General features: G+C 49.2%; 48 protein-coding genes (1 of these 48 running past the window's edge). 3 read left to right on the forward strand and 45 right to left on the reverse strand.

What is annotated here, in order from left to right; translation table 11 throughout:
* Window positions 1-69: 69 nt before the first annotated feature.
* From HPY31_RS27320 to HPY31_RS27350, 7 genes are all read right to left on the reverse strand, one after another.
* Entirely contained in the window at window positions 70-522 is a 453-nt protein-coding gene (locus HPY31_RS27320) for a nucleoside deaminase (protein WP_172143162.1), read from the reverse strand.
* Between the two features lie 27 nt (window positions 523-549).
* Window positions 550-1,500: a carbamate kinase gene (gene arcC / locus HPY31_RS27325; protein WP_172143163.1), complete on the reverse strand. Its 951-nt coding sequence runs from the start codon at window positions 1,498-1,500 to the stop codon at window positions 550-552.
* A gap of 18 nt (window positions 1,501-1,518) precedes the next feature.
* Window positions 1,519-3,000: a cytosine permease gene (locus tag HPY31_RS27330; RefSeq protein WP_172143207.1), complete on the reverse strand. Its 1,482-nt coding sequence runs from the start codon at window positions 2,998-3,000 to the stop codon at window positions 1,519-1,521.
* Window positions 3,001-3,078: 78 nt separating this feature from the next.
* Entirely contained in the window at window positions 3,079-4,506 is a 1,428-nt protein-coding gene (locus tag HPY31_RS27335) for a YlbE family protein (protein WP_172143164.1), read from the reverse strand.
* Window positions 4,507-4,508: 2 nt separating this feature from the next.
* On the reverse strand, window positions 4,509-6,053 hold the full coding sequence (gene fdrA, locus HPY31_RS27340) for an acyl-CoA synthetase FdrA (RefSeq protein WP_172143165.1): 1,545 nt from the start codon (window positions 6,051-6,053) through the stop codon (window positions 4,509-4,511).
* Entirely contained in the window at window positions 6,035-6,946 is a 912-nt protein-coding gene (locus tag HPY31_RS27345) for an oxamate carbamoyltransferase subunit AllH family protein (protein ID WP_172143166.1), read from the reverse strand. The genes fdrA and HPY31_RS27345 overlap by 19 nt, the downstream gene beginning before the upstream one ends.
* A gap of 8 nt (window positions 6,947-6,954) precedes the next feature.
* Window positions 6,955-7,563: an ankyrin repeat domain-containing protein gene (locus HPY31_RS27350; protein ID WP_064202704.1), complete on the reverse strand. Its 609-nt coding sequence runs from the start codon at window positions 7,561-7,563 to the stop codon at window positions 6,955-6,957.
* A gap of 216 nt (window positions 7,564-7,779) precedes the next feature.
* On the opposite strand from HPY31_RS27350, the gene HPY31_RS27355 reads away from it, so the two are divergent.
* Entirely contained in the window at window positions 7,780-9,474 is a 1,695-nt protein-coding gene (locus HPY31_RS27355; protein WP_172143167.1) for a PucR family transcriptional regulator, read from the forward strand.
* A 244-nt stretch (window positions 9,475-9,718) separates the two neighbouring features.
* On the opposite strand, the gene HPY31_RS27360 is transcribed toward HPY31_RS27355, so the two are convergent.
* The 3 genes from HPY31_RS27360 to HPY31_RS27370 all read right to left on the reverse strand — a co-directional run bounded on the left by HPY31_RS27360 (window position 9,719) and on the right by HPY31_RS27370 (window position 11,360).
* Window positions 9,719-10,333, reverse strand: a complete 615-nt coding sequence (locus HPY31_RS27360; RefSeq protein ID WP_172143168.1) for a PH domain-containing protein — start codon at window positions 10,331-10,333, stop codon at window positions 9,719-9,721.
* A gap of 146 nt (window positions 10,334-10,479) precedes the next feature.
* The gene (locus HPY31_RS27365) at window positions 10,480-11,037 is read right to left on the reverse strand and encodes a nitroreductase family protein (protein WP_064202701.1); all 558 of its coding nucleotides are present in this window, start codon (window positions 11,035-11,037) and stop codon (window positions 10,480-10,482) included.
* Window positions 11,038-11,102: 65 nt separating this feature from the next.
* A complete protein-coding gene (locus tag HPY31_RS27370; RefSeq protein WP_253901972.1) occupies window positions 11,103-11,360 on the reverse strand; it encodes a hypothetical protein in 258 nt (85 codons plus the stop codon).
* 67 nt (window positions 11,361-11,427) lie between these two features.
* Between HPY31_RS27370 and HPY31_RS27375 the strand changes: the two genes are divergently transcribed.
* Complete coding sequence (locus HPY31_RS27375; RefSeq protein WP_172143169.1) at window positions 11,428-11,808, forward strand: RidA family protein; 381 nt, start codon at window positions 11,428-11,430, stop codon at window positions 11,806-11,808.
* A 60-nt stretch (window positions 11,809-11,868) separates the two neighbouring features.
* On the opposite strand, the gene HPY31_RS27380 is transcribed toward HPY31_RS27375, so the two are convergent.
* The 22 genes from HPY31_RS27380 to HPY31_RS27485 all read right to left on the reverse strand — a co-directional run bounded on the left by HPY31_RS27380 (window position 11,869) and on the right by HPY31_RS27485 (window position 38,749).
* A complete protein-coding gene (locus HPY31_RS27380) occupies window positions 11,869-14,394 on the reverse strand; it encodes an SEL1-like repeat protein (protein WP_172143170.1) in 2,526 nt (841 codons plus the stop codon).
* Between the two features lie 143 nt (window positions 14,395-14,537).
* On the reverse strand, window positions 14,538-15,275 hold the full coding sequence (locus HPY31_RS27385; RefSeq protein ID WP_172143209.1) for a PIG-L deacetylase family protein: 738 nt from the start codon (window positions 15,273-15,275) through the stop codon (window positions 14,538-14,540).
* 10 nt (window positions 15,276-15,285) lie between these two features.
* Window positions 15,286-16,302, reverse strand: coding sequence for an N-acetylglucosamine kinase (locus HPY31_RS27390; protein WP_172143171.1), 1,017 nt, complete (start codon window positions 16,300-16,302; stop codon window positions 15,286-15,288).
* Window positions 16,302-17,810 (reverse strand): argininosuccinate lyase, encoded by a 1,509-nt coding sequence (argH, locus tag HPY31_RS27395; RefSeq protein WP_172143172.1) that lies wholly within the window; start codon window positions 17,808-17,810, stop codon window positions 16,302-16,304. Before argH ends, HPY31_RS27390 begins: the two co-directional genes overlap by 1 nt.
* Before the next feature lie 110 nt (window positions 17,811-17,920).
* On the reverse strand, window positions 17,921-20,452 hold the full coding sequence (locus tag HPY31_RS27400; RefSeq protein ID WP_172143173.1) for an NEW3 domain-containing protein: 2,532 nt from the start codon (window positions 20,450-20,452) through the stop codon (window positions 17,921-17,923).
* Window positions 20,453-20,572: 120 nt separating this feature from the next.
* Window positions 20,573-23,092: a PIG-L family deacetylase gene (locus HPY31_RS27405; protein WP_216675844.1), complete on the reverse strand. Its 2,520-nt coding sequence runs from the start codon at window positions 23,090-23,092 to the stop codon at window positions 20,573-20,575.
* 53 nt (window positions 23,093-23,145) lie between these two features.
* The gene (locus tag HPY31_RS27410) at window positions 23,146-24,873 is read right to left on the reverse strand and encodes an ABC transporter permease (protein ID WP_172143175.1); all 1,728 of its coding nucleotides are present in this window, start codon (window positions 24,871-24,873) and stop codon (window positions 23,146-23,148) included.
* Between the two features lie 14 nt (window positions 24,874-24,887).
* Complete coding sequence (locus HPY31_RS27415; protein ID WP_172143176.1) at window positions 24,888-25,964, reverse strand: ABC transporter ATP-binding protein; 1,077 nt, start codon at window positions 25,962-25,964, stop codon at window positions 24,888-24,890.
* 123 nt (window positions 25,965-26,087) lie between these two features.
* Complete coding sequence (locus tag HPY31_RS27420; protein WP_172143177.1) at window positions 26,088-27,212, reverse strand: extracellular solute-binding protein; 1,125 nt, start codon at window positions 27,210-27,212, stop codon at window positions 26,088-26,090.
* A 24-nt stretch (window positions 27,213-27,236) separates the two neighbouring features.
* Window positions 27,237-28,415, reverse strand: coding sequence for an ROK family protein (locus tag HPY31_RS27425; RefSeq protein WP_172143178.1), 1,179 nt, complete (start codon window positions 28,413-28,415; stop codon window positions 27,237-27,239).
* A gap of 1,320 nt (window positions 28,416-29,735) precedes the next feature.
* A complete protein-coding gene (locus HPY31_RS27430; protein ID WP_172143179.1) occupies window positions 29,736-30,014 on the reverse strand; it encodes a hypothetical protein in 279 nt (92 codons plus the stop codon).
* A gap of 363 nt (window positions 30,015-30,377) precedes the next feature.
* Complete coding sequence (locus HPY31_RS27435; RefSeq protein WP_172143180.1) at window positions 30,378-30,587, reverse strand: hypothetical protein; 210 nt, start codon at window positions 30,585-30,587, stop codon at window positions 30,378-30,380.
* A 100-nt stretch (window positions 30,588-30,687) separates the two neighbouring features.
* Window positions 30,688-31,419: an IclR family transcriptional regulator gene (locus HPY31_RS27440; RefSeq protein ID WP_172143181.1), complete on the reverse strand. Its 732-nt coding sequence runs from the start codon at window positions 31,417-31,419 to the stop codon at window positions 30,688-30,690.
* Between the two features lie 27 nt (window positions 31,420-31,446).
* Entirely contained in the window at window positions 31,447-32,136 is a 690-nt protein-coding gene (locus HPY31_RS27445) for an amino acid ABC transporter permease (RefSeq protein WP_015892776.1), read from the reverse strand.
* A 64-nt stretch (window positions 32,137-32,200) separates the two neighbouring features.
* Complete coding sequence (locus tag HPY31_RS27450) at window positions 32,201-33,013, reverse strand: ABC transporter substrate-binding protein (protein WP_172143182.1); 813 nt, start codon at window positions 33,011-33,013, stop codon at window positions 32,201-32,203.
* A 218-nt stretch (window positions 33,014-33,231) separates the two neighbouring features.
* The gene (locus HPY31_RS27455) at window positions 33,232-33,954 is read right to left on the reverse strand and encodes an amino acid ABC transporter ATP-binding protein (protein ID WP_172143183.1); all 723 of its coding nucleotides are present in this window, start codon (window positions 33,952-33,954) and stop codon (window positions 33,232-33,234) included.
* Between the two features lie 433 nt (window positions 33,955-34,387).
* Entirely contained in the window at window positions 34,388-35,194 is an 807-nt protein-coding gene (locus HPY31_RS27460) for a metallophosphoesterase family protein (RefSeq protein WP_172143184.1), read from the reverse strand.
* Window positions 35,191-35,742 carry a riboflavin biosynthesis intermediates N-glycosidase gene (locus HPY31_RS27465; RefSeq protein WP_172143185.1) on the reverse strand — a complete coding sequence of 184 codons (552 nt, stop codon included), beginning with the start codon at window positions 35,740-35,742 and terminating at the stop codon, window positions 35,191-35,193. Before HPY31_RS27465 ends, HPY31_RS27460 begins: the two co-directional genes overlap by 4 nt.
* Window positions 35,743-35,763: 21 nt before the next feature.
* Window positions 35,764-36,507: a YwqG family protein gene (locus HPY31_RS27470; protein WP_172143186.1), complete on the reverse strand. Its 744-nt coding sequence runs from the start codon at window positions 36,505-36,507 to the stop codon at window positions 35,764-35,766.
* Window positions 36,508-36,593: 86 nt separating this feature from the next.
* The gene (locus HPY31_RS27475; RefSeq protein ID WP_253901973.1) at window positions 36,594-36,950 is read right to left on the reverse strand and encodes a DUF6463 family protein; all 357 of its coding nucleotides are present in this window, start codon (window positions 36,948-36,950) and stop codon (window positions 36,594-36,596) included.
* 61 nt (window positions 36,951-37,011) lie between these two features.
* Window positions 37,012-38,196, reverse strand: coding sequence for an ArsA family ATPase (locus HPY31_RS27480; RefSeq protein WP_172143187.1), 1,185 nt, complete (start codon window positions 38,194-38,196; stop codon window positions 37,012-37,014).
* A 76-nt stretch (window positions 38,197-38,272) separates the two neighbouring features.
* A complete protein-coding gene (locus HPY31_RS27485; RefSeq protein ID WP_172143188.1) occupies window positions 38,273-38,749 on the reverse strand; it encodes a MarR family winged helix-turn-helix transcriptional regulator in 477 nt (158 codons plus the stop codon).
* Window positions 38,750-38,894: 145 nt separating this feature from the next.
* On the opposite strand from HPY31_RS27485, the gene HPY31_RS27490 reads away from it, so the two are divergent.
* Window positions 38,895-39,083: an H-type small acid-soluble spore protein gene (locus HPY31_RS27490; RefSeq protein WP_016741380.1), complete on the forward strand. Its 189-nt coding sequence runs from the start codon at window positions 38,895-38,897 to the stop codon at window positions 39,081-39,083.
* Window positions 39,084-39,139: 56 nt separating this feature from the next.
* Here HPY31_RS27490 and HPY31_RS27495 read toward each other — a convergent pair whose 3' ends face one another.
* The 13 genes from HPY31_RS27495 to HPY31_RS27555 all read right to left on the reverse strand — a co-directional run.
* Window positions 39,140-41,323: a polysaccharide pyruvyl transferase family protein gene (locus HPY31_RS27495; RefSeq protein ID WP_172143189.1), complete on the reverse strand. Its 2,184-nt coding sequence runs from the start codon at window positions 41,321-41,323 to the stop codon at window positions 39,140-39,142.
* 4 nt (window positions 41,324-41,327) lie between these two features.
* Window positions 41,328-42,035 carry a glycosyltransferase family 2 protein gene (locus HPY31_RS27500; RefSeq protein ID WP_172143190.1) on the reverse strand — a complete coding sequence of 236 codons (708 nt, stop codon included), beginning with the start codon at window positions 42,033-42,035 and terminating at the stop codon, window positions 41,328-41,330.
* Window positions 42,036-42,065: 30 nt separating this feature from the next.
* A complete protein-coding gene (locus tag HPY31_RS27505) occupies window positions 42,066-43,559 on the reverse strand; it encodes a glycosyltransferase (protein ID WP_371811817.1) in 1,494 nt (497 codons plus the stop codon).
* Between the two features lie 29 nt (window positions 43,560-43,588).
* Entirely contained in the window at window positions 43,589-43,786 is a 198-nt protein-coding gene (locus tag HPY31_RS27510) for a hypothetical protein (protein ID WP_015892790.1), read from the reverse strand.
* Window positions 43,787-43,800: 14 nt separating this feature from the next.
* On the reverse strand, window positions 43,801-44,178 hold the full coding sequence (locus HPY31_RS27515) for a DUF2642 domain-containing protein (RefSeq protein WP_172143191.1): 378 nt from the start codon (window positions 44,176-44,178) through the stop codon (window positions 43,801-43,803).
* A 224-nt stretch (window positions 44,179-44,402) separates the two neighbouring features.
* Window positions 44,403-45,392: an aromatic acid exporter family protein gene (locus tag HPY31_RS27520; protein WP_172143212.1), complete on the reverse strand. Its 990-nt coding sequence runs from the start codon at window positions 45,390-45,392 to the stop codon at window positions 44,403-44,405.
* 141 nt (window positions 45,393-45,533) lie between these two features.
* Window positions 45,534-47,198 carry a YcdB/YcdC domain-containing protein gene (locus HPY31_RS27525; RefSeq protein WP_172143192.1) on the reverse strand — a complete coding sequence of 555 codons (1,665 nt, stop codon included), beginning with the start codon at window positions 47,196-47,198 and terminating at the stop codon, window positions 45,534-45,536.
* Window positions 47,199-47,319: 121 nt separating this feature from the next.
* A complete protein-coding gene (gene hemQ, locus HPY31_RS27530) occupies window positions 47,320-48,072 on the reverse strand; it encodes a hydrogen peroxide-dependent heme synthase (protein WP_016741387.1) in 753 nt (250 codons plus the stop codon).
* A gap of 120 nt (window positions 48,073-48,192) precedes the next feature.
* Complete coding sequence (nagB, locus tag HPY31_RS27535) at window positions 48,193-48,957, reverse strand: glucosamine-6-phosphate deaminase (RefSeq protein WP_172143193.1); 765 nt, start codon at window positions 48,955-48,957, stop codon at window positions 48,193-48,195.
* Between the two features lie 56 nt (window positions 48,958-49,013).
* The gene (locus tag HPY31_RS27540; RefSeq protein WP_172143194.1) at window positions 49,014-49,907 is read right to left on the reverse strand and encodes a MurR/RpiR family transcriptional regulator; all 894 of its coding nucleotides are present in this window, start codon (window positions 49,905-49,907) and stop codon (window positions 49,014-49,016) included.
* A 118-nt stretch (window positions 49,908-50,025) separates the two neighbouring features.
* Entirely contained in the window at window positions 50,026-56,595 is a 6,570-nt protein-coding gene (locus HPY31_RS27545) for a carboxypeptidase regulatory-like domain-containing protein (protein ID WP_371811818.1), read from the reverse strand.
* Window positions 56,596-56,741: 146 nt separating this feature from the next.
* Window positions 56,742-57,107: a YisL family protein gene (locus HPY31_RS27550; RefSeq protein WP_172143195.1), complete on the reverse strand. Its 366-nt coding sequence runs from the start codon at window positions 57,105-57,107 to the stop codon at window positions 56,742-56,744.
* Between the two features lie 152 nt (window positions 57,108-57,259).
* Window positions 57,260-57,671, reverse strand: the final stretch of a protein-coding gene (locus HPY31_RS27555; protein WP_172143196.1) for a proline racemase family protein. The gene runs 593 nt beyond the window's last position; only the last 412 of its 1,005 coding nucleotides appear in the window; the start codon falls outside the window, past its right edge — the gene reads right to left on this strand; the stop codon is at window positions 57,260-57,262.

The raw sequence follows: 57,671 nt of genomic DNA on the forward strand, positions 1-57,671 counted from the left end.
AGGGCCTTTATAAGGCCCTTTTTTCGTGCTCTGAACATCCGTGTTTCTTGTCTGCTATTCAGTTACCTACTACTCTTTGTTCAGCCTGTGATAGTGCGCAAACAACTGATCGCAGTCCTCACGCTTCTCCACCTTGATCATGTTCAAAGCACTCTGATCCTTACCGGAAAAATAGTCACGTAGATGCTTGTCCGAAAAACCGTGCTCATGCGCATCCTCCGCAGTGGAGCAGTAATGAACAACCTTGATCCCGGACCAAATGATGGCACCTACGCACATCGGGCAAGGCTCGCATGTCGCGTAAATTTCGCAGCCTGTCAGGTCCATCGTACCGAGCGTCTTGCATGCTTCACGAATGGCTACCATCTCGGCGTGCTGGGACGGGTCCATATCTGCCAACATGCGATTGCTGCATACGGCGATGATTTCGTCCCCTTTCACGACAGCCGCTCCAAAAGGTCCGCCGAGCTTGTTGTTCATGCCTTCCAGCGTTTTTTCCACTGCCAGCTTCATGTAATCCATAGACTTGCATCCTCCCTTAAGAGGCCTTTATTTTACGATGTGTGTCCCTGCTTTGTTCGTAATCGCATCCTTTAAGCTCTCCGGGTTCGTAATGATCACGCTTGACCCGTTTTTCTCCAAAAAGCTCAGGCTTGCCTCAATTTTTGGCAGCATGCTGCCTTTTGCGAAATGCTCTTCACGAACGTATTGCTTCGTTTCCTCTACCGTGATGCGTTCCAGCGCCTTTTGATTCGGCTTGCCGAAGTTAATGCATACCTGCGGAACCCCTGTCGTAATGATCAAGGTCTGTGCATCGATTTGTTCTGCCAGCAAGCTGGTGGCAAAATCTTTGTCGATGACAGCATCAATCCCATCGTACGTATTTTCGCCCGATTTCACAACCGGAATACCCCCGCCGCCAACAGCGACTACCACATATCCCGCTTCGATCAACGATCTGATTGCGTCTTTTTCCACGATGTCGATTGGCTTAGGGGATGGAACCACTCTTCTGTAGCCGCGACCGGAATCCTCGATAAATACCCAGTCCGGATGCTCTTTGCGCATCTCTTCCGCTTGCTCCAGCGTGAAGAAGGAGCCGACTGGCTTCGTTGGATTTTGGAAGTTCGGATCATCCTTGCTGACTTCTACCTGTGTGATGACGCTGGCAACCTTTTTGTTGATTCCTCTTTTGGCAAATTCGTTGGTGAGTGCCTGCTGGATTTGATAGCCGATTCCGCCCTGCGTATCCGCCACGCAATTGACCAGCGGGATCGTAGGCATCCCGGACACTTCATTGGCGATTTCGCATCGTTGCAAAGCAAATCCAACCTGCGGTCCGTTGCCGTGAGTCACGACAACGTTGTACCCTTCCTGCACCATATCTGCTATATTTACTGCGGTTTCACATACGGCTTCATATTGGTCTTGAATCGTGTTGCGACCATTATCCTTAACTAATGAGTTGCCGCCGATAGCAACAATAACGAGTTTTTCCACTGGGCACTTCTCCCTTTGTTAAGATGCTTTTGCAGCTGTTTCACTCTGCGTGATCGTACTGGGTTTGTTCCATTTATAGCACAGCGCATATAAGACGCCGGATATGATCGTCCCGCTAAGGAATGCTGACTTGCTGATGTTTGCCAATAGTGGCACATTTGGCAGGAAAGAGCCGGATAGCGTAATCAAGAAGCTGACGATCAATACGCCGCATGCCACCATATTAAAGCCGTTTTTGTATTCTCCGTTTTCACCCGGTTTTACGTAGATCGCAGATAAATCTAGCCTTCTTTTTCTTTCAATGAAGAAACTGACTAGCATGATCCCCGTAATTGGGCCGTACATGGAGCCGATAAAGCTATAGAACATATACAGCGCGGCCGTACCATTTACCAGCTTCCAAGGTAAAATGACAGTCCCCAATACAGCTGTCAAGATAGCTGCTGATTTCACTGTAAACATTTTCGGAAGAAGCGCTGTCATTTGCAGTCCAGATGGAAGCAAATTTCCAAACACAACATAGCTCGTCGAACCTATATTCAGTGCCAGCAACAAGATAATGACGGCAACAGGATTCCCAATTTGATCAATGGCAACGACGACATTAAAGTCTTTGATGCCAAACGCGATTTGTGTTCCAACCAACAATCCTACACACGTAATTCCAAACAAGATGTAGGATGCAATCATTCCAAGCGGCAGACCAATCATCGGAGCTTTCGGGTGTTTTGCCCTTTGCGTAAGGTCTGCGATATTGACAATCGGGCCACCCCAGTTCGATACCAATGCACTTACACATGCGATAAATACAAGCCAATTCTCCATCGGTTTGGCAGGAGCATAAGCAAAGATTGGACCAAATCCGCCAGCAACGCTGATCGCCCAAATCGCTGCACCTACGATGAAAATATAGATGATCGGTGAAGACCATTTACTAAACAGACTGAGAATTTTCATTCCACCTAAAAACAATCCAACTGTAATGATCCACAGGATCACAAAAGAAAGCATGGTCGGGAAATCTAATCCGAGAAAATCAAAGCCTGGAACCATATCCATGTAGCCAGGGAATATTTTTGCAAAAATGACATTAAAGGATTGTGCGCCAATAATTGTTTTTGTCCCAAAAAACACTACCCCAGCGATGAGCCCACGACATATAGCAGGGATGATCGAGCCTTTTACACCAAAGGAGCTGCGCAACAGCATCGAATAGCCAATCCCGTACTTTGTTCCTGCATAGCCATTCAACACATAGCCCGCCGAAACAATCAAGGCAGCAATCATGACTGCCCACAAGACTTGCGGAACGGATAATCCGAGGACAAAGAATCCGGCTACCGTCATGTACGACATGAGATTATGCACAGCGCCCATCCACACGGTTACGTAGTTAAAGGTGCCCCAATCTCGATTTTCGGAAGTCTTTGGCAAAATATCGTCCGCGTATCCATAGGACTTGAATTCTTCATATGATTCCTTTACGTTTGCCTGTCCCATGTTCATTCACCTTCCTCTTTCGACCCAGCTTTCGCAACCTTCTTTTGCTGCGAAAGCTGAATCACCTAGGATGAAAAGCTATTGGCTAATCGTTTCCGTCACTGCGAGCAATGCCTTTTCAAAAGCTTCCATTGGCGGATAGGTAATACCCGCACCGATCATGCCGATACCTGCGTCTTTATGCGCGATAGCGGTGTTGATAATCGGCAGGATGCCCGTTTGGATCACCTGACGAATATCGATGCCTGTTGCGACACCTTGGAAGTCTAAGAGTGGAATCGTTACGTTTGGATTTTCTGCTGTCGTGATTTCTTTCATCGTGGTGGAGAAGCCGATCGCTTCTTCAACCGTTCCGCCTACGAGTGCAACAATCGCTGGAGCTGCCGCCATCGCGAAGCCACCAATCCCGTATGTTTCGGTGATCGCACTGTCCCCGATATCCAAGCCGGAATCCTCTGGCTTGTAGCCTGCAAACATCGGACCGATTACCTTTTGAGCTGGCCCAGTAAACCAGGTGTTGCCAGCCATACCGCTTACACGGATACCGAACTCAACGCCATTACGCGCCATCGTGGTAACAATCGTGCTATTCTCGATGCCGTGCGCTGCGTCAAGTGCGCATTTGCACAGAGCCATCCATGTCGGGCCAGAGAAGTAATCGCTGCTTGCGACGAAGTCGAATACTTCGCGCTTCTGTTCTTTTGTGAAATCTGTCTCCAAAATGTACGGAGTCAGCGCTTGAATCAACAGGCTCGTACCTGCGTTGTTGCGGTTGTGGCATTCGTCACCCATGTGCAGCGCTTGCGCCAGCATGAGACGAAGATCGATTTCGCCAGCGATTTTCATTGCATCACGCAGCATTGGTCCCAATACATCGCGCATCCAGTTCAGGCGGGCGATAACAGTTTCATCGTTGGCACCCATGCGCAAAATTTTAGCCATTTGCTCACTCAGGTTGGTGTAAGCGACGTTGCCATACGTTTTGTTTTTGACTACATGCATGAACATCGAAGCGGATGTCACACCTGCCATGGAGCCTACGCAGTTGTGTTCGTGGCATGGAGAGAACGTAATTGCGCCAGAAGCAGCTACCTGTTCAGCTTCCTCGATGTCTTTTGCCAAGCCTTCGAATACGATTGCTCCGGTTACAGCACCTTTCATTGAGCCGCACATTTTGTCCCAAGTGATCGGCGGACCTGCGTGCAGAATCGTGGTTTTGGTCATGCCTGGTACCACATTGATCGCTTGGTCGAAGCCTACGAGCATCGGCTGGGAGTTGATGATACGTTCTACCGCCAGCTTGTTTGCCGCAGCGATTTTCTCAGCGACAGATGCGTTTTCCAGTCTGTCGAGAGCGTTGATCAGCTCAGGCTTTCCACCGCCTGGTGGCTTCCAATCCAGATGAGACGCATTCGCATTTTGCTTGATGATATCGTCTTTGAAAAACTCGATCCCTACGTTGATCGCATGAATTTTCCCGTTAAACAGCTCGTTGATTTTGCTCATGATTATTCCCCTTTCGCAACAAATTCTCTAGCCAGAAGACCTGCGTTCGTACTGCTGCTCGCAATCGTTACACCCGCATCCATGAGCTTCTTCACTTGCTCATCAAAGTTCGGTGTATCGAGGTCTGTACCCAGCACGTAGCCCAGGATTTCCAGGTGTCTGCCTTCCTTGGCAGCATTCGCTTTTGCTTCCAGGATCGCTGGCAGCATCACGCCGACAGGATCTTCGTGGGAACCGAAGCCCAAGATGAAGTCCATCAGAATGACGCCGACGGAAGGATCTTTTGCTTCTTCCAAAAATCTCGCGATGCGCGTGGAAGGATCGATCATTGGGTGCGGCTTGCCATTTGTAAAGTCGTCATCGCCCATGTCGAGGAAAGTGTGAGCCTTGCTCTCATGGATGTTTTTCAGCTTGTAGTCTGCTTTCTTTTGAATGTTGCTATATACGTCTTCATACTTGTCCATCGCGAGGTACATGGCTTCGTCGCACAGCGTACCGCCGCAGAACAGCCCGCGAACGTATTTTTGTTCCGGTGTCAGCTTTGCCCGCACTTCTTCAATCAGCGGCCAGTTGAGTGCTCGCTTGTTAAGCTCGTCCTCGTTGGCACCAGCGAGCACTACTGCTTTGATGGCTGCTTCCTTGCTCGTCTTGGCAAAATGTCCGCCTGCTTCCAGAACTGGCGTTTCTTCTCCACCAATGAAATACACAACGACAGGTTTTTTGCAGCTTTTCACTTGCGCCAACACTTTTTCCTGTACACTTGCTGCTGGTGGCTTGGAAATGAGTACGATGACCTTTGTCGCCTCATCCTCTTCCAGTGCTTTGATTCCATCGAGCATCATGATGCCGCCGACTTGCTCGGATAGGTCGCGACCGCCTGTACCGATCAGCTGCGTGATACCGCCGCCGAAGTCGTGAATACGCACGCTCACCTCTTGGCTGCCTGTACCAGACGCACCTACGATCCCGATGTTGCCTTTTCTCACCGCGTTTCCAAAGCACAGCGCCACATTGCCGATAATCGCAGTACCGCAGTCAGGCCCCATCATCAAGAGACCTTTTTCATGCGCGAATTGCTTGAGGGCGATTTCTTCCTCGATGCTCACGTTATCGCTGAACAGCATGACATGCAGATCGTTTTCCAATGCTTTTCTCGCTTCTCTCGCTGCGAATGCACCGTTTACCGAGATGACAGCCAGGTTTGCCTCTGGAATGCTGGCTGCCGCAGAATCAATCGTGGAGTATTTGATCTCTGTTGTCGATTTGCTGCCGCCTTTTTTCTTGAACAGCTCTTCGATGGCGATGAGAGCACTCTCGCACAGCTCGTCTGTCGCTGCCTTCACCACGATCATCAAGTCGCTCGTTTTTGCTGCTTCCAGCTCAGGTGTGAGCAAACCGACGTTTTTCAATACCTCTTTATTCATGTCGGTTCCCATCGCGATAACCGCTTGTTCGACACCTTCAATTTGATTCGCTTTTGTAGAGAGAGACATCAGGGATACCGAGTCAAAATACGTGCTTTGCTTGATTACGACTTTGGTAGACATACATTACCTCCAGCTTCTAGATTTCGTTCCAAACCACATAGGATGCCAAACAGGATATCCGTACCCGACGACGAGCCGATCCTGATGATTTTGTCTAAAGCAGGGACAAGCTCTTCCAAGGAGCCGGATATCATGCATGAAAGCAGGTCATTTAGCGACTCTCTTACTTGTCCATGTGCTGCTTTTTTCAGCGTGATCGCACTGATTTCGTTCGTTAATGCTTGGGACGAACGGACGATTTCATCGAAAAATGGGCATGACAAACAAGAGGAAATGTTTTGCATTTTGTATACACTGCACAATCCCACTAAAAAATCGTCACCCGATGGTGTTAACCCCGGCCCCAGTCCGATAAGACTTATCGCATGCTGAGTAGCTGACTCTATGCGTTTGTTCGCCAGATCGTCGGAAAGCATACCGGCACGCTGGATCAGCATACGGGACATCTCTTTCTCAAACGGACTGGCAGGTTGGGAGGACATCTTCATGCCCCCCGTCTTGCCGTATTCATCTACATAGTTTTTCGTGAACGCCACATTTCGGCGCAATACTTCTACGGCTTCTATGTCACAAGGATAGGAAGGAAGGACCCCTTCCCACTTTGCTGCTTGCTGAATCCATATTCGCAAATCCGCTCCGATAACGAGCGTGCCATCTTCCGTAATGACCGGAGTATTAACGGGCAGCCCCAGCTCTGAAAAGCCTTTTACATCAATGATGAGCGTGTTCGGTGCATTGTCTAGCTGATGGTTGCCAATGGTGTACAATTCCCCGTTTTCGCTGCATTTCAGATTGATCGTGCGCTCAAAAGTACTGTGTACGGTCCCGCTAAAGTTTGCTCGTGCCAAACGCTCAAGGAAACCAGCATCGCCAGACAACGCCTGGATGTACATGGGACGCTTTACTTTGCTCCTGCTTCCAGCAAGATGTTTTCGATCTCGGTGTAGCCTTTTCTTCTCGCAAGCTCAAGCGGTGTTACGCCGTATTTATCTACCATGTGCACATTGCAGCCATGCTCAATCAACAGCTTGATGATCGTTTGTTGCTTTTCACCGCCATCACCTAAGATGATCGCTTCGATGAGTGGTGTCCAGCCCACAAAGTTCGTATGGTTTACATTGATGTCAGTCGTCGTTACGAGCTCACGTACGATGTCCACATGACCTTTTTCAGACGCTGGGGTAATCCCTACGCCACCAAAACGAGTCAACAGCTCCAGGTTTGTTCCTGCCTTGATCATCATTTTGACGAGCTCCAGCTTGCCGTTGATGCAACCGAACAAGAACGGGTTGAAGCATGTCTCATCCTGCAAATCTACATCTGCACCTGCTTCTACCAAAAACGATACCGCTTCCAATTTGTCGTTCATCGCAGCAGTCAGAATCGCTGTACGCTTTTGTCTGTTTCTTGCGTTAATATCTACGCCCTGCTCCAGATGCTTTTTCAGTGCTTCGATATTCCCCTCAGCCGCTGCCTCGAGAAATGCTTGTACTACGCTTTTGTCTGTCATAGTAAGCCCTCCATGATCTCGTGATTGAACACCCCGCCAAGATTGGCTCGGTGCTTGCTCTTTTAAAAAACAATTAGACAAGCACCACGTACTTACATCATTATTTTAGACAGGGTGGATGGAATCGTCATTGTGTATGGAAACTAAAAAAATTGAGGTTCACTTGTGCACATTGCACAATTACAGGAATCCCTTTGTGGCAAAGGAGTGAACAAGGTGCTGACCATCAAAGATTTGCTTACCATTCAATCCATAGACGGCATCAAAATCATCGCAGGAGAGCAAGGCATTAACAACGTCATCTCCATCGTCAATATCATGGAGAACCCGGATGCTTTTGACTGGCTGTCTTCTAATGAATTACTGCTCTCCACCGGATATATTTTCAAGGACAATCCCGAGCTGCAAAATACAATCATCAAGGAATTGGCGGAGATCAACTGCTCCGGGCTCTGCATTAAGATGCATCGCTATTTCGATCAAATCCCGCAAAACATGATTGATCATGCCAACAAGTATGGACTGCCGCTCTTGGCCCTGCCTTTTGAATACACGCTGTCGAAAGTGATTGCCATTATTAACGAAAAAGCCTCCGGGCGCTACGATTTGTTGAATCGCAAAACATTGGACATGCATAACGCCCTGTTTCGCATTGCGCTGGAAGGTGGCGGACTGGATCGCATCGCCTCCGAGCTGTCTGAGACGATCAACAACCCGATCCTTATACTGGACCAGGACTGGCATCTGCTTCATTACACGGAAATCTGGCACAATCCGATTCCGCTTGACTCCTGCCTGACCTTAAGCAAAAACAGACCTGTTTTTACCCGTGACTTCACGGAGTCCGTTCCGCGAAATATTAGCCAGATCAAAAAGTCGATCAAGCGTATCTACCATGCGAAGGATTATGAAGTTAAATGCAGGATTCTACCCGTTGCTGTAGCCAACCACATCTATGGATACATCGTCGTCTGGCAAACCGTTTGGGAGCTTACCGAATTTGACTACATCGTGTTGGAGCAGGCATCCACGATCGTGGCGCTGGAGCGGATCAAGGCGAGGGAAATCGAGGAAGTGAAGCTGAAGATCAGGCAAGACTTTTTCGATGACTTGCTCACAGGTAAAATTACGTCCTCTGACTCGCTGCAAACCTTGTGTGATTTGCACGGACTGCAAGCGAGCTACATGTATTTTTGTATGGTCATGAATATCGAGCCGATTGAACTGGAAAATTTGGAGGATATCATCGATCGCAAATACGAGCTGGATCGAATCGCCAAAAAATGTGTTGACCTCGTCTATGACAATTCGAGTAAAGCTCCTGGGGAAATCACCTGCTTTTATCGGAACAATCGAATCATTATCCTCATCGGACAAAATGAGCAAAAACCCGTGGTATCTGCAAGTGAAGCCAAGCAATTCGCGAATGAGCTGTACAGCGCTCTCGTGGATAAAATCAAGAAAACCTTGTTCTTTATTGGGGTCGGACGTCAGTATAAAAACATCGCTTCTCTCCACAAGAGCTTTACCGAAGCACATGAAGCGATCCGCCTGATGCAAAAGTTCAACAGCAAGGGCGACGTCTCTCATTTCGATGATTACTCCGTCTATCATTTCCTGGGCTCCAACATTAAGGACATTGAATTGGAAGACTTCTTTTTGAAGCGTCTGGGGAAGCTGTACGAGCATGATCAAGAGTTCGGTACGAGCCTCATGGTGACCTTGGACAATTACTTTCTGTACAATCAAAACGTCAGTGAAGCGGCCAAAGCGATGTTCATTCACCGCAATACGTTTATTTACCGGATCGAGAAGATCAAGGAGATTTTGAACATGGATTTGAAAAACTCGGAGGAACTACTGCAAATCCAGCTGGCGCTCAAGATCGGCAAGCTTTTGCATAAGGAGTAAAGCTCGAAAGAGCTTGGTCATCAGGCTGTAGTGGTCGGGAGGAAGGCGTGCCACATGTTTTCCAGTCGCCTTTTTCCTCACTTTGTTCGGGCGGTCTCCTTCCAAACATGTGACACACCTTCCCGTACAGCTGTTTGGGTAGCTCGTTTTGAAACTACTCGTAAGAGTAGGGGCTTGCCGAAGATTTCGCTCGAATACAAAAAGAGCCTCTTTAAAGAGGCTCTTTTCTCTTATTTGCTACTGTTTAGTTATGAATATATTTTTCAAAGACTTTACCAAAATCTTTGACGACATACTTGTATCGGATGTCCTCCAGCCAATCGAAGGTGTATTGGTTGATGGACTTGAATTGTGAAGCTACGTCTGCTTGTTGTCCAGTTACGCGACTCAGTGTGCTTTGGGCGACCTGGAGGCTTTCTTTTGCATGTTGGAGCGTAAGTTCGTTATCGTGCATAGTCGAGGCGATCTTCACAAGTGCTTTGTAGAGGTCTTTTAATTCCTCCAAATGCTTTTTGTTTACATCGATCGAGTAGTGCTCATTGCCCATCGTGAACTTGATTTCCACATCCAAATCGACAGTTCCGGCTGTTTCCAGATACACGTTAGAGATCGGGTGTGTGTGGTAGGAATAGCGGCGCAGCATGCGTTTTTTGCTGGTGGCACTCGTTCCATCCAGATGCACTAGTCCCAGATTGGTGAAGCAATATTCGTCGGACTTTGATTTGATCAAAAAATAGATTTTCTCATGGTCCTCATGCATGATGTAATCATCAGCGTCCACCTTGTCGTAATCCGCTGGTTTTACCACGATTCCTACATTGCTCAAGCCGAGCGCGTCTGCTGCAAGCTTTCCAAACATGAATGAAACAACTCCCCTCGATATGTACGGTGTAACCTTTACCATTTATACGTGCGTGGGGAGGCTTAGTTGCAAAGTGCTTCACTCTTTTTTGAAGATGCTTTTCAGTTGTTCAGCAGGGTTCCAACCTTCTTGAGGATGTCATTTTACAGCCAGGTCGTCTTTTCTTCCGCTGCTACCCGACTGGTCTCCGGAGCATCTGCCTCGGGATAGCCAATGAACAGTGTGCCCACGACCTTTTTATTTTCAGGCGATCCGAGGAATTGCAGCAACCGCTCGTCGCGAACCAAGCCGACTCCTCTCGTGCGCCAAACCATGCCCAGTCCCAGTTCCTTTGCTGCCAGCCACATGGAATGAATCGCGCAGCAAACCGCGTATTCATTATCTTCTGAGGATGCTTCATCCCCTGGGATCACATCAGCGGTGGCAACAATGACGAGCGGTGTTTTTTCCAGAACAGCCAAGGAATCCTGCACGAGATTCGGCTTGGTCGGAAAACGCTCCAGCAAAAATTCCTTCGCGATTTCCTCGAACCGCAGCTTCGCTTCTCCTCTGATCACGTAAAAATGCCACGGTTGACGCAAGCGGTCGTTCGGAGCTAGCACTGCGCAATCTAGCAACGCTTGGATTTTTTCGGTTTCTACTTCTTTTGGAATATAGTTACGCACGGCTCTTCTGCTTTTGAGTGCCTCTAGTACGGACATGCTGGTTCCTCCTCGGTTGTACCATTTTCTTACGAATCCCAATCATTATAACGTATAGGTATCCATCAACGGGAATGAATCGCCAAATGTGCTTGGTGTTCGTCTTCTTTTGCCACGTAGATGTCGTATTGCTTATGATCTTCTTGGGGTAACATTCCCATGTCTACCCCTAAATGACGAACTGCATGAGAATGAATGCGTGTGCGAAAACGAATGCCATGAGCACTTAGCTTGTTTACCACGTGTATGTATCCTTCATGACCAAACGCAGTATGGATCAAGCACTTGTACTTGGAAAAAAGGGTGAGAAAAAAATCCATCATCCGCTCCACTCCCCTTCTTTTTTGTAGTATATTCCAATTATTGCGGAAAAGAGAGGGGCATTCTACTATGAATCGAAAGAAAGTGTTCACGGGTTCGCCTTGGGAACCTGTCGTGGGCTATTGCCGCGCAATTCGAGTCGGAGACCGTATTGAAGTGGCTGGCACTACTGCCATGAAGGACGGGGAAGTCGTTGGTTTAGACGATGCCTATGAACAAACGCGGTTCATCCTAGAGACGATTGAAAAAGCATTGCGAGAACTAGATGCTGATTTGTCTCATGTGGTAAGAACGCGGATGTTTGTAACAGATATCAGCAAGTGGGAAGAGATCGGAAAAGCACATGGAGAGTTTTTCCGCGAGATTCAGCCAGTCGCTACGATGGTTGAGGTCAAGGCATTGATTGACCCTCGCCTGCTCGTTGAAATTGAAGTGGAAGCCATTATTTAGCATACTGGTTAGTTGGAAGCGGACCGACGACTTTTCCTGTCGATCCGCTTTTTGCTTTTTCTACGATTGTGTGAGCTCCTCAGGGATATCAAGACCTGCCTTCTCTGCTTCTTCGAGGTGATGTTTCGCCAGAAGCTCGTCCACATATTGAGCTTCATTCCGGTAAATTCTTGCCAGCTCGATATGTGCATGCGGGTAATCTCTTTCCAAAGCAGCATGAAAATAAGTGATGGCGGCGTCGATATTTTTGGCTGTACCATACCCATTACTGTAGAAAATCCCCAAATTATAGGCACTGAAATCGCTGCCTGCTTCGTAATCCTGCTGATAATAATGCAGCGCCTTTTCGTAATTCCCTTTTGAATCATGCAAATAGCCAAGCCATTCAAAGACTGGAGAGCCTAATACCTCTCCCTGTTCATAATGCCAGAGGGCTTTGTCCAAATCTTGTGGCACCAGCTCCCCCTCATAATAGGTGGCGCCAAGATTGTTGTGAGCCAGCGCATGACCGTGTTCTGCCGCCTTGCCCATCCAGTACATAGCCTGATCGGCATCAGGCTCCGTGCCTATCCCGTGTCGATAGCAACAGCCTAATCCATTCATAGCATGGTGGTTGCCTGCCGCAGCCCCTAATCCATACCAGTAAAAAGCTTTATCAGCATCCTCGAAGCCTTCCAGACTGTAATACATATGGGCAAGGTTGTTCATGGAGGGGTCATAGCCCTTTTTAGCCGCAAGCGTATCGTACAGAATGGCTTTCTCATAATCACCTGCTTCATACGCTTCCATGCCCAGGTTGTACAACGTTTCTACCGGCGTGTACTGATCTACGCTGTCACCATCGGATTGCTCCCCTTTGGCATAGGCCAGCAGTCGCTTGCGAACCTCGTCATCAAAATAATAGCTGTAATAACGATCGCAGGCTTCCTCCAGCACGAGCGTTTTATCTGCCCTCGACATGCCGTACTCGCTTACTAAATAAACGTCGTGACCCTTGAAGGCATAAGCAAAACCCTCGACCAGTGGCTTTTTCACCACCAGATCGAATTCGAAATCACTCCATCGCTTTTCCGGCGATAAGGCAATGCTCCATAATCCATTTCTCTTCAAAGCATACGCATCCTGATGCAGCCAAAAAATGTTCTCATAATCGTCTAAGGGGAATAACCACGCTGGTTGATCGGCAGCTCCATGAAAAACACCTAGCTTTCCATCTTTTTTCGCCAGCACCTGATCGCACTGCCCAGCCTCCGTATACACCTCTAAATCAATCAGTTCATCATATTCGTACGGCAGCAAAAGACTCTCCTGCTGCTTACCATAAGCGGCGTACTTCTTCCCCTTGCGCAGAACGAGCAGATTCGGAAAATGGGTTTGGCGATTCAGTTTATCGAAGCCGGATGCGCCGACAGTGCCGTCTTTTTTGTACAAGGTGCTATGATTTGTATCCTTGTGTGGTTTGACAAGGATTAACCCTTCGTCGATCTGTTCCACCGCCGCCAGAGGAAATTCCCCGACGTATTTCCAATATTCGTTAAAGATTTTCCGATTCTTCCTGCCTTTGACCGCTGTATGGTAAAAGCCGTCTCCGCACTTGAAAGCTTCTTCATGCTCAAAATCTATCGTTACAGAACCAGCTTCGTCTAGTACGCCCCACTTTCCGTCTTTCTTTGCCGTATAAAATCCTTGGTAATCGAGCGGTTCCAATTCTTCATAGTGGGTCGGGAAAATCGTTTTCCCTTCCAGATTGATCAGACCATATCGATCGTTTCGTTTGACAATGGCACCAGCAGAGCCGTATTCAAAATCGTAGGCATCCTCCCACTCCAATGGAATGACGATTCTCCCGGATTTATGTACATAGCCGTATTTGCCATCTCGGGCAACCACGGCGAGATCTTCGGAAGCGAAATCATAAAAGGCATCGAACTGAGGGGCGAGCACTACGTTTCCCTCTGCGTCTTTGAGACCAAGCAAGCCAGCTTCCTCAAAAATCTCCACGTCAGGTTGTTCTTCATAAGGCCGCCAGATGTGTCCCCAGCCGTATTGGTAGTCCTCATAATTGAGCAGCTCGGCAAAAGAACGGAAGCCCGGGTTCACATCCAACAATTCGGAGTAGTTCAGCAGTGAGATGTCATCGTTGTCCATTGCCTTAGTCATGATCTCATTGTTATGGGCTATATTGGCGCGCAAGTTTTCCGCCTGCTCGTCATGAGGGATGTCATCCATATTGAATACGTCCCAGGCATCGATGTGAAAATACGGAAGTGTTCGTTTTTCCAGATAGCTCAGAAGCTGATTTCTCGCTTCCGAAAATCCTTCTTTGTTACCGATTAACCCTTCCTGCCTCTCCAGGAAATCGTAGAATCGCTTCATGTTTGCGATGCCTGTCTGCGCGTCGTAATAGAGTCCGGAATTGTCTGGCTCGGTATGGTTGTTGTAATTATTTCCGGCGATTGAACCACCTTCTATGAAGAGCGGCTGCAAGAGTAGGGGAACCTCATAGCCCCATTCCACCATCATCGTGTCGTTGTCTTGCGCTTGAGAAGGCTCACTGACGTTATATACATAGACTCTGTGTGACATGTCTTCTCTCCCTTTGATTTCCAATTGCACTTGATCCCATTGTAAGCAAATCTAGCAGAGCAAAACAATCCGACTGATGGGCTATCCAAATGAAAAAAGCTGACTAGCAAAAATCATGCTGGTCAGCCCTTTCTACTTTTTAGCTACAGATCAATGAGAGGGATACTTCCACCCGCACTAATCGGCTCGATTGCCTTGCCCGCCGACCGCACCAAAGTAAAATACTCATAGCAGCCAATGACACCGAAGTCCCCATCGATCACACCCGGATAAGCGCGATTCACGGAATACTCCTGACTTAAGTGAGCCTTCAGCGCCTCTCCTTTTTGTATCCGATAGCCCGAAATATCGACCTTGCCTGTAATCGGAACCGCTGGCTTTGGACCATGATCCGGGCAATGATCGTAGTAGTGTGGGATCGAAACATAGTATAGATCAGGGTATTCTGACGGGGTCATGCTCGCTTCCGCTTGTTTGACGGCTCGTGTCGTTGCCTCGCACGTGACGATATGATCGGGATGGCCCGTTACTCCGTCCGGCGGAAACGTAACGACGACATTCGGCTTCCATTCCTCGATCGCTTCCCGAATCTTACCCACCAGCTCATCCAGATCGGCATTTTGCAAGGAACCATCCGGGTACCGAAACAAGTCGAGACGACTGATTCCCAGCACTTCCGCCGCTGTTTTCAGCTCTAGTTCTCGATGTTTTGCCAGCTTTTCTCTACAATCGATATCGAATGGACCGCTGCGCCCTTTGCAGCCGGAGGTAATGCACAAATAACACGTTTCGTGCCCAGCGTCCTTGCACTTTGCCAACGTTCCCCCGCAGGCAAAAGACTCATCATCCGGATGGGGGAAAACGACCATTACTTTTTTCATTTCTGACACCTCACTCACCGCCCGATTGGCGTTCTAGATAAGCCAATCCTTTTGCTATGACACCGTAAATCGGATCGTTTTGCGCATTTTCGATGACGACCTGAGAAGCGTACTCTCGGACACGCTCTACGACGATCTCTCGCACGCGATCATCGTTTTGCAAAACGCCCCCCTGCATAATCATCTGAAACGGCTTGGCTTTCATTTGCAACGTATCAATGACCGCCCGAGCAGCATCGAAAAGCTCTTCGCCTGCGACCTGCAAGATAGCTACTGCCACCTTATCTCCTGCGAGTGCAGCCTGGCTGACTAACGGCGACAACTCTCCTACCTTCTCGACGGAATAATGCTCACTGTACGTCCAGTTAAACAACTCATCTACGCGTCCCAGTCCAACGTGCGGGAGGAGCAGCTCCTTCAATGCAGTCGGCTCGCCGCGGCCATCTGCTGCTTTTAATACCGCCATAATCGCTTGCTTACCGATCCAATAACCGCTGCCCTCGTCACCGACCCGATGCCCCCAGCCTCCTGCTCGCGCCGTTTCCTGTTCATCATTTACACCAAAGGCAATCGAGCCAGTGCCTGCGATGACCAAAATGCCGGGCTTGCCTCCGGTCGCACCGAGCAAGGCCGCAAACCCGTCGTTTTCCACAATCAGCTGCTGGACACGAATACCGAGCTGGTGCAGTACCTTGCTCACCATCCGCGAGATCACCTGTCGATCATACTCCGTGTCCAGGCCAGCGATCCCGAACACCGCGCACTCGATTTCCCATTCGATTGGTCCAGTCGGTGTCGGAGTGCCGCTCATAAAGGGGGCAATGGTTTGACGAGCGATTGCATCGTCCAGAGCTTGGCTGATCGCTGCAACCACCTCACGAGCTGCCGCTTCCTCCCCGATCCCTTGATAATTGCATGAACCGGAGCGTCCTGCACCGATTTCATTTCTGGAGCGGTCCACCAGTACCGCCAGACACTTGGTGCCCCCTCCGTCCACTGCCAGAAGAGGTATTCGCACCACTGCCATTACCCCACACTCCATTCAGCTGTCAAATGATCAAGCCCTTTCATCACATTCACATTCGCCTGTTTTTTCTGTGCGAGCCATTCTGTTTCCTGCTGGAGAACCGCTTGGCGAACGGCGATCATGCGCTTCATTTCCTCTGGATTTGGTCCACCAGGAAGCTTGCGGATCATTACAAAATGAACGGGGTCAAGCGCCAGTCTGAGCTCTTCTGCTGTGAGCGACAGCTCCCGCCCGATTACTTCCACGGCTGCACGGTTTACCAGCTCCAAGCTGATTTGGTTTGCAGCGAGCTGCTCGCTCATCGCTTCTTTTACCACACGACTCACGATGTGATGAGATTTGCGGAACGAAAGCTGATCCGTGCGCACCAATGTATCCGCGAGCTCTGTGACTGTCGCAAAGCTGCCTTTTGCCCGTTCCAAGAGGACGTCCTTGTTCACTTCCATCGTACCCACAACGCTCGCCATCAAGCGATACATCTGCTCGAGCACGCCCATGCTCCGCCACGCGTATGGCTGCATGTCATCCTCGGTATCCACGATATCGCCAAAAGGCGTATTGTGCATCATCGTAAGCACTGTCGTCGCATTGCCTGCCGCACTGGACAACAGCGAGCGCATATGCTCAAAAGAAACCGGATTGCGCTTTTGTGGCATGATGGAGCTGATCTGCACGTACGGACTCGCGACTTTTAACCCCGCGAATTCCTGTGTGCACCAGAGCAGCATATCTTGAACCGTACGCCCCAAATTAATGGCTGCTAATTGTACGGCTGTCGCTACCTCCCCTAAATAATCCGCGCCGCAGACTGCATCATAAGAATTTTCCACCAACTCATCAAATCCGAGCAATTCGCGCATCCGCTCCCGGCTGATCGCAAAGCCAGAAGTCGTCAAGGCCGCTGCCCCCATGGGTGAGCGATTGACTGTGTGATAGGCTTGGATCAATCGCTTGATATCACGGCTGAGCATGTCAGTAGCCGCCATGATGTAATGCGCCATTGTCGTCGGCTGAGCCTGCTGTGTATGTGTGTAGCCAATCATAATCGTATCCACATGCTCATTTGCAAAGAGGAGCAAATGCTCTTTCAGATAGAGGGCAGAAGTCAAGGTCACCAACAATTTTTCGCGCAGCACCATACGGTATATGGTAATCCCCATATCGTTGCGGCTGCGAGCCAGATGCAGATTTCCTGCCACATCAGGAGCCAGTTCCAGCAAACGGCTCTCTACCTGAAAGAACAAATCTTCAAACTGCCCGGTGTAATGCGATTGGCGCAGCTCTTCCATTTCGATCCCACACAGTGCACCAGCAATTCTTTTGGCCTCATCGTCTGTGAGCAATTCTTGTTCACGAAGCATGATCAAATGTGCCTTGTTGATCGCCATCATCGGATGCAGCAAGTGATGCTTTGCTTCATTGAATGCAGGCTCCAAAACCGCCTCCACGTATGTCTTGCCAGGGAAACTGGCTCCCTCCTGTTGAAAAATTCGCTCTCTGTAATTCATCTTTCTTGCATCTCCTTCCCTATCCATTCGTAAGCTGCTTCTATTTTTGCGTCTGATTTTCTTTTAGGAGGGAGGCGACCGCCGTACGATCGCCTTCCCTTCTACTATGATTACTGCTGTGGGCTGATCATGTTGACAAACAATCGGATCGCACCCGGTACGAGTGACGGAATTTCGCGATACCACACGAGCGAGCTGTAGGTATATGTTCCTTTTCCATACTTGGCAGTGAGGTACGTACCCGTAAATTCCTTCTCGCCCTCGTCGCCATTCGAGATTAGCTCAGTGTATTCCTTACCCCACTCGGATGGATTGTAAGCGGAACGATCCTGAATCCAGTTGTCCCAATCTTTCTCCGTGATTTTGTTTGGCGAGTGAAACAAGGCATGATCAGGCGCCAATACTGTCACTTTGGAGGTTTCGTCTGTGACACGCCATTGAATCAGCGGAGCCCCGATTTTGATCGGATAAGGAGCCAGCTCCGGCTTCCATTTATCCTCTGGCTTGTGGTATTGCACGACCAGATTACCGCCGTTTTCCACGTATTTGAGCAAGCGTGCATTCGATGGAATCAGCTCAGGTCGGAAACCATAAGCGCGAATGCCCAGCACGATCGTATCGTATTGATCCAGATCGCCAGACTCGATGTCTTTTGCCGACAGATTGGTCACATTGACTCCCAATTGGGACAAATACTGGTCAATATTGTCAAAGCCACTGGATACGTAACCGACCTTCAATCCTTCCGGCACCTTCAGGTCAAATGCCTGTATGGCAAGCGTCGCTGGTTGAACAAAGTAAGTCGTGCCGATATGCGGGTAACGGATGACCTGGGCCCCGTGTCGGCTCTCTTTTCCACTGCCAGACGCTACTGCTGTCACCGTATACTTATCCGGTTGGACCAAAGCGTCTGCTTTGACCGTAAAGGCAACGGACTTCGTTTCTCCCTTGGCCTCAAAGGCGAGCGGTGCTGCTTGTGGCTCCACGATCCAGCCTTTTGGTACATCGAGAGAGATGGCTGTTTTCGCTGCACCTGGATTGTAGTTTTTCACTGTAACCTTGACCGGGATTGGCTCCTCTGGCTTCTGCGTATTCAAAACCGTCGCATTTGGACTCAGCACCATAGAAAAAGATGGAAGAACTGCAATGGCATCTGCTGGTGCCACATGGCTATTCGCCGTCGAGCCTGCAAAGCTGTAGCTGACATCTGCTGTAATGGCAGGAGCGGCATACGGTTGGAACAGAGCAGCATCAGAAGGAACTGAGACATCAAAAGTCGTTTTCACCGTCTGATTGTAGCCGAGCGATGAAAAGCTGGTAGTCGATTGCGGCTTGGCTTGCCAGCCTTTTGGTACATTCAGCGCGAGATTGATCTTCCCGACTTTTGCTTGGCCGCCGTTGTAAGCCGTGACCGTTACTTTTGTCGTTTGGCCTGCTACCAGTTCAGTTGTCTCAGGTTTTACTTTGGTTACGATCGAGAGCGCTTCGGCACTAGCTTTGTTCAGCTGGGATTTCTTCACTCCCAAACGATGGAGCAAGTCTGTTTTCGTGTCAGTTGGCAGGGAGGAGGCTTCGACTGCTGCCGTCGCTTTTTCCACATCCGCCAACATCTCATGCGCTTCCTTGGCTACGGAGGCAAAGCTTGGGTACGCAGCAATGACCTCTGCGGCATCCTTTTGCAGCTTTTTCAGTTCACCTGCGACTTTTTCCCCGCCAGACTTGCTGGCAACGTCCTTGGCTAAATCGTCAAATGAATAGGCAATTCCCTCAAAAAAGTCTGCTTCCTTGCCTTTTGTCTCTACGATGGATTGATCGAGCTTGTAATAATTGAAGCTTGGCCCTTCGTCATAGTGACGTCCCATGCCCTGGCTCTTGTGCATGAAACGGGATTCTTCGCCGAGTTGGACGTAAGAGGCACCATAAATTTCGTCATAGTCGCCAACAGGCACCTTGACCGAGTAATCCTGTTCCTTTGCAGGCAGATACAGCTTCTTCACCTGCCAAGGAGCCAAGCCTTCCTTTGCATGCTGTGGAAAAACATTTGGATCTGCGGCATCCTTGAATGCCCGTACCGTAATGACATTAATCGCGCGATGATGGCCGTGAGTCGAAGGTTCGTTCAAAAATGCGGGAATCACGACATCGGGTCTCAGTGTCCGAATACGGCGGATGAGCTTTTCATACGCGACATCCTCGCCCCATTTTTGCAAGGTTTCATCCGGACTTTTGGAAAAGCCGAAGTCAAAAATAGGGTCATCGATTTTTTCACTGAGGTTCTCCAGATGGATGTTCGTGATTTTGGAAGCTTCCTGCAATTCGCGGGTGCGAATGATCCCCAGCGCATTACCCAGCTCGCTGCCTATCTCGTTCTGTCCTCCCTCGCCTCGGTTCGCAATGACACTGGATGTGTCCACCCCTTTGCCAAGCGACAAGTACGCAAGCATGGAACTGTGCTCATCGTCCGGATGTGCTCCAGTGTTCATCGCACTGGCAATCGTGGTGAGCGGCTTGATGGCTTTCCACAGGTCGACAACCCCGCGGTCTGCATGGGCGGTCTCGGGTGCTATCGGCATAATCAGACTCGTGGCCAGCACCGCAGCAGTCGTAATCGTGTACAGCTTGGCAAGTTTCCCCTTACTCAATGAACGTTCCTCCATTCCATTTTCAGATTGATGTCTATATCAATCATGGCGGTCTGTACGTTTGCATTTCATTGATGTAGCCATGGATCGACCCACGGTTGGCCCGGAGTGGATGGGGCATTACTGCTTCTGACTGATCATGTTGACGAACAAACGAAAAGCGCCAGGGACTAGCTGTGGAATCTCACGGAACCAGGCAAGCGAGCTGTAGGTGTACGTCCCTTTTCCATAGTGCGCCGTGAGGAAAATGCCGCGGAACTCCGGTTCTCCCGGATCACTTGTCGCAATCAGCTCGGTATACTCGCTCCCCCAGCGAGAAGGATTGTAGATGGAGCGCTCCTGCACCCATCCATCCCAGTCCGCTTGGGTAATCACGTTTGGCTCCTGAAACATCGGATGGTCAGGGGCCAGCATACGGACGTCTGATTGCTCATTGGTCACCCGCCAATCGATCAGCGACTCGCCGATAAAAATAGGGTATGGCGCCAAGTGCGGCTTCCATTTGTCCTCTGGCTTATGATATTGAACGACGAGATTTCCGCCGTTTTCTACATAGTGTAAAAGACGCTGGTTGCTCTCGATTAATTCGCGACGGAATCCGTATGCGCGAATACCGAGAACAATCGTGTCGTAGCGGGACAAATCGCCCGATTGTATTTCGTTTGCGTCCAGATTGAGGCAATTCACCCCAACCGCGCGCAAGTATTTATCCAGATTGTCAAAACCGCTGGATACGTAGCCGATCCGCTGGTTTTTCGGGATGGCCAGATCAAAGGCTTGAACAGTCAGCGTAGCGGCCCGGATGAAATACGTGCGACCGACATGCGGGTATTCAATGACCTGCACATCCTGCGCGATCTCTGTCACACCGTCTGTCCCCGCGACCGTAGCGCTGATCTGATATTTGCCATTCGTCACCTGCGGTGTGGTATGAACAGTAAAAGCGATTGTTTTCGTCTCGCTGCGAAAAGAAAACGGAACATCGACAAAGGCTGGCTCCGCTGTCCAGCCTGCCGGGACAACGAGAGCGACCTTGGCTGTAGAGCTTCCCGGACGGTACTGTTTCAGTGTTACCTTAACCGGGATCGTCTCATCCGTATGCAGCGTGTTTCGCACGACATCTGACGGGGTCAGCGTCACCGCATACGGTGGAAGCACAGCTACACGGCTTTCCGGCTCCACACGAATCGTACTGGCTGTCTCGAAGGCGAAATAGAGCACCTCGACATCGAGCACGGGAGGCTTGTAAGGATGGAACAGCTCCGTCTGTGCAGGAATCGATACCTCAAATACGGTGCACACCGTCTGATTGTAGGCAAGTCGTGGAAACACAGTTGGCGTCAGTGGTTTCGCCGTCCATCCAGCAGGGACACGCATACGCAGCTGCACATGCTCAACCTCAAGCGAGCCGCCGTTGTAAGCCGTTACGGTAACCGTTGTCGTCTGCCCTGCCACCCACTCGCCCGTCTCCGGCTTGATTTTCACGACCAACGAAAGAGCCTCGGCACTGGCACGGTTAAGCTGCGCTTCCTTGAGTCCTAGCCGATACATCAAATCTATCTTTGTTTCTTCATCGAGTGGAGCCTTGCATACTTCTTGTTGTGCAGTCGCAAGCAAAGCTTTCATGCGGTGAACCCTTTGTGCCACTTCAGCAAATCGCGGGTAGGCATTCAATACATCTGTAGCCGCATCGTGCATTCGGTGCAGCACTTCCGCGAGTTCTTGCCCGCCTTTTGCAACGATACCCTGCGCCAGATCAGCAAAACTGACAGGCAGTCCGAAAAAAAAGTCGCGCTCTTTTTCAGGTGCCGGAAAAACCGATGCATCCAAGCGATAGTAATTGTAGGTCGGGCCTTCATCGTAATGAACACCCATTCCCTGTGTCTTATGCATAAACCTCGATCGTTCACCAAGCTGCACATAGGATGAGCCGTAGATTTGGTCGTATTCCCCCACGGGTACCGCGACGTGATAATCATCATTGTCCATGATTGGAAGATACAGCTTTTTCATTTGCCACGGCAAAAGTCCAGCCTGCCTATGCGCAGGAAAGATCTGTGGATCGGCTGCTTCGTGGAAAGCTCGCTGTGTCAGTAACGTAATCGCCCGGTGATGTCCGTGTGTCGTCGGTTCATTTTCAAAGCAAGCGATGACGACATCGGGGCGCAGCTCCCTGATTTTTCGAATCAATCGCTCATACACGACCTCTTCGCCCCATTTGCGGAAGGTTTCTTCGGCGCATTTGGAGAACCCGAAATCATGAATGGGATCATCCAGCTCTTCGCTTAAGATGCCAAGCGTCACATTGCTAAGAGAGGAGGCTTCTTCCAGCTCACGCGTCCGGATAATCCCCAGCGCGGTACCTTGCTCGCAGCCAATTTCGTTTTGGCCGCCTTCCCCTCTCGTCGCGATCACACTCGTGGTATACACGCCTTTCCCCAGCGCCAAATATGCAAGCATCGCACTGTGCTCATCGTCTGGATGGGCACCTGTATTCATGGCACTGGCAATGGTAGCGAGCGGCTTAATCGCTTTCCACAGATCGAGCAGTCCGTGTTCTCCCTGCATGGTGCGAACAGATGCGGGAATAGGCGGGCAGGGCAGTTTGGTCGGCTGTACATTCGGTGATTTCTTGTCCATCGATTCACTGACATCCACGTGAAGCTCCCCCTTTTTGACGAAGGCATCCAGCTTTACACGGTCGTTCCCGCTTTATCTCCGGTCAGTTTTCTGGAGATGAACAACACGATGATGATGACCACGATTTGCAAGACACCATAGGCGCAAGCGGTGCCGAATTCATTACTGTACATGCGTTGGAATACCGCGACAGACAATGGCGTTGTCTTCGGTGTGAAGATCAGAATCGAAGCCACGAACTCCCCGATACACTGGACGAATGCCAAGAGCGTACCTGCGAGAATTCCCCCCCACGCCATCGGGAACACGACACGCCTGAAGCTGTACCACCAGGAAGCACCGAGATTTCGCGCAGCCTCCTCAACAGATGGGTCCATCTGCATCAAGGTCGCATTGGTAGAACGAAACACAAGTGGCAGATGTCGGACAAAATAAGCCAATGGGATAATCCAGAATGTTCCGATCAAAACCTGTCCAAAGCTAAATGCATTTGGCTCACTGAACGCAGCAATCAGGTTGATCGCCACAACTGTCCCTGGCAATGCCCATGGCAGCATGATCAACACATCCAGAAGCGTTTTCCCGCGAAACTTGAGACGAACCATGGCATATGCCGCAGCTACACCGAAAATGACGATCCCGACTACCGCGATCGCAGACAACTGCAAGCTGTTGAGAATCGGACGCCATGTCTTACTATCCGTGAACAAATCCATGTAATGCGACAAGGTATACTCAGGAGGTAATATTTGCACCGTCCAGGTACCATCCACCGAGAAGGAAATGAGTACCAATACGAGAATTGGCAGCATCAGAATGATTGTACCGATAAAAGACAGCACAATCGTGGTGTAACGTCCCGCTTTGCTCTTGATCTCAGTACGGTGCACGCTGACCCCTTTGCTCAAGTTCTGGTAGTTGCGCGCGCCTTGGTACCAACGCATGATCAAAAGAAAAGCCACAGAAACAATCGAAAGAATCGTAGACTGTGTCGCAGCCATGTCCAAATCCCCATTGGTGCGAGACAGATAGATTTGCATCGTCATCGTCCGGTCAATGCCGAAAATGAGCGGTGCCGTATAAGAAGCCATCGAAATCATGAAAACCAACAGAGAAGACGCGACCATGGCTGGCGTGAGCATCGGCAAAATAATACGCCGCCAAACGGTAAAGCGATTCGCTCCAAGACTGGCTGCCGCTTCTTCCAAGGACGGGTCGAGTCCCTTGATTGCTGCTGTTGCGGTCATGAAAAAGTAGGTGTACATCGTAAACGTATGAACGACGACCACACCCCACATTCCTTTTAACGAGAAAGGAACCTGGGCAAGCCCGAACAGCTCTTTGATCGCCCGTGGAACGATTCCGCTTTCTCCGTACAAAAAGGTAAACGAGAGAACACCAATGAGTGGAGGCAACGCCATCGGAACCAAAGCCAGCACAGAAAGAATTTTTCGTCCCGGAAACTCATAGCGCTCCAATAAAAACGCCATTGTGACGCCGACGATTCCGCATGTGATGACACTCAGAACCGATATGTAGATACTGTTCCACAACGCTTCCAGGTTGGCAGTATGCTCCAGACTGAAGAAGCGAATGTAGTTTTTCCACGTAATTTCCTCATCGATTTTGATACTCGCAACGAACGTTTCGAACAATGGATAAACGACATAAGCCAACAATATTAAAAAGAGTGGCGATACCAGCACGTAGACGAAGGCGGGTGAAGCGGTGATGGACTTTCGTCTGGCTGCTGTCGGCGCTTGCTGCAACTCTGCTCTCAAAAGCTTCTTCCCCCTTATCCGGCAAAATAAATGCTCTCTTTCGGTATATGTAGGCCGATGGCATCGCCGCGCTGTTTAATCGGTCGTCCCAGGTTGATCGACATGCTGCGCAGGCTCTCCGTTCCTACCTCCGTGACGTAATTGACACACGCCCCTGTAAATTCAGACATGACAACAGAGCCTGTCACTACATTTTGTCCCTCGTTGCCTGTGCTCTCCAGAACGGATTCAGGACGAATGGACATGGTTACTTTCTCCCCAACTGACAGCTGTGCACGTGGAGAAGCATTTTCCTTAAATCCACTGAGCATTTGTCCAGAAGCCGTGCGAACCAGCACTTCATCGCCGTCAAACCCTGTAACTGTCCCTTCCCACAGATTCGTCTCGCCGATAAAAGAAGCGACAAAACGGTTTACAGGACGATGGTAAATCTCATGCGGCGTTCCGATCTGTTGCACTTCTCCGCTCTGCATGACCATGATTCGATCTGACATCGACATCGCTTCTGCCTGATCGTGCGTGACGTAAATCGTCGTAATCCCCAGCTCCAATTGGAGTCTCTTGATCTCGAAGCGCGTCTCTTCACGAAGCTTCGCATCCAGATTGGACAGCGGCTCATCCAACAGCAGAATCTGCGGCTCGATGACCAGCGCCCGTGCCAGTGCTACCCGTTGTTGTTGTCCCCCAGAAAGCTGATCAATGCGGCGTTCGCCATAGCCTTCCAGACGGACTAGCTTCATGATTCGTTCTACGCGCTCTTTTGCATCTGTTTTGTTCACTTTCCGAACCTGCAAGCCAAACGCGATATTTTCAAAAACAGTCATGTGCGGGAACAACGCGTAGTTTTGGAATACCATCCCGGTATTGCGCTTATGGGGGGGAAGAGATGTAACCTCCTGTGATCCAAAGCGAATATGGCCTTCCGTTGGATAATAAAAGCCGGCAATCATGCGCAGGGTAGTTGTTTTGCCGCAGCCACTCGGACCGAGAAAAGTAAAAAACTCTCCTGATTCGATATGAATGTGAACATCTTCGACCCCTTTTGCCTGACCAAACCTTTTGTAAACGTGATCAAGTGTTACGCTGCTCATCGGGTTGTGTTTCCTCCTTCATCGCAAGTCATTTCAAGCTGATGACCGTTTTCAAACAACTGCTATAAGTGACTAGACGGAAAGGACAACGCCTTCCCGCCTAGCTGCTTGGTAAAAATCTTCTTACTTCTTGCCTTTCCCCTTGATGTTTTCATCCCAATGCTGCATCCACTCTTTTTCTTTTGCAGCCATGACAGCCCAATCGAGTTCCATTGGCTTCAGCTCGAGATTTTTCATGAAGTCTGGCAATTGGTCCTTGCTGATGTCTGTACGAGATGGGAACTGGAAGCGTTCCTTCGCCAATTGGGCAGCTATTTCAGGACTCATCAGGAATTCCATGAACTTTTTCGCACCATCCAGGTTTTTCGCGCCTTTTACGAGAGCCACGCCGTCTACGAGAATCGGTGCCCCGCTCTTCGGATAAATGAAGTCATACGGATGGTTGTTCTTTTTGCTTTGGATCAGAACGTCCTGGAGGTTCCACAAGGAGATGACGCCCTCTTGACGATCCAGCTTCAGATACAGATTTGTCGGGTCTTGCGTGTACTCTTTTGTATTGGCATCGAGCTTGGTCAGCCATTCATAACCTTTTTCAGGAGTATCCGCCCCTTGACGGAAGATCATTGCGGAATAAATGGTACGCATTGTGCCGGACTGCAGTACGTTTCGGATCACGATCTTGTCCTTGAATTTCGGATCGATCAATTCGTCCCAATCTTGCGGTGCTTCTTCTGGCTTCATCACCTGCGAGTTGTACATGATGACCTCTGGCAAAAGCATTTCGCCGTACCAGCGATCTTGCGAATCTTTGTACAAATCTGGAACCTTGTCTGAAAAAGTCGGCTTGTATGGCTCCAGCAGATCTTCATTGGCCGCTGTTGCTAGAGCAGACTGGGTACCACCCCACCAGAAGTCAGCCTGCGGGTTCGCCTTCTCTGCACGAACGCGCTCCAAAATTTGTTGGGCACCCATTTCGAGTGTTTCCACTTCAATGTTCGGGTACTTTTCTTTGAATTTTGGCAACACGATTTCAAAAATGTTTTTGTCCCGTCCGGTGTAAATCACCAGTCTTTGTGGGTCACCCGATGAATCAGCAGGTTGAGCAGCCGCGCCAGATTGGCCGCCTGCGCTGTTGTCGGCAGGCTTTGCTTCCTGTCCTCCAGTGCCGCACGCAGCCACAGTCAGAGCCAAGGAGCTGACAAAAACGCCCTTCATCCATGTTTTCAGCTTGCTAGTTGTCTTCTTCAAAACGAACTCCCCCTCTTGTTCTTCTCACTCTTTGTCAAGCAGTCGTGTGAAAGGAAACGCTTCCAAAACACTGTGGACAGCACCAATCAAACCAGCTCGCTCCCCCAGACTTGCTTTTTCAAGATTAGGCACCTCGGGCACCCATTCTCTCAGCCATTCGTGAATTTGCTTCACCCCTTCACCATCGACGTGGACCATCTCCCCGCTCAGGATCAATATTTCCGGGTTCAAAATACTGATGATGTTCGCCATTCCGTACGCCCAATGTCGATACACATCTGCAAGAAGCTTCTTTGCTTCCGGATTATGTTTGGCGTGCCGAATCAGCTCTTCTATGACACTCGACCCTTCCTGAAGGTCAGAGAGAAATCCCTTAGCCTGCTCTTGGATGCCCGGAATCGAATAATGCGTCTCAAACACGCCTGACGCGCCATTCGGTCGATTATGTACCGGGCCGATCATCATGAAGCCGATTTCTCCTGCTGCCTCACGACTCCCCCGATAAAATTGTCCATCCAAAATGATTCCGGCCCCAATCCCCGTTCCTACGTACATGTAGACGACGTTGGTATGGCCGACCCCTGCTCCACGGACGTACTCGCCCAGTGTCATCATATTCACGTCATTGTCGATAATGACGGGCAGTCCGAGTCGCGCTTCGATTGTCTGCTGAATCGGTGAGCCCATCCAGCCTGTGCTAGGTGAAAAGCTGACGGTTCCACTGCCACGCTGTGTCACCCCTTGCAAGCCGACGCCCATTCCGAGCAGTCGTTCTCGCGGGATGCCGCTTTCACGGAGCAAACGATCCAGTCCGGCTGCCAAATCTTCGATGACGGTTTCGCCATTCGCTGGTTGTGCCAGCCGTTTGCGATAGCGAGCCAAGAATTCGCCTTTCATATCTGCGATGGCCATATCTAGGGTAGAGCCTTCAAAAATCGCGCCGGCTATGGCGTAGGCCTGGTAGTTGTACTCCAACAAAATCGGCTTGCGGCCGCCTTTGGAATCACCCATTCCTACTTCTTGCAGGAGTCCTTCCTGGATCATCTCATCTACGAGGGCGGAAACACATGGACGGCTGAGCTGTGTCTGTTTGGAGATATCTGCGCGGGAAATCTGCCCGTGCAAGACGACTTGCTGCAATACTTCTTCTTTATTCAGTTTTTTCACGAGTTTGCTGTTACCTGTTTTTTTGGGAACTTGCACGTGTCATCGATCACCGCCACACAGTTAGTTAACATTACTAACAAAGATAACCAAATTATAGACACGGCAGCACTCAATAGTCAAACAATTTACATTTGTCTTTCATATATTTTTTGGATTTTTTAGTGTATATAACCATTGTTAAAAAATACTAAAAAATACAGTCGACACGCTGTTGTGGTGGGGAGGAAACAGGAGAAAACGCTCAGATTCTTGTCCCACCCGCTGAGGGATTCACTGCCCGTCTCCATGCAAAAAGCGAAACCGCGTCCAAAGTGGTCCTTTCAGGATGTGTTTCAGAGGTGGACGCTTAAGGGCGTGTTTCGCTTTTTGCATTCCGTCTCGGTCGGTGTACCAAAGATCTTCGCTGTTTTCTCCTGTTTCCTCTACGAGCTTTTCGTGTCAATCGAGTTTTAAAAGCCCTAAAAGAACGAAGAACGTATTCAGCAACGCCAGAGAAGAATATTTCCAGACGTAGCGACTTGTGGAGTCCTACCAAGCGGAGAAGGGATTCGCGGGCAAAAGAAACGCAACCGTGCCCATGCGACGTAGCGGCTACCACTTTTGCGTTTCCCCGCGAATCCCTTCGGAGCGGACAGTCTCAACCCTCAGCGGGACGGAGCCTGGAGCCTAGACTGGAAATATTCTTCTCCCCACCGCAGCTGCATATTTAGGGACCTTGAGTTGTTGCTGTAGTGTTGGCGAGGAAACAGGAGAAAACGCTCAGATTCTTGTCCCACCCGCTGTGGGATTCACTGCCCGACTCCATACAAAAAGCGAAACCGCGTCCAAAGTGGTCCTTTCAAGATGTATTTCAGAGGTGGACGCTTAAGAGCGTGTTTCGCTTTTTGCATTCCGTCTCGGTCGGTGTACCAAAGATCTTCGCTGTTTTCTCCTGTTTCCTCTACGAGCTTTCCATGCTTAAACGGGGTTTTAAGGACTTAATAGAATGAAGAAGTCATCAGTTACGACAGAGAAGAATATTTCCGGACGTAGCGACTTGTGGAGTCCTACCGAGCGGAGAAGGGATTAGCGGGCAAAAGAAATGCAACCGTGCCCATGCGACGTAGCGGCTACCACTTTTGCATTTCCCCGCTAATCCCTTCGGAGCGGACAGTCCATGCTTCCCTGAGGGACGGAGCACTGAGCCTAGACTGGAAATATTCTTCTCCTCACCGCAGCCACTGTCTTTCAGATATTTTTTAGATTTTTTATCATGATTACCCTTTTGCGTTGTGAGAATAAAAAAGCACATCACCCTCTACAGGGGAATGTGCTTGGAACACTACTCTTCTTTTCCTGATAATCAGACGTCCTCTATTAGTCTATGTATCCAGCGACTCCTTTTTTGATCAAGTATTCCATCTCTACATCCAGGATCTTCTCGACGGTGATCTCATCCAGCTTCACATCTGACTTACCCATGATGTAATCTACGAGATCATCAAAATCAACGTCGACATCACCTTTTGCATCTGCCTTCGCACTGTTCATGTACGCTTGCTCATGCTTGAGTACGATCATGATTTTTTGCGGGTCTACTTTTGTTTTCGTAGCTAAATGCGAAACTAACTCGGTTTCGTTTACTTGCTTACTCATTTGTTGTCATCTCCTATTTCTCTTACCTTTTGTCATTTTACAATATCATTGCGGTTCCACACAAAAATGAGAGAAATAAAAATTATATCACGCAAACAACTCTCGCTCTCGAGGTGCAAGAAGAAAATATTGTTTCCAAGAGACAATTTGCCCTACATTCAGTTCTTATATTTTCCAATTTACTATTGGAATACCATGCATATGCAAAGTAAATAATTACCCTAACTATATGGGCAACCACCAACATTTTAACGAAAAATATACGCTAAGCACGTTCAGGTGCATTAAAAGCAGATTTTTCCTACTCTAAGCCGAATGTCCGCTAATGCTAAGCGTATCAAACCGTTACATATTGGATCTACCCTATATAAAGGAGATGAATTCATTGGAGAATAACAACAACAGCAATAACAGCGGCTCGGGGAAACCGGATCCAAAGTCAGAGCCTTCGACAGGGTCTACGACATCTACTACACCTACTACACCTCCGTCACCGGAGCCTGGAGGAGGAAAAATACCGAAACCTGGCCCAGGAGGAGGTACAATACCGACACAGCCTCGATAGTTGTCCACAAATGATCAAAACACGCTTTTGTTCATTTGTAACCCGTTCAATGGTTCCTATTAAAAAAAGCAAACCCTCCACCAACAGATGCTGGAATGGAGGATTTGCTTATACTCCACCGATTCTTGCCGAAATCGTTGTAGCTTGACGCTTCACTTTTTCGATGAGTAGGGGCAATCGATCTTCTGTTACCCGAAAGCATGGGGCGTTGATCGAGAGCGCTCCGACGAGTTGATTTCCGTAGCCGATGATCGGAGCGGCAACTGCCATGGTGCCTTCTGTCTTCTCCTCGTAGCTGATCGCATAGCCACTTTTCTTGGCTTCACTCAGCTGCTCCAAAAATGACGGCTGCTTGTCTCGTGCAAGCTGGGCGGAAACGACCTTTGTAATCGCATCCTGCTTCAAATACGCGAGAATGATTTTACTGGGGGCGCCAATTGTGAGAGGTATTCGCTCCCCCAGGTTCTCATCTATGCGTATTTTCAGTGGACTTTCTACTTTTTCGATCGGCATCGAATCCGTTCCGGCCAATACGTTGAGGAAGATACTCTCCTCGACTTCATTCGCCAGCTCCTCCATGTAAGGTCTCGCTACAGCTCGCAGGTTTAGCTTTTCATGCAGGATAAAACCGATTTCCATCCACGTATATCCCGGCTTGTAATGCTTGGTGACTGGGTCCTGCTCAACCAATCCGAACTGGATCATGGATTCGAGAAAACGGTGGAGCGTACTGATTGGTAGACCTGTTGCGCTCGCTAGCTCCGAAATCGGCCAAGCATGTTTTTCGTCTGAAATCAGTACCCGAATAATTTTCATCGCCCGTTCGACTGATTGAACCATCCTTCTTTCGTCCTCCATGACAAAAAGTTACGCTGCAACACTTGTGTTATCTTTCGTTTGTTTAGTGGGGGCTTTCCCTTTGGCAAGCCTTGCTTCCAGCTTATTCACAAAATACGAGAAGATCATGATCAGTACGAGATAGTACAACCCGACAACCATATACGTCTCTAGCTGCTTGTAGTTGGAAGCTGCCTCCCCGAGACCCGTTCCCCATAAATCCTGCATCCCTACATAGGCGACCAACGATGAATCCTTCAACCCGATAATAAACTGATTGCCAAGCGATGGGATCGCCCGACGGAACGCCTGCGGCAAAATGATTCTGCGCATCGCCAACGGGTACGACATTCCGAGTGACCTGGACGCTTCCATTTGCCCGCGGTCGATGGACTGAATGGACCCCCGGAAGATCTCCGCAATATACGCACCGTTATGAACGGCCAGCGCGATTGCCCCTGCCCAAAACTGCGATAACGTGACCATATTCGCCAAGCCGAAGTACAGGATACAAATTTGTACGATCAATGGCGTTCCGCGAATGACGGTAATGTAGGTGTGCGCGATGTAGTTCAAAGCTTTGGAATCGGATATCCGGAAAAAGGCAATGACAAGGCCTACCACACAACCTAGGATCAGGGCAACTGCCGTCAACTGAACCGTGAGCCATGTCGCTTTTAGAAAAAGGGGATAACTGGATAGAAAAATATCAATAATCACGTTTCATCCTCCTCACATGAAGCGTTACAAGGAGGGCGTCCACCACGGACACCCCGTTGCCCACTTACTGTTTTTGCAAGATGTTGCGACCAAACCATTTTTGGCTGATCTTCTCATAAGTGCCGTCTTTGACGATCTCATCCAACGCCTTGTTGATCCGCTCCACTGCCTCCGAATCACCCAAGCGCACAGCGATTGCTTGCTCGTCAAAGCTGAGTGGTTCGCCTACATCAATCACTTTTCCGCCACCTTCTTTAATGAATCGCAAGCCTACTACCTGGTCGGTAATCACTGCATCGAGACGCCCTGTCGGCAGGTCGAGCAAAGCGGTGATATCGCTATCATATTGAGTGATTTTGTCTTCATCCGTCAGCTTTTTCGCCCAATCCAAGTAGTTGGATGCTTTCACGACGCCGATCTTTTTGCCTTTCAAATCCTCTTTGGTCTTGATTGTTGTATTGCCCTCTTGTACGAAAATTTGCGAACCGGAACGGTAGTATGGATTGGTGAACAAAACAGCTTTTTGGCGTTCAGGTGTGACGGTCAAGCTCCCGATGACTGCGTCGTATTTTTTCGCGTCCAGGCCAGGGATGATCGTTTCAAATGGATTGGTGATCGGTACTGCGTTCATGCCCATTTTTTCTGCCAGCGCTTGTCCAATCTCTACGTCAAAGCCAGTCAGTTGCCCGTTTTCCTTGAAGCTAAACGGCTTGTACACGCCACTCATGGCGTACGTAAAATCCTTCTTTCCACCGTCTCCACCAGCTTGTCCACCCGCTGCCGGTGCACTTCCCTGTGAACCACAAGCAGAGAGCAACAACGAGCCTACCAGGACAGTGGACAACAAAATTCCGGACCATTTTGCACGCTTTTTCATTGATGATTCCCCCTGTATTCGTCTCTATTATTCGTGTTCAAAAAGTTGGCTTTTCAGCACCGAGAAAGTGGTGAGAACCTGAAGAAGGAGGAGCAGAATGTAGCGGACCTACATGAGCACCGGACTTCGAAGGTGAACACCTCTTTCGATGTCGAATTAGCTTTCAGGACTACTTCGTGATCAAAAGACGACTTTTTGAACTACCTTTTTCATGGATTTTAACGGATGCTGCGTAAAAACTGCTTGGTACGATCATGCTGTGGGTTTTCAAAGAATTCTTTCGGCGGTCCTTGCTCCAGGATTTGCCCATCGTGCATGAACACCGCCCGATCTGCTACCTCACGAGCGAATCCCATCTCGTGTGTCACGACGATCATCGTCATTCCTTCTTTGGCGAGCTGCTTCATGACCTGTAGCACTTCGCCGACGAGCTCGGGATCGAGTGCAGAGGTTGGCTCATCAAACAGCATGATCTTCGGCTTCATCGCAAGAGCCCGGGCGATGGCAACCCGCTGCTTTTGTCCACCAGAGAGCATGTCCGGGTAGACATCGGCTTTGTCCTGCATATTTACTTTTTTCAGGAGCTCGTACGCTAGTTGTTTGGCTTCTGCTGCATTCATCCCTTTGACGTGAACAGGTGCCTCGATCACGTTTTCCAAAACGGTCTTGTGCGGAAACAGATTGAAGTGCTGAAAAACCATGCCGACCTCGGCGCGGAACTGATTCAGATTCGTCTTGTGTGGATCAATCTGCTGGCCGCCGATTCGAATCTCTCCGCTGTCATAAAACTCCAGAAAATTCAAACATCGGAGTAAAGTACTTTTGCCTGATCCACTGGCTCCAAGCAAGACGACAACTTCCTTTTCTTCCACCGTGAGCGTAACGCCCTTCAACACGGTTAACGGGCCAAAAGATTTGACAAGCTGCTTAACCTCAATCATCCTGCTATCCCCCATTTATCTCCCGGATGAATTGCGTATTCCTTTTTCCGAATACCGGAAACGTTTTCTGATTTAAATTATAATTATATATTTTCTGATATTCAAGAAAAATATGTTTTATTGAATAAATATTCATGATAAGAATATGGAATCATTTTCCTGCCCGTAAGGTCCACAAGCAGCACCACCCCCACAGCAAGCGGCTCCATCTGACCCTGAGCCGGAAGTCAAAAGAGCGGCTATTGATGAGACCAAAGGTCGAATCATAAACAATCAGTTCACGGTGCCGATCCCGATCACCGAGACATTTACGTTTTGACCCCGCGACTCCAGACGGAAAGCTTTATGGGCAAATGGTCATGTCCCTTGAACAGGTAAAAAATGCGTTTTCCGTTCAGTAATAGAAAAAAGTGGTTAGCAGCGCAGAGTCTGCTCAACCACTTTTTCGCGTAAAGACAAATAGTTTCCCATCCGCGTTCAACACTTGTGTCCCTTGTCCAAGCTCGATCCAAGATCGCGCCCAGTGTACATGCCCACAGCAGACGAGTACTGGAGAATGTTGCTGCAAGCACTCTCGAATTTCAGGTAAGCCTTGCAGATCAAATGAAGGCTCATCCGGACCTTGATGAAGTAACAATATGTCAGGCTGCTTCCGAAGCAGCTCACGCATTTCTTTCAGGAACTCCTTCCTTTCCCTCCGATTCGGTTTATCCGCACGACCTACGATTCCGCCCAGGCCCGCAATACGGAGCTGGCTGACTTGCACTATTTCAGGATCATTGATTACGGTGATATCTGCCATGTGTTGAAGCTGTGCGAATGAACCAGAGTCAAACAAATCGTGATTGCCAACAACCCCGACCACCTCTCCAAACTCGCGTTGAAAAGCTTTCCATACGGAAGAGGGATCGCCGCTACTTCCCCGTTCCCATGGATCGGCATACAAGTCACCGCATAGCAAGACCAGAACGCGTTCCCTTGAAATGGATGGCTTTTCGATTTGGAGTAACAGTGAAACCATCTCTGGCAACGCTTCGCCAAGCAATACCTGCTGCTCGTGCTCTATCACCCCTTGCAGATCGGAAGTAATAATGATCGCATCATAAGCATCAGGAATATTCACCATTTCCCCAAAAAAGATGGGCAAGCTGCTCGGAACAACACCTTTGCCATTCGCGCCTGCTGCTAGATAGGGAACCTGCTCGACGGGTTCTTCTCCGATCTTGGTAATCTGGATCACGAACGCAGCTGCTCCCTGACTGCCATCAATGCAAAACCGAGCAAATTTTCTCCCCGCCACTTCTCGGGCTGTTCCGCATGCGGATGATCTTGGGCCATCCCGATTCCCCATATCCGATCATAAGGACTCGCTTCGACAATAATGCGGTCACCTGTCTCCAAGAGATATGCTTTCAACTCGGCATGCTGGCTGAATTTTAATAGATTTGCTTGGCGAACAATTGCCGTCTTGTTCGCATTCCACACAGCCTCGTCAAAGGAATGTACCTTTCGTCCCAAATCCTTCGCTTGTTTCGGATGACTTTTCCTGAGTATTTCATCACGGATGGCAAAATCGCCGAACAGCTCAGCCTTTTTCGCCATCATGTAATGCTCAGCGGTTGGGTACGTGATACCGTCCTCTACAAAAGCGGCCGGATACCATTGGCTGAAACAAGATTTATCGGTCGTGCCTGAATCCTTCTGTGTATGCCCCCAAAAGAACAAGTATTTCACTCTGGTCTTCTGCGATTCTTTGAGTAAGCTTTGGATGTCATGTATGCGCGCCATCGTTGTATCCCCATCTCTCTTTTATAAACAATCCCATGAATACGAAACCTTTGAAAAATCCAGACGAAGCAGGTCCTGCCTGCGAATGAAGAAGTTGCCCACTCCGCTATCTCCCCACGAGACATAGTAATCGTAATTGTCGCCCTCCATATCCAGTTGAAGGAGCATCTCCCATCCATCCCGATTCACATACTCCTGGGTAAAGTAGGGATATCCTCCGATCCGTGAACCACTTGCATCGGCGAGGTCCCAGTATTTGGAGTAGGCCACCTCATCCTCGTCGGTAGGTAGCTGATAATTCACTGCCTGTGGATCTCGATGAGGGACGTACTGCGACTCTAGTTTTCCTGTCACTTTGTATGGCCCACCTAGTACCGGACTGTACACGTCAGGGTCCTCTGGTTGAAACGGGTCAATTTCCTGTGTATCTATAACCTCTTCAAAATGAAGCACGTGAAAGGATTGGTCCATCAGTCCGAAGGTATCATCCTCCTTGACAAAAAAACTGGTCAATCCACTAGCGGGGTAGCCATCGAGCTGCGGCATTTGCGCCCAGTTGATTTGTGCGAGAAACAAGTAGTCGTTTCCATCTTCATCCTGTGGGTATGGCATTTGTGGCGGCAGCCAAGGCTTTCCGCCCACCTTGCTATCTGTTAAAGTAGCCGGTTCTTTCGTCAGCGTGAGCTTAATGGATGACTTCGCGGATTTTTGGATGTGTTCCAAAAACTCTGGGGTCCATTGGTTATTTGCATCTAAGAAGTTCAAGTAAGATCACCTCGGATATTGAACCATATGGAAAATGGTTACATTCATTTTATCTGAACCATCTACCTATCCGCAAATTTCTTACATCACTTGCGCAGCAGGATGCCAGCCTGTGGTATACCAAGCCAGAAGCCAGAGGTAGGCATGGCAATCACCCCGACCACGCAAATCCCGAGTATCGTCCAACCAAAGGCAGCCGGCGTCTCCATTCCCTTCTTTTTCATCAGCCAATCCGCCATATATCCGAGCAACATCAGCAAAAAGCCAAACATCAGAAACCAGAAAGCAGCAACTTCTTCTTTCCCTACCGCATTCCAAAAGCCATTAGCAACAATCTGCTGAAGCGGCTTTGCGTATAAAAACAGACCGACAACCGTATGCAGCAGTCCTGTCAGGATGAGAGTGAAACCCATTTGGCGCTTGATCCCACTTACCATGTCCATTCGCTCCTCTCAAGTTGGCCTCTTCCGAGAATCGTCAGCATCCGATTCGATCCAGTATGTCTCAATGCTGGGCAGCCCCTTCCCTTGCGCTAAAACGAATAATCAGCCGATCTTCCGCATATTTCGCTCCCGTCACCTGTCGTCCCATTAACACTCGTGGCAAGATGACTTTTCGCTTGTAGGCGCCCGCATTTACGGTCAACTCATCCCCTGTTTGCGTTAAATCCAGCGCTGCTTTATCCACAAAAGGAATCATCAGCTCCAAATGCAGCTCGCCATCCACTTCTCGAATCAGTTCCGTTCTGCCCTGATAAAGCTTGGCGGATGGATCTTCTGTTCCAAAAATGATATCAGCCAATTCTTCTAACACAGGAAGCCCAATCACTTCTTTTGGCATCATCGGTGCTTTCAAAATCGGAAGCGGCTGAAAGTTTTCCACGATTTCGTTCTCATACTTGCGTTGCAGCTCTCGCCAGTGAGCAAAAAATCCTTCCCCTGCTTCATCCGGAAGCACCCGATTCACGATGATGGCATCCGTATTGAACCCGAACAGATTCAAGTACGTAAACGAGCGCTTTGCTTCCGCAAGTACCATTTTTTCTGGATTTACTACGATTCTCACTGATGTAATCTCCGGGTCCAAAACAATGCGTTGCATTTCCTCCAGCCCCCGAGCGAGCTGCTCGACGCTGTTTAGCACATCATCAGAAGGAAGCTCTACTTTGTTAACGATCTTGGCCACTGGGCGAACCAGTTTGATCAGCTTTCGTTCCATCGGAAAAATTTTCTCCAACCACCAATTCAATACGTTGGGATAACTGAGCAGACGCAGGGTTTCTCCGGTTGGGGCACAATCTACTACCAGGACGTCGAACTGCCCGCTGACGGCGTGTTCCTTAATCTGTAGCAAACTGAACATTTCCTCCATGCCAGGAAAAACAAGCATCTCTTCCGTTGTAATATCAGTCAGCTGTGCTTTGTCGAGCAGTGTTGTCAGCCAGCCCTGAACGGCTCCCCAATTGCGCTCGGTTTCCCGCAAGCTGTTTACTTCCTGGCCCCATAAATTTTCGCTGATGAGTACGGGGTCTGGTCCGATCACAGTCCCCAATGAATCTGCCAAACTGTGTGCGGCATCCGTACTGAGTACGAGCGTCCTCTTTCCCTGCTTTGCCAGCTTAACAGCCGTTGCTGCTGCAACACTTGTCTTGCCAACTCCACCTTTGCCAGTGTAAATGACGATTCTCATCTCGACTCTCTCCTTCACGATCCATTTAATACGATTTCGTAGTAATTAGACAAAAAAAGAAGCAGGCTCGATCAGACTATTCCTCAATGTTGATCTTGATGGAACGAACCTTTGTTTCACGAGGCTTGACAGGTCCTCCGTCCTGAAATACCTTGGCGGCTTTGAGTAAAAGGGCAGTGAATTGCTCCATTTCCTCCGATGTAAATGCCTCCTGAAGCCTCCCCAACATCGTCAGCATGATTTGCTCTGATTCTTTTGCGAGCTGTTTGCCTGGTGGTGTCAGTGTGACGAGCTTCACCCGTTGATCCTCTACAGAGGTAGCCCTCGCGATGTAGCCTTTGCGTTCAAGCCGTTTCGCGATGCTGGTCATCGAACTAAGCGGCGCCCCCATCTCTTGCGCCAACTCTGACATAGTCAAATCTCCGCGGAACAGCAATAGGAGGAGAGTCGTCAAATCAGAGCGAGTCAGTTTTTCTTCAAGCTGCATCGTATCGGACATAAAGGCGAACGGACGCAAACCGGTTTTCAGAAAGAGGTCATATAGTTGCTGCATACCGGCGACTCCTTTTAGTACGATTTCGTAGTAATTTCCCCTTCAATTTATTACATATTTTAGGGAATGTCAACAGGCGCAAAAAGTATACCATGCTGGGCAGACGTACATATTAAAGCTGTTACAACTGACAGGAGGAATCAAAATGAATAAACAGCGCGCGAAAGAAATCGCCGCTTCGCCCGTTATGGCGAATGTGACCTGCGATGGAATGCCCGTATACATCCAGCACATCGATGATGACAACGACATGGCGAGGATTTACCCGCTCAATCAGCCGGATCAGGAGATGAGCGTTCCTGTAGCCAGCTTGCGGGAGCACGGTGAGTACTGATTTTTGTCACGACAACGATGGAGGGGACCTGTAGTGAATCCGCAGGTCCCCTCGTCTTACAACAAGCCCTGAATGAACGGTAGCTCCAAATTCTCGATCATTTTTTTCTGACTCGCCGCCAATTTTGCTGTGATCTGCTCCTTGCGTGCGATGGCCTCCCAGGTGCAGGAAAGAATTCGTTCACCTAATCGCGGCTCGTCTGTTGGTACGATGAGCTCCGGGAGATCCAGTGAATAAGCGAAGTCAATGCCCTTGATGCGATACGCCAAACAAACGAACGGAACACCCGCAGCGGCACTCAGCACATTGGCATGCAACTTAAAGTTGATCGTCGCTTGAAAGCCCTTCATCAGCTGCAGCATTTGCGTATGATCGTGCAGCTCAAGGTCGAGAATCGTATGCGCTGGATCGTTGATTTTGTTGTACAGTCTTTTAATGGCTTCCCGATCCGGTCCCCACATGGTGAGCAAGTGGATATCGTAGCCTGCCTGGATTAGCTTCTTGGCTGCATGCGCCAGCGCATCCTCTACTGCGGTCTCGTTTTTCCCATAAATCCGGTTATAGGAAGTGCCCCAGTTGATGCCAATCATCGGTCGCTTGCTTTTATCTACAACTATTGGCAATGATGCAGGGAGAAGCAGCATCCCCGGGTCTCCGCTAATCACTGCCTTATCTCCTACTCCCGCTTGCTGGAGGTATTGGCGTGTAAGTGGTCCGCGTACACCAAAAAACGTGGCGTGCTCGGTGATTTTTTGCAGCATGTGGCTCATTTTATCTTGGCCATTTATCAGCTTGCTCGTCATTCTGCCGGAAGAATCCAGCTCGACTCGATCTTGCGAGTCAAATCCGCTTCCCCAGACCCAAAGATTTTTTTTCTGTTCAACAGCACGATAAGCTACATCCACATACCCAGGGATGAGAAGCGATCCTCCCCCCAAAACGACGGTGTCATACTCGCTTAAATCCTTCAGATCAACCCCGGGCAAGGAAGGTATTACCTTGTACTGTGTAGGGTCGAGGTATTTGCACGACAAATTGTAAAAGGCATGCCACATCAGCTCGTCGCCCAAATTGTTAAACCCTAACCAGCCAACGTACAATATTTTTTTCATGCTTGTCGCCCCCCCTCCATTCTTTATTTGTGCATAAATAGTAAGCAAGGAGGCACATTTTTGCGTGATAGGAAACTGTTTTTGAACCCACGCCCTTCCTTGACCTCCTATTTCCTTCAATTGACTCCGGTCACTACATGCTTGACGCAGAGCACTGTCGATCAACGGAGGAGACGGCTTCTGCACAGAGGAGTGGTCACCGAAGTAACAGTCCCAAGCCAACTCGTAAGACGAAGGTTCCACCAAACCGACGTAGCCGTGATTCCCGATCGCAAGCACGGGCTTTCCGCACGCCATCGCTTCGAGCGCGACCCTCCCTGTTCCAATCACCAAATCACTGATGGCGTAATACGGCCGGACATCAGTTTGCTCCCCCACAATGTGAATATAGGGCTGCGCTGCGGCTTTATTCAGAACTTTTGCCAGCTCATGAACATGAATGGCCTGGGCACCCGAACCCACCACCACGATATGCAGGTTGGGGATTTCATTCCGCAGTGTTTTGGTTGCCCGCAACACCATGTTGCACACCGTCGCTTTTTGCCAAGCCAGCCTACTGACATACGTAACCACTGTGGCATCGGGCGGCAAAGACGGCACATCAGCCCTATTTGCTGAGCCAGACTGAAACTCTTCCATATCAATCCCATTGGAAATAAGTGTGGTTTTTACCCCGCGCCTTTGCCAGAATAGTTGGACAGGTTTGCTCACACTGATAACGGCGGAGCAAAGCTGGGCTACTTTTATCGCCTCATCCTTTGGGTAGTACGTTCCATGCAAGGTGAACACGACAGGAATGCCGAGCTCATTGGCTGCCGTAGCGGCAAGAAAGCCTGATGGCGTTTGATGCACATGGACGATGGTAATACGATGCTTCTTCATACATGCACGGTAACATTCGATCAGATGCTGTCTGCGTGCCGAAAGCGGCTCACGAGCGGATTCTATCGGTTCAACCCAAAAGCCTGCATCAACAAATTCTTGGTAAAAGGGGCCATTGCCACCGGCATAAAACAGTTGGACGCCTTTTTTCCTCAATGCTTTCCCCATGCTAAGAACATGTGTCTCCGTTCCGCCTGTCCTCAAACTGTCCAGCACCATCAATATCCGATCATTACTGCTAGTCAACTTTTTACCCTCCCTTCTTCCGATAATAGTGGGCCGAACGCTGCTCAGCGTGGGTCCGGTAATAATATAATGCTTCTGCTATATTGTTCACGCCTGCTTTCGCATTCAAAGCTTTGGCGATAAATTCGTAGTCTTCTGCACCCTCAATCCGGCGTGTCGGGCCTCCAATCTGGTCAAACAATCGCCCTCGAAACATGCAGGTTCCGTGACAGACGCAGTGTCCCCCGTTTCCGTATACTTTGCGAATGTCATCGCCGTACTTGATCCATCCAGCGAGCTGCTTTTTTTCCGGATGATCGGCCGAAAACGCATAGTAGTTCGTACCAACCAAATCGATCTGAGGATGGTTTTTCAAATATTCAACCTGCCGCGAAAAACGCAGGATATGGGAGAAATCATCCGAGTCCTGAATCGCGATGAACTCACCTCTGCTTAGGTAATGCCCGACATTGATGGCACCTGAAAAGCCAATATTGCGAGGGAGTTCATGAATCAGCACCTGATTCTCTCTTGGAAAAAACCTTTTACTCTCTTCCAGCCATTCTCTGGCCACTTCTACGGAATGATCTGTCGATGCATCATCGATCAGGATAATCTCCCAATTCTCATAGGTTTGCTGGAGGATGCTATCCAAGCATTCACGTATATAAGCAGCCCTGTTGAAATTGGTAATGACGACACTTACCAGACCTTCTATTCTCTCTTTTGCCAAATTCTTTTCCTCCTTCCAGTCTTCTTGTTTTCACATCTCATCTCGCTGCCGTCCTTTCGCCAGAAACTGCAAAGCTTCCACGTGGTCACCCGCAATCTGTTCGACGGCGGGGGGCATTCCGGAGCTGGCGAAGTGTTTTTCTGGCCGGAGTCGGTTGGAGGTGAAGCTGTTCACCTGATGAACCAATTCCATCTTTACACCTGCCTGAGCGTATGCTGCTTGTGCTTTTGGCGGGCAAAGCAGTATGTGCCATCCAAGCGGAGCAACCGCTTCCCTGCGTAAGGCAAAGGGGACGGTCACCATAGACCCGATCCCCAAATCCTTACGATCCAAAGCCAAGTTGAGCGCTTGGCGACAAGCCACGAAGACATTGTCTGGGCAAGGCTGATTCAAAAATACAGAAACATCGTTTAGGGCCACATCCACGCCGCACTCACACGCGAGAACAAATGGGTACAGATCATGGGCGGTCATAATCATATCCGCATCGACAAACAACAGGATGTCGCCTTTCGATAGACTTGCTCCAATTGCCCGTCCAGTATCGACGCCCAATGCAAATCGGAACTCTACGGTCGTCACGCCGCATTCACGGGCAAGCTGTGCTGTTTGATCAACGGAACCATTGACGACCACGATGATCTCAGCAGGGTCCAGTCGAAGAACTTCACGGATCACTTGCTGGATCGTCGCTGCCTCGTTACGGGCTGGAATGATCACGGATACCGTTTTCCCACCGTAAAGAGTTGTTCGTCGCAAAGGCCATTTCCCTACCTGTGTAACAGACATACCACTGTTTTTACTACTCACATTCTCTGCTATATCTCTTCGCCGGCCTCCATCGGACAGTCCGCCGCGAAAAGGAAGACGCGAGGCGAGATCAAGCTGTTCGGCAATCACCAGCTTTTCATACAAAGAGAGCTCTTTGAGCAACGAACCGTGAAGCTGGGGCAAAAATATCCGTTCTTCCGTCCCCGTTCCAAAGGTTTGCGCGGTAATGGACAGCCCGCTCATAACGGCCCGCTTGTGCGCTTGGGCAGGCTGTGCCAGCTGTTCCACTCCGATTTTGGAAAGCGCCTCTCTGGTCATCGCGTGAGGGGTGTCTAGTAAGGAAGCTTCACGCAGATCAGTGCGGCCGAAGAGATTATTTAGTAGCAGGGAAAAACTGTGGATAGGCCTTGGTTTTGTCAGCCTCCTGTGTCGCATATCCTGCTGGGGCAAAACGACCTGTGTCTTTCCATATAAAATCGGGAACAAGAAGCGCTGTAATCCAGACAGCGAATGGATTTGTTCTTCACCGAGAAATAGCAGGACACTCCCTTTTGCATGCTTGGCAGCCTCTCTCCGCCATGAGAATAGATTCTCAGCAGCCTCTGCAAGAACGACGCGGACACCTGAGTCAAGTTCCAGGACCCTTGTCGAAATCACGATGATCTCCAGAGGCGCAAGCTGTTTGCATGCGGCGATCAGCTTTGGCAGATGAGCTGTCCCATGCATGGCAGAGATTAGAATGGATAGGGGCACTAGGCCCCTTATCCCTTGCCTCTCTTTCATTAGAGAACGCGCACGTACGTGATGCGATCGAGCTGAAATACTACTGTTTGGCCACCGCCATAGCCGGGATCACTTGCTGCAAGCACGGTTAATGTCGAATTGGTCACGCCAAGCAACTCACCGTTAATCACGTCTAATCCGATTACGACTTGTACACTATCGCCTATAAACGTTCTCAATTTCTGAACATAGTTCATTTGTCTTCTCCTCCTTACACCTCATGAACATAATTAATTTGTGTGAAACGAATCAGCACACGTGAACCGCCTGACTCTATGATTTCAGCATAGTCCCTACCAACCTCATTCAGGACCCCTGTGACACTTCCTGCATCTGTTCCCAGCTCGACGTTTTCATGCAAATAGCGCAGCAGCACTTTACGAAAAGAATCTTGTCGCAGCAAATTACTGTGGTTTTCTTGCAGAAACGCGGCGAATTCTTCTGTATACAGCTCTTTGCGAAGCGAACAGCGAATAGCTTCTTCCTTGTCATTTTCGACTTCTTCGTCTCTTTGGTCTTTTCCCCAAACGAGACGTCGCAGCCCTTGAAAATACTCTTTCAACTCTTTTTCATTCACAATTAATTTCATCTGGTCACTCTCATCTCCTTGATCCTACTCTTTTGATTTATTTTTCGCCGCTTGTACACGGTATACAAGTAAGTTCAAAAACGTACTAGGACAACTGTGTAATTTTTTGGTTTTAATGAAAAGTTCACGGAGTTTTTACCGAAAAACAAAAAAAGACTGCGAAATGTATTCGCAGCCCTTCCTTCGATATTCTACAACTCTTTCATTGTTCCGTACTGTTTTGGCTAACTCTTTGCCACCTGTGCCTTTTCGTCCCTGTTCTTGCCTAGCTCATGCTTGATGAACAAATAGCTCTCAATTTCCCGCAGAAGGTAGAAAAGCGAGGCACGCGTCTCAAATTCCTCTCGCGTTCGCGGCAAATCTGCTGCCTTGATCTCCTCTTGCATCACGCGTAGTTGGTCGATGAAGCGGTAGGCGGTATTGCCCGGATGTACCGAGTCACTGATTCGCTCAAGAAAATCTGCGATCCGATGGCTCTCTGTCACCTGATTGTCCAAGGAAGAGACGATTGGCATCATGCGTTCCAGTAGCTCGAACTGCTTTTGCCGCATCACAAAATACTCGTAGTACGAATCATTACGACGGCTCAATCGATTGCCAACATCTCGTGAGGCTAAACGAATTGCCGTTTCCAAGACACCGGTTGTTTCGATCAATTCTTTCCCGTCCCAATCACTTTCCCCGTGACGCAAGTAGTAGCAGAACTCCCGCAAAATTTTGCTGAACAGCTTCTCCACCTTTACTCGCATCCCTTTTAGCTCTTTATCGAGACTCGGCATGTACAGATTGACCAGTAGGGCTACACCCACACCGATGACGAGCAAAGCGACCTCATTTAGCAATAGCATCCCATCGATTCTCTTTGAAGAATACAGATGCATAAGCACCACCATGCTGTTGACGAAGCCTTCCTGAATGCCAAAACGCACCGCGAGCGGCAAGAAAAGCAAAATGAAAAGGAGAATGGCAATCGGCGTATAGCCCATAAGGGAAAACAGACAAACACCGATTCCCAGACCCAATAAACTGGCCAGAATCCGATTCCACGCTGTCTGAAACGATTGCTTGACTGTTACCTGAATACACAAGATCGTAATGATCCCCGCAGAAGAAGCAAACATCAAGCCTAGCTGCTGGGCGATCAGAATCGAGATAGCCGTTCCAATGGCTGTTTTTAACGTACGATAACCAATTTTAAACTTGAGAAAGCCCAGTCTTGTTCCCCTCCGCTGTCAAAAATGCTTTCCTGTTTACTTTAACAAAAAGTGTCCGGGAACCAAAGACAAGGTTTCATAAATTTTCGTAGGAATGTTGGCTAGGATATTCTTGCGGTCTAGCTCGTGCCTCCTACTGGATTACTGCTTTCGTTCCTTGGTAAAACTGTGCCACTTGCCATCTGCTGTGACGAACCCATTCTCTCCCACATAACGATAGACGAGGAGTGGCTGTTCAAGCATTTTCATTAGTCCATTACTCCCCCTTACTTTTGGATGAAAGTAGGTGAGCATAAGCTTCTTGTTCTCTTTCACGACTTTTTTCGCCGCATTCAGATCGATAGCATCTTCATTTTTTTGGGGAAGAGATGAAGCACCCGAAGGTCCAAGCTTATAATAATGGTTATACAGATCCACTACATCCCCTGTTTCAGCGTCGACATTGACTTGAAAGATGCTGGAATCGCCTGCCGGTACGCCGTTTATCAGATAGCCAAATTCGATCTCAAACGGTTCATCATTTTCCCAGATTTCTTTGATCCTTTGCTCACTTGGAGCGTAATCGACCGCATATATTATTCCTAACTGATCGGAGTAGAATGTTTGTACGAGCTTTCGTGCAGTCTCTTGTGCTTGTTCCCAGGTAATACCCTTTTCTATTTTCTTGCTCTCTTCTCTGAACCTGGTTTTTTGATTCACGTTGTATTGGACGAAATAGCCACTGTCGTCAATCCCTATTTTCACAGTATCTGACTTTTTGCCCTCCCCTGGTTGGGAGGTAAACTCGAAAAACCAGACCTTTCGATCAGATTCTGAGCCTGATTCACTAATCCTGCCACTCGAAAGATATGTACCAGGGAGCTTTTTGAGCTGTTGCTCGGCTATTTTTTGCGCCTCGTCTTTCGTAATGAGCTTTCTTTCTGCGGTGGAAGGAGGAACGGTTTTCCCTAACGGCTGTATCTTCCTTTCTTTGGCAACCTGTCCATACGAATCAAGCATTTTTCCTGTGATGGCATCTACAAACTGCGGGTCGTTACTCAGGAATTCATACACGAGCTGGTATGGTTCAGATTCCTTCCGAGAGACGGACCCCATATCCTTGTTTAAAAATGTTGGAAATGCCCCTTCATCCCATTTCTTCTCCGCTTCCGTTATCTCGATAACTTTCGAAGCAGCTGGAAGTTTCCCCTCAGACCAACGCCGCTCAAAATAAATCACTTCTCCATCATTACCCACTATCAGTCGAAACCCATTCTCCAGAAAAGGAACCCCGTTTTCGATACGAGTAAAATTAACATTTATTCCCTGTCTATCGCGCGTATAGAAAATGTCAGAATCAGGATATTCATTGGGCTTGGATAAACGGCTCCGTTCTTCTTCTGTCGCTACTTGCTTAAGAAATTGAGTCGCTACTTGAAACGCCTGATCTTCCGTTAGTTTCTTTTGATTTGCATCCAAATCCTGTTCTTCCCCAAGATACTCGTATTTCCATATTTTCCCCGATGTTGCATCCTGTTGCACACCTAAACTTCCACCATTTTCTTTATCCCAACTGGTATACCATATGGATTTTCCCCACAACATTTCAATGCCATCTACGAATTCGGCATCTTTGTGCTTATACTCACCCAGAATCTTCAACTGCTTCTGGGCAAGTGCGATTGCCTCTTTCTCCGAAAGCGTCTTCTCGGCAGCATGTACGACTGGCGTCAGTATTCCTCCCCCTGCTGATGCAAATACAGTTGTCGTCAAAAGGGTAGATGACACTCCTAGTGAAAGTCCCCACGATTTAGTACGTTTTAACACAAATCAACCTCTCCTCTCTAACTCCAAACAACCTTATTTTACCATTTATGAACAACAAAGGCTCAAATAAAAAAATCCGCCAATGCGACGATCTCGCACAGCGGATTTTTGGGCATGTTGATTATACTTCCAGCTTTTTCACCAGTGTTTCTTCATTCAATATGTTTCCTACGAGGAAGTTGCCGAATTCACCGAAGCGCGCACTCACTTCGTCAAAGCGCATTTCGTAGACGATATGCTTGAATTCCAGCGGATCGTTGGCAAAGAGGGTAACGCCCCACTCCCAATCGTCGAAACCAACGGAGCCACCAATGATTTGCTTCACGCGGCCAGCGTAGGAGCGACCGATCAAGCCGTGGGAGCGCATCATTTCTTGGCGCTCCTGCATGGAGAGCATGTACCAGTTGTCTTGCAGATCGCGCTTTTTGTTCATTGGATAGAAGCAAATGTGCTCCCATTTTGGCAGGATAGGATAGAGGCGGTCGCGCACATGCGGATTCGCTTTTGGATCTTCACCTGGGCTATTTACATAATTGCTCAGCTCTACTACGGATACATACGAATAAGGAGCTTCTGTATAAGCAGCAAAGCGAGTTTTATTGAACACCGTTTTGATCTCATCGAGTTCTTGCATAGTAGGACGCAGGAACATGAACACGAGGTCTGCTTTGTGTCCGAGGATGGAGTACACAGCCGTGCTTCCTTGGTTCTCGCCCTCATTCGCTTCCCATGTGCGGATCAAAGCATTCAGCTCGTCCAACGCTTCTTTGCGTTCTGCTGTGGACGCTGCTTTCCACTTTTCCCAATTGATGGTGCGGAAATTATGATACGTATACCAACCTTCTAATGTAAGCAACGCTTCGTTTGCGCTCATTAAAATCAGCTCCTTAGAAAAATCTGGTGACCTTCTTGCAACATTCCCAGTATAGCATAAGGAACAAGTGCGTATTCGGAACAGATTGGTGAACAAGCAAAAGAAAAACCAAGCGGTGTATTAGCTGCCGCTTGGTTTGGTTCCTGCCAGTATGGAGGTGGTCAGCTTGCTCGCTGCTTCCTGATCTACAATAACGGTTACGTCTCTATGCAATTGCAATAAGGAGGCTGGGACATCTGACGTAGGCTCTTCCTCTAGCATCAATCGCACGGCTTCTGCCTTTGCCTCTCCACTTGCGAGAAGTACAACTTTTTTAGCGCCAAGAATCGTCTTGATCCCCATGGAAACTGCCTGAGTCGGTACCTGTTCCACACTATCAAAATAGCGGGCATTTGCTTCAATCGTACTGTCAGTGAGCTGGACCACGCGCGTCAATGAGTCAGCAGGAGAGCCAGGCTCGTTGAAGCCAATATGGCCGTTATTGCCGATCCCCAGCACCTGGATATCAATCCCGCCTGCTAATCGGATCGCTTCCTCATAGCGTGCACACTCTGCCAAATGATCTGTCGTATTCCCAACTGGCACATGTGTTTTCTCCGCAGGAATGTTGATGTGATTGAACAAGTTTTCTTCCATATACGAGCGATAGCTTTGCGGATGAGTCGAGGAAAGTCCGACGTATTCATCCAGATTAAAGCTGCTCGCTTGCGAAAAATCGATGCTCTGTGCTTGCGACAACTTGATCAGCTCACGGTACATCCCTACTGGCGTGCCTCCGGTTGCAAGGCCAAGGACGGTCTTCGGATTTGCTTTTACTTCGCTTACGAGCATTTCAGCAGCTTTTCTGCTGAGCTCCGTGTAATCTTTCACGATCACGAGCTTCATTTCCAACCACTCCTATTCCATATCCATGATCAAAAGACGACTTTTTGAACTACCACTTAGTATTTTCTCTCTAGGACAGCCTTCGCTGTTCTTTCTTTATATAAAAGGGCCTTCTCCTTGTTGCGCATCGTGATTGTCGTACTGATAACATCCAGTACATGCAGCTGTGCAATTTTCGCTGCGAGAGAGCCCCCCTGCAACGGACCTTCCTGCGCTGCGGTTAAAAGCGTAATGTCCGCTACATTCGTAATCGGCGAACGTCGATAGTGCGTCAGACAAATGCAAGCTGCGCCTGCCTGTTTGGCGACTTTCAATGAATCGATCGTGTCTTTCGTACTGCCTGATACAGACAAACCGATTGCGACATCCCCCGGGCCTAGTGTGGCCGCAGCCATCGCTTGCAAATGCGATTCATTAAAAGCGTCCACGCGAAGCCCAATCCGCAAGAACGTGTACTTGGCATCCTGGGCTGTTACCGCAGACGTGCCTACCCCGTAAAAATGGATCGTGTTTGCTTTTTGCAAAAGGTCTACACAGCGCTCCAGCTGTTCGAGCTGAAACAGCGCCGAGGTATCCCCAATCGCCTGTTGATTGGTTGCGGTTACTTTGTGCGTGATGATGTCCAGCGAATCGTCTTCTCCTACTTCGCCATGCAAGTTTTTGACTGGATTAACCAATTCCTGGGCCAATGCCAGCTTGAATTCCTGATAGCCATGAAAGCCTATTTTCCTGCAAAATCGCAAAACGGTCGTCTCACCCACTCCGGCCTTTTCGGCAAGGTCAATCACCGATGAATAAATCACGCTGTCTGTCTGCTGTAAGACAATATGGGCAACCTTTTGCTCCGATTTCGTAAAGGAGGGAAGGAGACTCTGAATATGCAAAAGCGTATTTGTCTTCGTGATGGTAGCTGTCAATGGATGGGACTGCTCCTCTTGCTGTTTCGTCATATAGCTCGCTCCTCTTGTTTTTACCCAAAACAAAATAGCCGTATTTCTACAGCTATTATACCAAAAAAGGAGTTATCCGCCATATTTATATTTTTAAGTGGAGTAATTCTCCAAACCATCAAAATGGGGTAAATAAAATAGTCGGACATGTTGCGACTCGAAAAGATCCGCTCATGGATGCTGGAACTAGAACTAGGTCGAGCGTCACGATTTCCCCTGCACCTAGCGTTACTGTTCCTCTCGCTTCTCCACTCCCCATTGCATTGGCTACAACCAAGTAGGTGCCAGGAGCAAGACCCGTCACCTTGTACCTGCCGAAGCTGTCTGTTTGTACAACTACAGTCGTTCTGTTCGTTTGATTTACCGTTTGCACATATACAGTCGCTCCTGCAACTGGCAAGCCTGTTAAACCGGATCGAACCGTTCCTTGTATCGTACCCGTTTGAGAAAGGCGGATGATGATAAAGGTTGTTTGGTTCGGCAAAACGACTGCTTCTGCCTGACCGCTACCAATGCCCGGGATGGTCCCGATAACGGTATACGTCCCCGGAGCGACATTGACAAAATAGAATGTGCCATCCGGCTCAGCCAGGATATTTTGCAACCGAATCTGTTTTGAATGGAATAGCGACAATTGAATATTGTTACCACTGGCTTGATTTCCGTCTGGCAAGAGGACAATCCCGGATATCGTTCCGGCGAATGGCAATAGCTCGACTGTCGTTACGGTCGTCTGCCCGTTTGCGACCGTAACGGTACTGTAATGTGTACCGAAGCCATCTGCGCTTGCGATGACATTGTACTCTCCGGCCGTCAAGCCTTTCACCTGGAATTGCCCACTCTGGTTCGTAACGGTGTTGGCAACAAACAAACCGTTTGCAAACAGCTGAATCGCAACGGCCGCCCCTGTGATCGGGAGTCCTGTCAACTGATTGGTCACCTGTCCGAAGATGTTGCCTGGAAGAGGAGACATCGTGAGAATAACTCCGCTTATTGTCTGTCCAGCGGGCACTGTTATGCTTTGTGTTGCTGTTGCGTAGCTATCTTCACTTGCGCTAATCAAATACGTCCCAGGTGGCAGGTTACCAACAGAGAAATGGCCCAAGTCATCTGTAATTGCGCTGCCGAACAATGTTCCATGTGAATCCTTCACCTGTACCAATGCATTGGGAACGACAGCTCCACCGGCAGCCTGTACCTGACCTGTTACAGTAGCTGGAAAGGGAGGGAGCCCCATATCAATCGCAGTCGTTTGTCCGGAAAAGATCGTCGCACCAACAGGCTGGGTGGTGTAGTTTTGAGCGCTAATCGCAAGCGTATAAGTTAATGGCGCCAAGCCATCGATCCTAAACTGACCGAGACCGTCCGTAATCGTCCGAGATAACAAATTGTTTGTGCCAGGGAAATAGATCAATACTTCCGCCCCTACCAGTGGCGTGCCATCAAACGCATCCCTGACGGTGCCCTGCAAATCACCTGGGTTCGGGTCCAGTGGAATATTAACTGTAGCTGTTCCTCCAGCGGCTACATCAAAGGAGACACTCTCCCTCTGATAGCTTTCGTTCCTTGCCAAAATGGTGTAATTTCCAGCCACAAAACCATTCATGAAGTATATCCCCTGAGCGTCTGTCTGCGTTGCAAAGAGAATCGTGTTATTGTTGCCCAGCAAACGGATGAGCGTATTCGGTAAGGGTGTGGTGAGAATGGCGTCACTAATTTCTCCTGTGACACTTGCAGGTAGACTCGGCAAAGAAAAATCAAGGCCGGTAGTCGCTCCCAATCCGACCATAGCTGTTGAAGCCTCAGCAGCGAAACCCGTCGCACTTGCGATCAGTGTATAGCTCCCAGGAGATAATCCACTCACCATATACTGACCCTGCGCATTCGTCAGGACAATAGCCAGTATCGTTCCAGACGGACTTCCTTGTCGAACCGTAATGACCGCACTGGCAATCGGTGAAGCCGTACCTTCGTCTCGCACTGTACCAGCTATCCCACCGGGCAACTCGTTTAACGCAAAGCTAAGTACGGACGCCGCCCCCGCTTGTATCTGTGCGCCAGCTACATCGCTTGCATATCCAGTTGCATTGACATTGACGGTGTACCCTCCAGGAGCCAGCCTATCAAACGAAAAGTTTCCCGTTGTATCTGTCAGTACGGAGCCCACAGCAGCACGAGTGCTGTCGAAGACGATTACCGTTGCACCAATGATCGGCAAGCCCGTCTCCTGATCAGTCACAACACCGGATAAACTCCCGGGATTGGGAACTAATGCCTGCTGAAAGGTGGTGGTAATGCCCCCTTGCAAAATAACCGCCTGCGAGACGGATACAAAGTTCGGCGCAGAAACAGTTACATTTACAACACTCGGCGGAAGCTTCTCAGCCAAAAAATTGCCTTGATTATCTGTCAATAATTGAGCAAGCACAACGCCATGGCCATCCGTAATGAGCACGGTGCTTCCCGGAATCCCGAATCCCGTCATCTGGTTGGTCACTACACCCGAAATAGCCGCTGGCAAGTCAGGTAATGTGACAGTTGTCGGTGTTGCGGTATTGGCTGCAACGATCACGCCAATACTTCCTACGGCATATCCAGACGCTGATGCGATCACGGTGTAAACGCCAGGAGAGACACTCCCAATGAAAAACACACCCGATTCATTCGCGAGCAAGCTCTGTTTGACGGCTTGATTGCTATCCAACAGCTTGACGCTGATTTCGCTTCCCGTAACTGGTACACCCAAGCTATTTATGACACTGCCCACGATGGACCCAGGCAAAGGCAGAAGCGCCACACTAGCCCCTGTCGTTTCTCCACTGACTACATTGGCCCCTACTGATTGATCTGCATAGCTAGGCGCACTGACCGTGACGGTATAAGCACCCGGCAACAGATGTTGAATCAAATAGCTGCCCGTCTGGTCGGTGCTTGCTGTAGCCACTACATTTCCGTTACTTATGGAACGAATCAGGACAACAGCGCCTGCAATGAATACCGCGGGATTCGTCGCGTCCGTCACCTGTCCACTAATCCCGCCTGCATTCGCCTCAAGAACAAAGTCTACTCCGGTCTTATTTTCACCGGGTCCAAAAGTAACACCAACCGAGCCCGTAACATATTCAGGGGCACTTGCCACCACGACAAATGATCCGGCAGGCAGGTTGCCAATTGTATAGACCCCGTTTGAATCCGTATAACCAAAGCCTATTGTCGTCTCATTCAAATCTAGAATACGAACAACGGCATTGACAATTGGCTGCATACCCGTGTCTTCCACCGTTCCAGAAATACTGCCCGGATTCGGGATTAGCGTAAAGGAAACGATGGTCATCTGCCCTGGCTGTACGATCGCCCCAACAGATTGAACAGCGAATCCTGGAGCGGTAGCGATAAGGATATAAGAACCTGGTGCGACCCCTGAAAATGAAAATACCCCATTTCCATCTGCAACGAATGTATCTTTCAACAGGTTATTGTTATCAAACAATTGAATGGTCGTTCCCGGTACGACAGGAGCTACTGTACCGTTAATAGTGCCGAAATCCTGATTGAGCTGAACCTGGACAGAAGTAGTTGTATTCGCGAATACAATGGCTCCGACATGATTGGACTGAAAACCATCCGCCGAAGCACTGATGGCGTATTGACCTTGCGCCAAGCCCGTGATCACAAAGCTTCCTTGACTATCGCTATATACCGAATGCACGACAGAGCCATTGAAATCGAGTGCATTTACTTGAGCACCGGCAATCGGCTGTAACGTCCCTGCTGCAAGCACCTGCCCTTGGATCTCACCCGGACTCGCAAACAACGCCAAGCTGACAGGCGTATTTATGTTGGCAAGTACAGTAGCTGAAGCACTGTTTGTTTCATAATTGGTTGCACGGGCCGTAATGGTATAAACTCCTGGTGCAAGCCCTGTGATCTGGTAATTGCCCGACAGATCGCTATTTGCATGGGCGACGATTGCCCCTGCTTGGTTCAACACGCTAACCGCTATCGAAGCACCAGTGATCGGCAGACCAGAGGTAGCATCAAAAACCGAACCTGAAATGCTTCCCGGCAAGTCTGCCAGTTGCACATTCACCATTGTTGTCGTTAAAGAGGTGACGATTGCCCCTGTGATTACTGTCGTTTTATTCGGAGCAGATACGATGACAACGTACGCCTGCGGTAGCAAATTAGGTACCACATACTGTCCGTTTCCATCAGTCAATACAGTAGCGACGACAGCGCCCGCTGCCGTATTATCCCTTACGATCACAGCGGCACCCTGAATAGGCTGATTGCCGCTGTCGACCACCTGTCCTGCGATTGATCCCGGAGATGCTTGTAGGACAAAAGCAAGGGACGATATTTCCTGAGGCTGCACAGTTGCCCCCAACACAATAGTGGAGTAACCAGAAGCCGAAGCGGTCACGGTATACGTGCCTGGGGCCAAGTGCGGAAAGGAAAAGGTGCCAGCGCTGTCGGTAATGGTCTGCGCTACAGGAACAATTCCCTTCATAACAATGACAGTAGCATTACCAAGCGGATTGCTCCCTGTGTCCGAGACAGTCCCATTCAATACCCCTGCCAGTTTTTCCAATTGGAGGTCAACCGCTGTAGTCGCTCCAGCATTGATCCCTATCCCAACTGTTTTGCCCGCATACCCCTCTGCAGCAGCCGTAAGGACATAGTTTTCCAAACCAAGCAAGGATAAAGCGTAGTCTCCATTCGCGTCGGTTACTGTCTCTCCCACAGCAATCCCTGAGCGAGATACCACCTTGATGCTCGCATTTGGGATTTCTTCACCCGTTTGCGCATCGGAAATGGTTCCACTTACCGTTCCAAATGCAGTCGTCAGAGAAAAATGAAGTACCTTGGCATCGCCCGCTTGCAGACTGATTCCAGCTAATTGTGTGGAAAAGCCCGCGGCACTGACGCGGATTTGATAAATACCTCCTGCGAGCTTGGTCAGCAGATACGTGCCAGCTCCATCTGTTGTTGTTTCCGTTAGCGTAATCCCTGTCTGACTCAGCACTTCCACCAATGCTCCGGCGATCAGTATGCCACCAGGACCTGTTACCAGTCCGGAGAGCTTTGCAACCGATGTTTGAAGCCCAACATTTTGTGTTGTCGTCTGAGCTCGAATGACATTGATTGCAACGGTTGCTGGCTGGAATGTATCCGCACTGACTGCAAGGGTGTAGGCACCCGGCACGACATTGGTAAACTGGTAAGTCCCCCCGCCCCCAGTCACTGCCTGGCTTACAGTCACGCCTGTCGTATTAATGAGCTTTACCACTGCCCCAGAGATGGGAGCCAATCCGGTATCTGTTATCGTCCCATTCACCTGGCCCGGACTCGGAGGAAGCAAAATGTTTGCTCTTGTGGTCTGCCCTGCCAAAACGCTCACGAATTGGATTTTGGCGTTATAAGTCGGCGCGGTCACCGACACAGAATACAGACCAGGAGCCAATCCAGTAAACGAATAGGCACCATCTGTGTCTGTTGTCGTCGTTCCGATTAATACGGGAATCGAATCATACAGCGCGACCTGCGCACCTGCTACAGACAAGTTTGTGGACTGATCAAGCACCACGCCAGCCACACTACCAGCCAAGTTAACCGTGATGACAATATTGTCCTGAACAGGAGAAAGCGTTCCGCCAGAAAAGCTGTCTACGCCAGTAACTGTCGCTGTGTTTAAGCTCCGTGTTCCGCCGGGAGAGACCGCGAAAACCCCACTGACCGTAAATGACAAGCTGGCAGTAGAACCAGCGGCCAAATTACCAATCGTCCAGCTGAGCACCTTCGTGAGGGGATTGTAGATGACAGAGCCGATACTTGTTGCATTCACCGTAAAAGCCGTTACCTGATCCAGTTCGATCAAATCGTTGACAACAACTGTCGCTGCCTGGCTCTTCCCGGTATTGGTGACAGTGATCGATCCCGTCCATTGCGATAGTTGTCCTGTAGTAACAACGGTTGGTCCTGCTGTTACTTGCTTATCGATGGCAAGGCTAGCCCGAACGTCTCCTGTCGCCACCGAAGTCGTATTGCTCAAGGAATTTTCAAAGCTAAAGCCTTCACTTGTTCGCAGAGAGTCTTTGTTGTAATTATTGTCATTTGCAGAGGTAAAAGGGAGGAAGCGAATGGAAGTAAGGGAGGTAACACCGATCGTTGAAAAAAAAGTAGCAGCCGGCATGACGAGATCGATGAAGTAATCAGGAGTGCCACTAAAATTAGAGCCGTCATTCGTCAGCCGCACACGAGCCGTGTCAAAATTGATAATCGGCGCTTGCCAGTTGGGGGCTCCACTGCCGTTTGTGCCCTCTGCGGGATCGTTCCAGGAGTTAAATTCAACAATGGTGTTTTGAATCAAGGCAACTCGGTTGCGCAAGCCTTGCACGCCCAACATCCATTGGTATGTGCCAGTCACTCCTGTTGTATTGATCAAATATCCCCAAGCAAAGTTTTGAAACCCTGTTTTTTGCGAATTTCTTGGATCTTCATTGACTCTCATCCGAAAGTAGAGATACGTTCCATCATACGCCAAAAAGGCAACGGGAAACGTAGCGTTTCCTACCAAGTCGGCAGAGCCGGGACTTTCATCGTTTGGGACGTCTCCGAATGGACTTCCCCCGAGCATAAACGGGATGAATTGACTGTCAGACGGATAGGCCATTTTTTCTTTCCTCACCTCTCCCCCTAACATATGTACATAGAGTGATATGGCCCCAGCTCTCTTCGCTAATTGGCTTGTCTGTGCCCGTCCAAATAAAAAAAGGGCTTTCGCCCGCAAATATTTCTTGCGAGAAAACCCTCTTCCTTCCCGTATTGCCTATCTTACATAAGTACGCGATAGCCAAGCAGAATAACCAGCACCAAAACGACAATACAGCCGATGAAGAAGCCGATGCTGCCTTCTTGTCTCCTTGCTTTACCAAGGGACATTTCCATCAAACCAAAGGCGATAACCGCGATAATGCCCTTCACGTAGTAATAGAAATCTGTTGCGTGACCCACGAAAAGCATCCAAGCTCCCGATACAAGAATGATGACCATCATGAGTCTGAGCAGCATATGTACGATCTTGCCTGCTTTTGCTTTGCCCACGCGATACAGAATGTAGGCAACGATCAAGAGCACGAATGCGACTTCCCAGCTACCCACATGCGCTTCAATTAACGCTTTGTACGGCAAAAAATTCAACCCCTTTACTCCTAAATTCAATCTTGTCCATTATACCAGAAGGAGGGAAAAAATGCTGATGTCCCAATGCGTGGCAGTATTGTGACTAGGCTTTTCGGGGATGAACAAGAGGCTGCCTGTGATCGGCAACCTCTTTTTTCTAGCAAACGATCCTATCGCAGTAAAAATCCGTCTTTCAGCGGGTCCGTAGGGTCAACGACAAATTGATGCAGGCCCGTGATAAACGCCTTGCCTTCTATGCTCGGAATGACAGCTGGATAACTGCCCACCTGGGTTGTTGCTTCCACCTTGCCGATAAACTGGCTCCCGACAATTCCTTCATGGACAAACGCTTCTCCAAGAGCCAGCTTGCCTCGCGCATGCAAGGTGGCTACGCGAGCCGCAGTACCTGTACCGCATGGGGAGCGATCGACCTGCTTATCGGCGAAAATCGTCACGTTGCGCAGATCCGATCCTTCCACTCTCGGCTTATCCGAGATAATCACCCCATAAATTCCTTTGAGCTCAGGCTCCAACGGATGAACGACCTCCATTTTCGCCTCGATTTGTTCCTTGATTCGTCTG

The organism is Brevibacillus sp. HB1.3, assembly GCF_013186635.1.
In the GTDB taxonomy this organism is placed as follows: domain Bacteria; phylum Bacillota; class Bacilli; order Brevibacillales; family Brevibacillaceae; genus Brevibacillus; species Brevibacillus brevis_D.

Coding starts and splice junctions, on each gene's coding strand:
- HPY31_RS27320 (WP_172143162.1), bottom strand. CDS start 522: ATGGATTACATGAAGCTGGCAGTGGAAAAAACGCTGGAAGGCATGAAC.
- HPY31_RS27330 (WP_172143207.1), bottom strand. CDS start 3,000: ATGGGACAGGCAAACGTAAAGGAATCATATGAAGAATTCAAGTCCTAT.
- HPY31_RS27335 (WP_172143164.1), bottom strand. CDS start 4,506: ATGAGCAAAATCAACGAGCTGTTTAACGGGAAAATTCATGCGATCAAC.
- fdrA (WP_172143165.1), bottom strand. CDS start 6,053: ATGTCTACCAAAGTCGTAATCAAGCAAAGCACGTATTTTGACTCGGTA.
- HPY31_RS27345 (WP_172143166.1), bottom strand. CDS start 6,946: ATGTACATCCAGGCGTTGTCTGGCGATGCTGGTTTCCTTGAGCGTTTG.
- HPY31_RS27350 (WP_064202704.1), bottom strand. CDS start 7,563: ATGACAGACAAAAGCGTAGTACAAGCATTTCTCGAGGCAGCGGCTGAG.
- HPY31_RS27360 (WP_172143168.1), bottom strand. CDS start 10,333: ATGTTTGGAAAGCTTGCAGCAGACGCGCTCGGCTTGAGCAATGTAGGA.
- HPY31_RS27365 (WP_064202701.1), bottom strand. CDS start 11,037: ATGTCCGTACTAGAGGCACTCAAAAGCAGAAGAGCCGTGCGTAACTAT.
- HPY31_RS27370 (WP_253901972.1), bottom strand. CDS start 11,360: ATGATGGATTTTTTTCTCACCCTTTTTTCCAAGTACAAGTGCTTGATC.
- HPY31_RS27375 (WP_172143169.1), top strand. CDS start 11,428: ATGAATCGAAAGAAAGTGTTCACGGGTTCGCCTTGGGAACCTGTCGTG.
- HPY31_RS27380 (WP_172143170.1), bottom strand. CDS start 14,394: ATGTCACACAGAGTCTATGTATATAACGTCAGTGAGCCTTCTCAAGCG.
- HPY31_RS27385 (WP_172143209.1), bottom strand. CDS start 15,275: ATGAAAAAAGTAATGGTCGTTTTCCCCCATCCGGATGATGAGTCTTTT.
- HPY31_RS27390 (WP_172143171.1), bottom strand. CDS start 16,302: ATGGCAGTGGTGCGAATACCTCTTCTGGCAGTGGACGGAGGGGGCACC.
- argH (WP_172143172.1), bottom strand. CDS start 17,810: ATGAATTACAGAGAGCGAATTTTTCAACAGGAGGGAGCCAGTTTCCCT.
- HPY31_RS27405 (WP_216675844.1), bottom strand. CDS start 23,092: ATGGACAAGAAATCACCGAATGTACAGCCGACCAAACTGCCCTGCCCG.
- HPY31_RS27415 (WP_172143176.1), bottom strand. CDS start 25,964: ATGAGCAGCGTAACACTTGATCACGTTTACAAAAGGTTTGGTCAGGCA.
- HPY31_RS27430 (WP_172143179.1), bottom strand. CDS start 30,014: ATGAGTAAGCAAGTAAACGAAACCGAGTTAGTTTCGCATTTAGCTACG.
- HPY31_RS27440 (WP_172143181.1), bottom strand. CDS start 31,419: ATGGTTCAATCAGTCGAACGGGCGATGAAAATTATTCGGGTACTGATT.
- HPY31_RS27450 (WP_172143182.1), bottom strand. CDS start 33,013: ATGAAAAAGCGTGCAAAATGGTCCGGAATTTTGTTGTCCACTGTCCTG.
- HPY31_RS27455 (WP_172143183.1), bottom strand. CDS start 33,954: ATGATTGAGGTTAAGCAGCTTGTCAAATCTTTTGGCCCGTTAACCGTG.
- HPY31_RS27465 (WP_172143185.1), bottom strand. CDS start 35,742: ATGGCGCGCATACATGACATCCAAAGCTTACTCAAAGAATCGCAGAAG.
- HPY31_RS27475 (WP_253901973.1), bottom strand. CDS start 36,950: ATGGACATGGTAAGTGGGATCAAGCGCCAAATGGGTTTCACTCTCATC.
- HPY31_RS27480 (WP_172143187.1), bottom strand. CDS start 38,196: ATGAGAATCGTCATTTACACTGGCAAAGGTGGAGTTGGCAAGACAAGT.
- HPY31_RS27485 (WP_172143188.1), bottom strand. CDS start 38,749: ATGCAGCAACTATATGACCTCTTTCTGAAAACCGGTTTGCGTCCGTTC.
- HPY31_RS27490 (WP_016741380.1), top strand. CDS start 38,895: ATGAATAAACAGCGCGCGAAAGAAATCGCCGCTTCGCCCGTTATGGCG.
- HPY31_RS27510 (WP_015892790.1), bottom strand. CDS start 43,786: ATGAACTATGTTCAGAAATTGAGAACGTTTATAGGCGATAGTGTACAA.
- HPY31_RS27515 (WP_172143191.1), bottom strand. CDS start 44,178: ATGAAATTAATTGTGAATGAAAAAGAGTTGAAAGAGTATTTTCAAGGG.
- hemQ (WP_016741387.1), bottom strand. CDS start 48,072: ATGAGCGCAAACGAAGCGTTGCTTACATTAGAAGGTTGGTATACGTAT.
- nagB (WP_172143193.1), bottom strand. CDS start 48,957: ATGAAGCTCGTGATCGTGAAAGATTACACGGAGCTCAGCAGAAAAGCT.
- HPY31_RS27540 (WP_172143194.1), bottom strand. CDS start 49,907: ATGACGAAACAGCAAGAGGAGCAGTCCCATCCATTGACAGCTACCATC.